This window comes from Niveispirillum sp. SYP-B3756 (assembly GCF_009495745.1).
GTDB lineage: Bacteria > Pseudomonadota > Alphaproteobacteria > Azospirillales > Azospirillaceae > Niveispirillum.
The window spans coordinates 230,222-287,892 of record NZ_WIDQ01000006.1 but is presented as its reverse complement, the minus strand read 5'-3'; the positions used below and the strand labels follow the sequence as shown (position 1 = coordinate 287,892).

The following is a 57,671-nucleotide window of genomic DNA, read 5'->3' as shown; positions in this document are numbered from 1 at the left end:
TGCACCGGGGCCGTGCCATGCACCGCGGCCCCGGCCTTTTCTTCCAGCGTCATCCGCGCCACCAGATCGGCGGCGCGGGCCTGCGGTGACAGGCGCCAATCCTCATAGGGTGACAGTTTGCCGTCGCGGTCCAGGTCGCGGAAACGCAGACCATCGACGCTCACCTGCGCCCCATCGGCCGGCAAGGCCGGCTGCTGCGCGGCGGCAAAGGCGGTCAGGGCTGCGAACGGCAAAGTGGCCAGAAGCAGCAATTGTTTGAATTGCTTATGCATTTTTTTCCTCCCTGCTGCCGGTTAAATCACGAAACTGTTGAAACTGTCCGCCGGCAGCAGCGCACGCAGTGTCTTCGCGCCCAAGGTCAGGTGCAAGGGCATCGGTTCTGCCATATCGTTCTGGGCAACAATGACGGTACTTCCATCCGGGTTGCGGAAGGCCAGCAGGTTTTCATAGCCCGCATAAGAAACGGTGCCGATCCGCTTCGCCCCCGGCTGTACAAAATGGCTGAGATGTTTGAAGACGTGGTAATCCGGGTTGAAGCGGTGCTTGCCCGCCGCGTCCACACTGATCATGGAATTCTGCGGCCAGCCCCAGCTACTGACACCATTCCGGTCGGCGGCGATGTTCCAGTAATCGTAAACGCTGGCACCGGCACGCAGGAAATCCTTCATCATCTGCCAGGTGAAGCGGGCGAAGCGCCAATCATTGAGGCCATTGCCGCATTCCTGTTCGGATTGGTAAATCTTCAGTTCCGGATGGGTGTGGTGGATGAAGGGGATGGCCCCCCGCCCCGCCCATTGCGCGCCCACCCCCTTGATATGCGGCCCCACCTTGGGGTCGGCATAGACCTTCTCAAACAGGCTGGCATCAGCGCGTTCCAGCGTACCAAAGAAGATATCGGTACCACTGCCCTTCAGGGATTCCGCCAGATGCGGAATGAAACGAGCCAGCCCGATCGGTGTCCAGGTACAGCTTGGAAATATCTGGGCGGAATTGAACTCGTTCTGCGACATCACCATGCCGATGGGCAGGCCCAGCTTGCGGTATTCATCGACGAAACGCCGGAAATACAGCGCGTAGGCGCGGAAATAGCGCTCCTCCTGGATGAAAGTATCCTGCCCCTCCTCCCGCACCTGATCATCGCGGATGCCATTGTCAGGCAGGCCCAGGCGCGGTTTGGCGGTGGCGTAATGGCCGTTGGTCTTCATCCAGGTCGGTGGCGACCAGGGCGACGCCCAGAGTGACAGGTCGGGGCAACGCTGGCGTGCCGCGCGGATGAAGGGAATGATCAGGCGATGGTCGCGGGCGATGGAGAATTTCTCCATGGCGAAATCGCCAGCAGTCTCGTTATGGGAGTACCAGTCCAGCGCATAATCATTGGCACCGATGGGGATGCGGCAGATGCGCAGATTGGCCCCTTTGCCAGGGGTGAATAGTTCCTCCAGCACCTCAGCGCGCGCCGTCGTCGGCAGGGCAGACAGGGCCTGCCAGCCGCGTTCATGGATGCAGCCACCAAAGCCTTCAATGGTCTGAAAACGCTGATCCGGCTGCACCATCACATGCAGATCGGTGACGGAGGTAAGATTGATCAGCGGCAACCGGCCCGGCATTGCCTGCCAGGGCTTGTCCTTGGTGGTGGCAATCCAGGTGACCGGCATTTCCCCCGTGACCGGGGGGCCATGATCCACGGCGCGGGCCTGTTCCTGCGCCAAGGCGGGGTTGGCCGCCGCCGCCGCCACGGCCGCAAGCCCCAGACCGCACAGGATGGCGCGGCGGTCAACGCCGTCGCTGCTTTCTTCCATCTGCGCACCTCCTCCGTTGTCATTCTTCTTGCCGGAAGCCGGGCGGGGGCAGGCCCCGCCCGGTGCGGATCATGAAGAGATCAGGGCTTCAGCGTGCGTTCGGAAACCTTGGCCTTGCCGGACAGAACCGTGGTGCTGGCCGAGGGGCCGACCACCACATCATAGTCACCGCCGGCGATGTGCCACTGACGGCCCTTTTCATCGAAACGGGCCAGCAGACGCGGATCGGCCTTGATGGTGACGGTGCGGCGTTCACCCGGCTTCAGGTCGATCTTCTCAAACCCGATCAGGCGCTGCAGCTTCTGACCATTGGCCCCCGCCAGATAAATCTGCGGAGCATCCTTGCCCTGCAGCTTACCGGTATTGGTGACCTGGAAGCTGACCTCCAGCGTCTCCCCGCCCTTCACCTTCAGCTTGTCATAGGCAAAGGTGGTGTAGGACAGGCCGTGGCCGAACGGGAACAGCGGCTTCATCCCCTTCGCCGCGAAACGACGATAGCCCACGTCGGAACCCTCCTCGTAAACGACGTCGAACTGCTGCTTGTTGGGCAGGCCCCAGCCGGGCAAATCCTGGCGCGGATACTGGTCCAGCCCGGTAGGGAAGGTCACCGGCAGACGGCCGGAGGGGTTGACCTTGCCGGTGATGACATCGGCAATGGAATCACCACCCTTCTGGCCGCTGTACCAGGCCGCCAGCACCGCGCCCGTCTTGTCCAGCCAGGGCATGGCAACCGGACCACCGGTTTGCAGCACGACAATATTGTTGGGATTGGCGGTGGTCACCGCCTCAATCAGTTCATTCTGCCCCTGCGGCAGCGAGATGTCGAAGGCATCGGCACCTTCCGCCATCCACTGGTTGGCGAAAATGATGACGATGTCGGACTGCTTGGCCAGGGCGGCAGCGGCCGCCGGATAACGGCCGTCATTGAAGGTAACGGTGGCTTCCGGCAGCCGCTCCTTCAACGCCTTCAAGGGCGAGGAATTGTGGAAGACCTGTTTCATCCACATGGCCATGATCCCTTCGCCACCCACGGGGATGGAGGCCGGATTGCCGCCAATGCTGGTCACCTGCGACGAACCGGCACCGGACAGCACACCGGCATCGGCATGGCCGCCGATGACGGCGATCTTCTTGGCCCCGCCGGCCAGCGGCAGCAGGCCCTTATTGTTGGTCAGCAGCACGATGCCTTCATCGGACACCTGCTTGGCAATGGCGGCATGGGCATTCAGGTCCACCGTCGGGGTGACCGGCTTGCCGTCGAACAGGCCGGCGGCGAACATGGAACGCAGGATGCGGCGTGACATGTCGGACAGGCGTTCAGCCGGCACGGTGCCGGCGGCGACCGCCTGCTTCAGCGGTTCGCCAAACCAGATTTGCTGGTCCAACTGCTGGCCGGACTGCTGGTCCAGGCCCTTCAGGGCGAAATCGGTGGCGTGTACGGCACCCCAATCCGACATCACCCAGCCCTTATAGCCCCAATCGCCCTTCAACACCTTGTTCAGCAAATGATCATTGCCGCAGGAATAATCGCCATTCACCAGATTATAGGCGCACATGACAGAGCCGGGCTGGCCGCGCTCGATGGCGATCTGGAAGGCCAACAGGTCGCTTTCGCGGTGGGCCGCCTCACCAATGATGGAATTGGCCCAATGGCGGTTGGTTTCCTGGCCGTTCAGGCTGAAATGCTTGACGGTGGAGATGATGTTCTGGGATTCGATGCCCCGGATGCTTTCGCCGGCCAGCGTGCCGGCCAGCAGCGGGTCTTCCCCCAGATATTCGAAATTGCGGCCATTGCGCGGGTCACGCGCCAGATTGACACCGCCGGCCAGCAGCACGTTGAAGCCCTTGGATGCCGCCTCCTTGGCGATCGCCACCCCGCCATCATAGGCCAGCTTGGGATTGAAGGTGGAAGCCAGCGCCAGACCCGATGGCAGGGCCGTGGCCGTATCGCCGGGGCGGGCATTGCCGGGGTTGGTGACGCCCAGGCTGGCGTCGGTTTCCGTCAGGGCGGGAATACCCAGGCGCGGCACGCCGGCGATATAGCCGGCGCCGGGAATGGCCCCTTCCGGGATGGCCGGACCACCGGGGAAACTTAAGGCCATCGGGCCATGCAGCAGGCCGATCCGTTCATCCAGCGTCAGTTCAGCATCCAGCAGCCGGGCCCGTTCGTCGGGTGACAGTTTATTGTTCTGCCAGGCCCCCTTCACCTGAGCCATGGCACCGCCAGCGAACGCCGTCAGGCACAGGCTGGTCGCAAGTGCCGCCTTGAACGCTTGATGAACCTTCATCGCTGCTTTCTCCTGTCATTTTTTAAAAAAAGAGGCGCGGGGGAAACCGGTCGGAAGGACAGCCCCAACCGCCCTCCCCCGCGCCCAGAGGGGACTGTTAGAATTCGATGCCGAACCGCACACCATAGGTGCGGGGCGGCGCATAGAAGTCGCCAGCGCCATTGGTGGCCAGACCGGTCGTGGCATTGGGGCCGGAATTGGTCCGCACGTCCTTGTCCTCAAGATTGCGGACATAGGCCATCACGTTCCAGCTTCCCTCTGCGGGGGCATAGGTCATGGTCAAATCCGTCTTGGTGAAGGACTTTTGTTTGTTCTGTTCAAACCCGTGATATTCCAGATACTTGGCACTTTCGAAGTGGGTTTGTACCCGCGCCGTCAGGCTGGCACCATTGGCCAGATCAAACTGGTGCTGATAGCCCAGATTGATCGACCATTCCGGCGTACGGGCCATTTCACAGCCCGAGAAATCAGAGGCACGCGGTGACGGCTTGCTGTAATCGGCGCGGTAGCAGCGCGCGATATTGGCATTGGCAACATTGTTGGAGAAACCATCGCCCTTGGGCAGCAGGAAATCCTTGTAGCGCGCATGAAGCCAGGAAACGCTGGCATCGATACGGTCCATCTCTGTCAGCAGGAAGTCGGTTTCCAGTTCCACGCCATAGATTTCCGCCTTTTCCGCATTCAGCGTCACCGTGGCATCCTGCCCGGCAATGGTGCCAATGGCGGAAATCTGGAAATCCCGATAGTCATAATAGAAACCGGACAGATTCAATTGCAGCCGGTTATCCATGAAGCGGTTCTTCATACCCACTTCATAGGAGGTGATGCTTTCCGGCTTATAATCATTGGGCGGCAGGCCGTCATAATAGCCGCCCGCCTTGTAGCCGGTGGCAAAGTTCGCATAGACCATGCTGCCTTCGGCCAGATCATAGTCGATACCAGCGCGCCAGTTCACCTTGTTCCACTTATTGTCGGACACGTTCAGTGTCACCACACCGGTAATCGCACCGACATTGTTGGTGAAATAGGTGCCGCCATTGCGGCCCTTCTTGTCTTCGGTATAACGGACACCACCGGTCAGGCGCAGCGCGTCGGTCACCGACCATGTCGCCTGGCCAAAGAAGGCCGTGGTTTCCGCCGTCACCTCTGGCTGAATGAAGGACAGGTAATTATTGTTGGCCAGGAAGATACGGAAATCGACGTCATTATCTTCCTTGAAATGATAGGCGCCGACCACCCATTTTACCGGCCCGGTCTCACCTCCCAGGCGCAGTTCATTCGACCATGTCTTATCCACGCCATAGAAATAATTGGGAGCGTTGGTGGCTGCATTCTCACCACCCCGATCATCATTGGCGTAGTTATAGCCGAACAGATAAGTCAACTGGGCCCAGTCCAGGTCCAGATTAACCTCGGCCCCCGTGCTCCAATAGGTATTGTTGCGATAGGTGTTGACCATGGAAATGGTTTTCCAGGGATCGCTGGTGCGCGCCGGATAGGCGACATCGCCGCCGCCTGCCCCGCCACTGCTGAGATAGTCACCCCGCAGATTGATGGTCAGCCGGTCTGTCGGCGTCCACAGGGCCTGCAGGCGGGCGGACTTGTCATCCTTGTCATATTTGTCGTTGCCGGACGTGGGGCCGGTATTGATCACCTTCTGATAGCCATCATGGCGGATGGTTTGGAAGGCACCGCGCACGGCCAGCGTTTCATCCAGCGGCACATTCAGCACGCCAGAGGTGGTCAACGCATTGTAATTACCGAACTCAACCGATGCCGAACCTTCCAGCTTCTGCGTCGGCCGTTTGGAGATGACATTGATGGCACCCGCCGTGGCATTACGGCCATAAAGCGTACCTTGCGGACCGCGCAGCACCTCCACCCGGTCGATATCATAGAACAGGGCGCCAGTGGCCGTGGCACGGGCGATGTAGATACCGTCAATATGATAGGCAACAGCCGGATCGCCCACTTCCGTCACGTTGGAGCTGCCGATACCGCGCATGAAAATCTGCGAGGCACCACCACCGCTATTGGTGATCTGCAGGCTGGGCACCTGGGCGGAAAGGTCGACAACGCTCTTGATGCCCTGGCTTTCCAGCCCCTCGCCGGTGATCGCGGAAACCGCCAGCGGCGTTTCCTGCAGATTTTCAGCCCGGCGCTGCGCGGTCACAACAATCTCCTCCAGTTGCAGGCCATCGGCCTGCTGTGCCAGAGCCGGCAGGGCCGGCACCAGAATGGCCATGGCCGCACCGGCCATCAGACGGGACTTCCGCATCACTGTCTTACTCCCTTTCATTTGTTTACCCTTGTTCGGGGGGAGTTGTGGACGCACGCTCGCATTCGCTGACCGCCTGCTGGTCATACGGTTGAACAGAGACAGACAAACCGTTACGGAAAAACGATTATTTCCGGTTGATCTCTATCTCAGCGCATAGGGGGACGGCCCGCGAAGGGTCAGCCCCTTCGGACGGCGAAAATGCTCTCACACACGTTTCAACTCCCCTGCCTGGCCCCGTTATCGGGGTCTCATGCATCGCCGGGACAGGTTGATGACAACGTTGTCCCGCACTATAATGTTTGCCGGCTATGGACCGGAATTGTTACGTAACATCATTTAGGAAACGGAGCAACAAAAAATGTCCATCGTTGTCCCCATTTTCCGTTTCTAAATTACCAAAATCCAACAAAATGAGTAATATGATGATAAAAAATCTCTCCTTCCGGCAACGGGAGCGGCTGTGAGCAAGCCTACAATCCATGATGTGGCGCGGGTTGCCGGCGTCTCCATCAAAACCGTCTCCCGCGTGCTCAACGGGGAACCAAAGGCAAGCGCCGCCACGCGGGAAAAGGTGATGGAGGCGGTCAGTGCATTGAATTACTCACCAAATCTTTCCGCGCGCAGCCTTTCAGGCTTGCGGAATTACATGATGGCCTTCGTGCTGGGCGGGGAAGCACAGAAGCCGTCCCTTACCTTGCAGAACGAATATATCGCTGCCTTGCAGGTGGGGGCGGTGACGGCAGCCAAGGAGGCCGGTTATCACCTGCTGGTGGAACCGCTGGGCATGGCGGCGGAGGGGTTCAAGGAACGGGCGCGGCGGCTGATCGCCATGCCGGCGGTGGATGGCTTCATCTTCATGCCGGGCTTGGCGGATAATCCGGATATGCTGGAACTGCTGATCCAGCGGCCCGGTACCTATGTCCGGGTCAGCCCAGGCCGGGACGTGCCATCACTGCCGGCCACCGTGCGCATCAACGATTATCAGGCTGCCTTCGATATGACCCGGCATCTGCTGGATCTGGGGCACCGGCGCATCGCCTTTGTGCAGGGCCTGCCCGGCTATGGCTCGGCGGAATTACGGTTCGAGGCTTTCCGCGATGCCATGGCGCAGGCCGGTGGACATGACCCCGATCTGCTGCGCCCGGGCGCCTATACCCTGCCGAGCGGCCGGGAGGCGGGGGAGTCGCTTTTGTCGCTGGCTAAGCCGCCGACCGCCATCTTTGCTGCCAATGATGCCATGGCCATGGGCGTGATGGCGGTAGCGCATCGCCTGGGTATCCGGGTGCCGGATCAGCTTTCCGTCGCCGGGATCGATGATATCCCCATGGCGGCGGCCGTCTGGCCGTCGCTGACCACAGTGCGGCAGCCCCTGATGGCCATGGGGGCTGCCGCGGCGCACTACATCATCGCCCGTTCCCAGGGCCGGCTTGATACGCAGACACCGGCCACCTTCCGGCATGAACTGGTGGTGCGTGAGTCGACCGCACCACCGCAGGGCTGAAATAGGGGGATCAGGCTGTCGCCATCCGGCCCCGCAGGGTCATGATGGTGGCGGCCGCCCCTGCCGACAGCACAACGGGCACCATGCAGAGCGCCACCCCGCCCGGCCCCCAACCCTGCCCCAGCAGATGGCCCGCCACCAGCGGACCGCCGATAGACCCCAGACGCCCCACCGCGATGGCAGCCCCCGTAGCCAAACCCCGGATCTGCGCCGGGTAGTAGAGCGGGATGATGCCATAGAGCGAATATTGCGCCCCCAGCAGGAAGAAGCCGGCCAGACCGGCATAGGCCAGCACCGGCACAATGTCATTGGCCTGGGCCAGCCCGAACAGAGAGAGCGCCACACAGGGATAGGCCAGGATGATGGGAATGCGAGCGCCATAGCGGTCAACAAGCGCCCCGATGATCAGCGATCCGGCAACACTGCCGACATTGAAGGCAAAGGCTGCCTGCGCCCCAGCCCCGGCCCCCAGCCCCTTGGCGGAAACCAGGGAGGGCAGCCAGTTCAGCAGCAGATACAGCACCAGCAGCGTCATGCCGAAGGTGAACCAAGCCAGCGCCGTGATCAGCCCACGACCATCGCGGAACAAATCCACCGGGCCGGCGGCATTTTGCGCGGCCTTGGGCGCCGGGTTGCTGGCCGGCATCAGCCAGAGCATGGCCGGGATCAGCAGCAGGGGCGCAACACCGCCGGCCAGGAAGATGCTGTGCCAGCCATATTGCTTCAACAGGCTGGCGGCGAACAGGGCAGCCAGCGCGCCGCCCACCGGCATCCCGCTGAACATCATGGTGATGGTGCGGGTGCGCCGTTCCGGCGGGGCCATTTCAATGGCCACCGCGATCAGGCTGGGCATCGCCGCCCCCATGCCGGCACCGGCCAGCAGCCGATAGATGCTCAGCACCACCGGGCCATTGGCCACAAGCGTTGCCAGGGTGAACAGGCCGAAAATGCTGACACAGGCTAACAGCAGCGGCTTACGCCCCATCCGGTCGGCCAGCCAGCCGCCGGTCAACGCACCGCCCACCAGCCCAACCATGCCGGCACCAAACACCAGACCAGCCTGACCAGGCGTCAAGCCCAGATCGGGAATCAGATAGGGGGCGGCCACGCCGATGGCCTGGATATCAAATCCCTCCAGCAGCGCGATCAGGAAACAAAGGAAAACGGTGACGGCGCTGAAACGTGGCGCCGTGTCTTTCACGTGCATTGGGGAACCTCCCAGGTCCGTCCCGTCTGTGCCGACAGGTTGCTTGATCATTGCAAAACAGCCTAACAGACTTCGTTACTGGTTATAATCATTAATTTGTTGCATCCTTACCCAACAACGCCATTCTCAAGGTGGATTACGTCTAAAATGGCGAAATCCTGCCGCTTTAACCGGACGCACTAGGCAGCCGAGCGACCCAATCCGCGATGGGCGGAATAAGCTGCGGCCGGCAAACAATCCCCTTGCGGCATTAATAGTTATAGTTCATAACATAATTCACTTGAGGCCGAATGGCCCATGGACGGGAGGATGTGAGCAATGGCACCCAATCTTGATGCCGCCCTGCTGATTGGCGGGCAATCCTTGCAGGCCGCCGATGGCCGCAGCTTTACCCGCCGCAACCCGCTGACGGGGGAGGTGGCCAGCACGGCCGCCGCCGCTAGTCTCAGCGATGCGGCGGCAGCGGCCGAGGCGGCATTCTCCGCCTTCCCCGCCTGGTCTGAAACCGGCCCCAATGCGCGCCGCGCCCTGCTGTTGAAGGCGGCGGATGCGCTGACGGCGCGGATGCCGGATTTTGTTGCCGCCATGGCCAATGAAACCGGCGCCACCGCCGGCTGGGCCGGTTTCAATGTCACGCTGGCCGCCTCCATGCTGCGCGAAGCCGCCTCCCTGACCACCCAGATCAACGGGGAAGTCATTCCCTCGGACAAACCGGGCTGCATCGCCATGGCGATGCGCCAGCCGGTTGGCGTCATCCTGGGCATCGCGCCGTGGAATGCGCCGGTGATCCTGGGCGTGCGGGCCATCGCCACGGCGCTGGCCTGCGGCAATACGGTGATCCTGAAGGCATCCGAACTCTGTCCCCGCACCCATGCGCTGATCGGCGCTTCGCTGGCCGATGCCGGCTTCCCGGCCGGCGTGGTCAATGTGCTGACCAACGCCCCGGAAGATGCCGGGGCCATTGTTGGTGCGCTGATCGATCATCCGGCGGTGCGGCGGATCAATTTCACCGGCTCCACCCGCGTAGGCCGCATCATCGCCGAGCGGGCGGGCCGTAATCTGAAGCCGGCCCTGCTGGAACTGGGCGGCAAGGCCCCCTTCCTGGTGCTGGACGATGCCGATCTGGACGAGGCGGTGAAGGCCGCCGCGTTTGGCGCCTTCTTCAATTCCGGCCAGATCTGCATGTCCACCGAACGGATCGTGGTGGATAACAAGGTGGCGGATGATTTCGTCGCCAAGTTCGCCGCCAAGGCCGCCACGCTAGTGGCGGGCGACCCGCGCCAGGGCAATACGCCGCTGGGCTCCGTGGTGGACCCCCATGCGGTGACCAGCATTCAGGCGCTGATCGATGATGCCGTGTCCAAAGGCGCCAAGCTCTATCAGCCGCACGCCACCCAGGGCACGCTGATGTCGGCCACTATTCTGGACCATGTCACCCCGGCAATGCGGATTTACGGGGAGGAAAGTTTCGGCCCCGTCACCACCATCGTGCGGGTGGATGGGGAAGATGCGGCGGTAAACACCGCCAACGATACCGAATATGGCCTGTCGGCTGCCATTTTCACCCGCGATGCCGCGCGCGGCCTGCGGCTGGCCCGCCGCATCCAGTCCGGCATGTGCCATGTCAATGGCGCCACCGTGCATGATGAGGCGCAGATGCCCTTCGGCGGCGTCAAGGATAGCGGCTATGGCCGGTTCGGCGGCAAGGCCGGCATCGACAGTTTCACCGAGCTGCGTTGGATCACCTTGGAAACCAAGCCGGGCCACTTCCCGATCTGACACCACAATTCTGATAAGGACAAAAAAATGAGCGACACGGTTGCTTTCGACGTTGTGGACGGCATCGCCTGGGTCCGTTTCAACCGCCCGGACAAGCGCAATTGCATGAGCCCGACCCTGAACCGACGCATGATGGAGGTTCTGGACGAGCTGGAATTTCGCCAGGATGTCGGTGTTCTGGTGCTGTCGGGTGAAGGCACGGCTTGGTCGGCCGGCATGGACCTGAAGGAATATTTCCGCGAAACGGAAGCCAAGGGGCTGGGCGCCACCCGTCAGGCCCAGCGGGAGGCCTATGGCTGGTGGCGGCGCCTGCGCTGGTACCAGAAGCCGACCATCGCCATGGTTAATGGCTGGTGCTTTGGCGGCGGTTACGGCCCGCTCTATGCCTGCGATCTGGCCATTGCCTCGGAAGAGGCGAAGTTTGGCCTGTCGGAAATCAACTGGGGCATCCTGCCGGGCGGTGGTGCGACCAAGGTGGTGGTCGACCTGATCCCCATGCGCGACGCCATGTACCACGCCCTGACCGGTGAGGCGATCGATGGCCGCAAGGCCGCCGAATGGCGTCTGGTCAACGAAGCAGTGCCCGCCGACCAGTTGAAGGATCGGGTCACGGCCCTGGCCAAGGTGCTGCTGGAGAAGAACCCGGTTGCCCTGAAGGCCACCAAGGATGCCGTGCGCCGAGTCAAGGAAATGACCTACGACAGTGCCGAGGATTATCTGGTCCGCGCGCAGGAAGCGGCCAATTCCTATGACAATGACGGCCGCAAGGAAGGCATCCGCCAGTTCATCGACGAGAAGAGCTACAAGCCGGGCCTGGGCGCCTACAAGCGCTAAGGAATGCCCAGGGGGCGGCGGATCATGCCGCCCCCGGTTTTGTCATTTGCATTTTGACCAGCACTTCCCGCCTCTCTTCCCCCAAACCGGCACCCAAAACCGGGCCAGAGAAATACCCGCCCCCAGGGAGAAACACCTTATGATCCCCCCCGCCCTCACCGCCGGCTGGCCCGCCCCTGATCCGGTTGCCTTTCAGGCCGCCATGCGGCCAGCGGCTTTGGCGCTGGTTGATCTGGTCGGCGGGCGGCGTTTCAGCTATGCCGAACTGGACGGCGCCATCAACCGCTGCGCCCAGTGGCTGCTGGCGACGCTGGGGGATGCCAACGGGCAGCGCCTCGCCGTGCTGGGCCGCAATGATGTGGCCATGCCCATCCTGCATCTGGCCGCGGCACGGGTGGGGGCCATCTTCGTGCCGCTGAACTGGCGGCTGACCGTGCCGGAACTGGCCTACCAGATTGGCGACTGCACCCCCTCCCTGTTGCTGGCTGATGCGGAATTCCGCAGCGCCGCCGATCAGGCCGCCGCCAACCAGCCGGAGACGCGGGTGTTGAATCTCGCCGAGGCCGCAACCGAATGGGAAAGCCAGCCCGCCGTCCGGCCAAACTGCTTTCCGCAGGCCGATCAGCCCTCCACCCTGCTATACACCTCCGGCACGTCCGGCCGGCCCAAGGGTGCGCTGCTGACGGAGGCGAATGCCTTCTTCACCGCCGTCAATTTCGGCATGATGAACAAGATCACGGCCGACTCCGTGGTGCTGTGCGACATGCCGCTGTTCCATGTCGTCGGCCTGCTGACCATGACGCGCACCCCGCTGACCCAGGGCGGCACGCTGTTGATGTCGCGCGGGTTCGAACCGGCGGTGACGCTGGCGCGGCTGGCCGATCCGGCTTTGGGGATCACCCACTATATGTGCGTGCCGCAGATGGCGCAGACCCTGCGCCAGCACCCGGATTACCGGGCCGATGTTCTGGCGCGGCTGACCGCCTTCTGCACCGGCGGCGCGCCGATGCCGACCTCCCTGATCCAGCGCTTTGTCGATGAAGGCATCAGCGTCGCCGACGGTTACGGGATGAGCGAGGCGGGAACCGTGCTGGGGATGCCAGTGGGGGACCGGGCCCGCATCGCCGCCAAGGCCGGTTCCGCCGGCCTGCCGGCCCCAGTCTTGCGCGTGCGGTTGGTGGATGATGAGGGGCAGGACGTGCCCGAAGGGGCCGTTGGGGAGCTATGGATCAACGGCCCCAACCTGTCGCCCGGTTACTGGAACCGGCCGGAACTGCCGACGCTGGCCGATCAGGGCGGCTGGTTGCGCACCGGTGATGCGGCACGGCGGGATGCCGATGGCTTCTACTATCTCGTCGACCGCAAAAAGGACATGTACATTTCCGGCGGCGAGAACGTCTATCCGGCAGAAGTTGAAGGCGCCATCCTGGAGCTGGACGCCGTGGCGGAAGTCGCCGTCGTCGGCATCCCGGATGAGAAATGGGGGGAGGTCGGCTGGGCCTTCATCGTCCCCCGCAGCGGCCACAGCCTGACAGCGGAAATGGTAACCGGCCATCTGGATGGCCGTCTGGCCCGCTATAAACGGCCGCACAAGGTGGTGCTGTGCGAAACCCTGCCCCGTACCGGCTCCGGCAAGGTGCAGAAACATCTGCTGCGACAGCAGTTTTTACCGCCTGTGTAAAGCGACCGCTCGAAATCCGCGCGCCATACCTGTAACATCAAGGGTCATGTCCCATGATCCTTGAAGGCCAGCGACCGCTGGCCCGCGGGTTCGAGCCCGCGTAAGCCCGAGTTGCCAGAGGCAGCGCCAGGCGTTGAGGGAACAGGTAAATACCAAGAGTCATGATCCATGGCTCTTGGTATAACTTGGGTGACTGGACAGTAAAGAGTGCGGGAAAGAGAAGCATGGTTATGGATGATCAGGGGCGTTCGAACGGGGTCGATCTGTCGGCACTGCACTCTTCCGTTGGGTACCGGTTGCGCCGTGCACAGATTGCCGCGTTCAACTTGTTCATCCAGTTCATGGCGGAGGTGGATATTCGCCCCACCCAGTTCGCCATTCTGACCGTGGTGCGTGACAATCCCGGCCTCAGCCAATCACAGATCAGCGACGCGCTGGGGCTGAAACGGGCCAATCTGGTGCCGCTGCTGGATGCGCTGGAAGGGCGCGGCCTGCTGGTCCGCTCCCCCTCCCCGGCGGACCGGCGTTCCTATTGCCTGCATCTGACGCCGGACGGGCAGGAGCGGATGAAGGAGTTCCAGGCCCGCCATGATGCCTATGAGGCAGAATTGTCCTCCCAGCTCGGCCCTGCCGGGCGGGGTGCTTTGCTGTCGCTGCTGGACGGTATCCAACTGGTCGCCAACAGCAACGGGGACGGGGAAGAGTAATACCAAGCCGCCCAAAGGTTGACCTTCAGGCGGCTTGGAGGCCGGCGACCGCCGGCTCAGCACCTCGTGGCGCGTAAGACAAGGATGCCTTATGCGCCACCCGACGACTGAGGGAACCTGAAATCTCCCTGGATCGGTCACGATCAAGGGAGATTGGTGTATACCAACGGCCATAATTCATGACCGTTGGTACGGCGGCGACTGCCGCCGCGCGGCCTGTGCTGCGTAGCCAAGCCAGCGGATGCTGGCGCCGGCAATTAAGCGGCGCGAAAGCGTGACCATCGGTCATGATTTCGCGCCGCTGGTATTATTCGCGGATTTCCACCGGTGCCATGCGGGGGGTGAGCAGATGCACCACCAGCAGTGCCAGCAGATAGGCCGTGGCGGCCACGATGAAGATTGGCGTATAGGTGCCGACCTTATCCAGCACCCAGCCGGCATATTTGGCCATGGCCATGCCGCCGATCGCCCCCAGCATCCCGCCAATGCCGACGACTGATCCAACCGCCGCGCGGGGGAATACATCGCTGGGCAGTGTGTAGAGATTGGCAGAAAAGCCCTGATGCGCCGCCGTGGCCAGCCCGATGATCAAGACTGCCACCCACAGCGTATCGGCATTGGCCGCAAAAGCCACAGGCAGGGCGAACAGGGCGCAGATCAGCATGGCCAGCTTGCGAGCACGGTTGACACTGTAACCACGATGCATCAAGCGGGAAGACAGCCAGCCACCCGCCACGCTGCCCACGTCGGACAGCAGATAGATGGCGACCAGCGGAATACCGAAAGTCTTCAGGTCCAGCCCATGCCGCTTGGCCAGGAAGTCCGGCAGCCAGAACAGGAACATCCACCAGATCGGGTCAATCAGGAACTTGCCCAGCGCATAGGCCCAGGTTTCCCGCACGCGCAACAGCCGAAACCAGCCAATCCGGTGCCCCGGATCGGGTGGATCGCTGCTGATATAGGCCAACTCTGCCTGAGTGACCTTGGGGTGCTTGGACGGATGGCGATAGAGGATCAGCCACAAAGGCAGCCAGATCAGGCTGAACAGGCCGGTGACAATGAAGGCCATCTCCCAGCCCCAGGCCAGGGTGACAGCCGGCACGATCAACGGGGTGGCGATGGCGCCGATATTAGTGCCGGCATTGAAAATGCCGGTGGCGAAGGCCCGTTCCTTCTTGGGGAACCACTCGGCTACCGCCTTGATGCCACCTGGAAAACCACCGCCCTCACCCACACCCAACACGGCACGGGCCAGAATGAAGCCCATCAAATCGCGGGCCGCCGCATGGGCGAAATGGCCAATGGTCCAGATGGTGAAGGCCAGCGCGAAGCCAAACCGTGCCCCGAGACGATCCACGATATTGCCAAAGACGATATAGGCAATGGCGTAGCTGGCCTGAAACCAGAAGATGATGTTGGCATAGTCGGTTTCCGACCAGCCCATTTCTTTGGACAGGGTGGGTTTCAACACCCCGATCATTTGGCGATCCACATAGTTGATGGCCATCGCCGCGAACAGCAGCGCCACAACAACCCAACGATAGCGGCCGATAGCGGCCGCCGGTTGCGGGACATCATTCACGCCCGACATGGGTTTCCTCCCTGAATGACATGGTCGCGGGCGAAAGCATGTCCGCCCCCGGCTGACATAAAAGGGGGTTGATCTCCCCCTTTATTCTCATTACGCGCCGCTCTATTCATGAGCGGCGATAATTTTTCTTATTCCAGTGGCTGGGCGGGGACAAAGCGAACTTTCAGTTCCCCCACTCCTTCCATCGTCACCATTGCCTCGTCACCCGGTTCCACCCGATGGACACCGGTGATGGCGCCGGTCGAAATCCAGGCCCCCTGTGGCAAAGTGATCCCGCGCCGTCCCAGATTACGCAGCAGAAAGCGTAGGGCGCGGCCCGGCCCGCCGGGAATGGCGGTCAGCGGCTTCTCGCCGATCCGTTCGCCATTCACCAGGGTTTCCACCCGCAAAGCCGGCGGCTCCGGGCCTAGCAGCGTTTCCAGATCGCCCGCCAGCCGCTGCCCGATAACCACCCCGGCATTATTGCCAAAATCGCTCACCACCACGGCCGGCCCCAGATCATTGATCGCAGAAAGGGGACTGCCCGCCGGTTCGATGCCCAGATGGGCAGCGGCAATCAGGGGGGGCAGCGGCGCATCTTCCGCGACGCTGCCGGGGGCAATATCACAGGCGATGTGCAACAGAAGCTCCGCCTCCACCGCCGTGAAGCCGCCCTCGATGGCGCGTATATCCACAATTTCGCCCGGCTCTGCCACGTGGACGGTACGGGCGAAAATCGGCCCCGCCAGCCGTTCCTGCGGATACAGGTCACGGACACCGGGGGGGATGAGGCCGATCTTCCAACCCGCAACAGCATCGGGCCATTCGCGGATAGCCGCATTCTGAATCAGATAGGCTGCTTCCAGCGTCGCCGGAATCGTCCCCGGATAATCAGGCAACGACCGCCCTGCCCGGCGCGCATCACGGAAGGCGCGCCGGATGTCGGCTGTCAGATCATCGCCATTGTCAGGCATTCACGCCCTCCCCGCTTATTGTCTTCAGCCAGGGCCGAAGCGATTGTCATTCGTTCCAAAAAGGACTATAGGAAACCGGTGTCATTTACAAGACACCAAATTGAATTTATCGCCGAACCTGGCGAGAGGGAGGATAGTTCAGATGAACGCTGTAGAGACCCGCCGACCGGCTGCCCGCTCCCTACTGGCCCGGCTGATGCTGGCCACGGCGCTGGCCTTGGTGGTGCTGCCTTTCTCCACGGCCGGGGCGGCGCAACCCGCCACACCGGTAGCGGTGGCCACCAGCGGCAAACTTGCCTTCCCGGGCGCCCTGGGCTGGGCTGCCGACACGGTCGGCGGCCGTGGTGGTGAAATCATCAAGGTGACGACATTGGCCGCCGACGGCCCCGGCTCCCTACTGGAAGCGTTGCATCACAAGGGGCCGCGCACCATCGTTTTCGAGGTGGGGGGTGTCATTGACCTGGGCAATAAGACCGTCAAGCTGACCGAACCCTTTGTCACCATTGCCGGTCAGACGGCCCCCTCCCCCGGCATTACACTGATCAAGGGGGGGATGGATATCGCCGCCCATGATGTAATCATCCAGCATATTCGTATTCGTGTGGGTGAGGCGGGCCAGCCCAAGCGCAGTGGTAACGATCATGACAGTATCAGCACCATTGGCGGTGCCTATAATGTTATTGTCGATCATTGCAGCCTGACCTGGGCCACTGATGAAAATCTCTCCGCCTCCGGCCCGCGCTTCAAGGGGAACACGCCGCAGGAATGGCGGCGCAATACCTCCCACCGTATCACCTTCTCCAACAATATCATTGCCCAAGGGTTGCGTTACTCCACCCATGCTAAGATCGAGCATTCCAAAGGATCGCTGATCCATGACAATGTTACGGATATTCTGATCTATGGCAATCTCTACGCCCATAATGTGGAACGTAATCCCTTCTTCAAGGGCGGTGTCCATGGCGCCATTGTCAATAATCTGATCTATAATTCCGGACAGCGGGCTATTCATTATAATCTGATGGCTGAGGAATGGGGCAATATGCCCTATCAGGTCGGCAAGATGACTGCCGTGGGCAATGTGTTCCGTGCGGGTCCAGATACGCCGCCACATATGGCCTTCCTGATGATCGGCGGTTATGGCGATCTGGAATATTACGGCAAGGACAATATTGCGGTTGATCAGGTCGGCAACCCGATCCAGCAGATCGGCCGTTACACCACGGCTCCCGCCAAGGTAATTGAACTGAAGCGGCCGGACATTTGGCCGGAGGGGTTGACGGCCATGCCGGCCACGGCGGTGCAGCAGCATGTCCTGGGACAGGTCGGGGCGCGGCCCTGGGACCGCGACAAGGAGGATGTGCAGTTGATTTCCGATGTGGCCGAAGGGCGCGGCAACATTATCGACAGCGAAAATGACCTGCATGGCTATCCGCAACAGGTGCCCAGCGCCAAAAGCTTCAATCCTGATGACTGGAATCTGGATGATATGACGCCGAAGCGGCCGGACGTGCTGGACAGCGCCACCAAGGCGAAGGGAACGTGATTGCGGCAGGGGGAGGCGCCGAACGGTGCCTCCCCTTCCCGTTATCAACGGACAAGTTCCGCCAGATATTTCTCCAACACCGTATAGCCGTCCGGGCCCGACCGTCGGCCATCCGCCGCATCATGGGGATTAAGGCCGCGCTCCTGTTCAATGGCGTCGGGAATACCATCGCCATCGCTGTCCAGCGGACCGCGCATTTCCGGCAGCAGCGGCCAGCCGCCAACGTCCTGCTGACTATTGATCACGCCCCCTTTGCCGTCCCGCACCTGTGCCAACACCCGCTGATCCACCGGATCGCGCCGCAGGGAAGCGCCAGCGCGGGCCAAAACCTCCCCCTGGGCAGTCAGTGCATCTTGCGTGGTAACCGGTAACATTTCCGCCGGCCGGTTGAGACGATAGCCATCGCGCTCACTCCCCATCACCAGTGACCAAGGGTCGGCCGGCACCGTCCCCGCCATGGCATTACCCTGAAAGAAGGCCCGTGCCAGCGGGGCGGATTCCCGGAACGCCATCTGCCGCTGGCTGCCAGGCCCTGGAAGATAGGCGTTGTTGATGAAATTATACGTCGTTATCGCGTTTTTATCGACGTTATATCCGCCAGCGTCTCCGTGCCAGTCATAAAAGACATTGTTGCGGAAATCCATGACGGCGCCATCCGGATCGGCGTCAGCCTCAATAAAGTTGCCGGGGCGGGGCATACGCGATTTGTGGTGGGCCCATAGGTTATGGTGGAAACTATAGCGCGCACCGTAGGAGCCGCGGACCAGGCTGCCATAGCCATGCTCTCCCTTGCTATGAACGGATTTGTTCAAGCTTTCGCTGATCAGGCACCATTGCACTGTGACATGATCCAGCCCCTTCATGCCCGGCTTCCATTTCTGGGAGACCGACAGGGTTTCATCCACCGACCAGCTGGCGGAAATATGGTCCAGAATGATGTGCTGCCCGTCGGTGACGGACACGGCATCACCCTCCGTTTGGCTGAGATCGCCCAGGCGGACGCGTAAATAACGCACCACCACATGGTTGGCCGCAATGATCAGCGGCTGATCCGCCAGGGTGACACCTTCGCCCGGGGCGCTCTGGCCGGCGATGGTGATGAAATCATTATGTATTTTCAGCGGCTTTTTCAGATGGATGGTCCCGGAGGTAGCAAAGACCACCATACGGGCTCCGGCATCCTCCACCGCTGCCCGCAGGCTGCCAGGGCCTGCATCCTCCAGGTTGGTGACAATGCGCACAACCCCTGCCCGGCCACCCACCGAATAGGCACCCGCCCCTTCCGCACCGGAAAAGGCCGGAATGGGGCCGAGGGGAACCTGCGGGAATGGCGACGCCGCCGGCGCCACACCGCCGGCCATTCCCCAGAAAAGCGCGCTGAGCAAAATCCGCCGCATGGGCTCTCTCCAGGCCGATTGATGGCATAGAAAAACGGCCATCACTGACAGGCAGTGATGGCCGAAGGCAAGGGAAACGGGAAAGCGGAAATCAGTACTTATAGCTGGCACCCAGGAAGAACTGCCGACCACTATGGACATAAGTGTCCATGGCCTGCAGGTCACGACCAACCCACTTATCATCATATTGGTCGGTCAGGTTGATCGCCTCGAAGGAGACGGTGAGGTGTTCATTAATATTGTATGAAGCGTTCAGATCGAGGTTGAACGTGGAGTTCTTGCCACGGACATCGATATTGTTACCCGGTGCCACATTAGTCAAATAGGCATCGCGGAATGAACCGGACACACGGACGCTAAACTTCTCCGTCTCGTAATAAAGCGTCGCGTTCAGGGAGTTCGGGGACAGGTTTACCAGCGGTTCCGTCCGTTGGAGATTGGTGGCTCCGCTGGGCAGGTTATAGATAATATTCGACTTCACATGGGTGTAGTTGAGGATACCACCCAGATTGTCAAACGGTGCGGGCAGGAAGGTAAAGGGCTTCTGCACGCTGATTTCAAAGCCCTTCAGCGGTCCGCCTTCAGTGTTTTGTGCCCGTGTCACGGTATAGAGGTTATCCAACTCTGCGGCCGGTAGAGATTCCAGGGGCAGTTCCACCGTGCGCAGCACCTGGGTACTGGCCACGTTTTGGATATAGGTCTTGATATCCTTGTAGAAGTAACCGACGGAAACCAGAGTCTCCCGGTCCGGATACCATTCCAGACCAATATCCACCGTGTTGGCGCGGTAGGGTTCCAGATCCGGATTGCCGATGGTCAAGGTCTTGGATTGGGTATTGATCGAACCACCCGGCGTCAGATCCGGCAGGCGCGGCCGCGCCATCACTTTGCCAGCGGCGAAGCGGACGAACACGTCTTCCGTGGCTTCCACGGACACGTTCATCGACGGCAAGGTGTCCCAGTAGCTGCGGTCGCTGACGGTTGGGCGGCTGCCCACATAGCCGAACGCCTGCTGTTCGGTTTTTACCCGACGCAGACCGATATTGCCGCGGACCGTCTTACCCATCACCTCAAAGTTGAAATCGGCTTGACCATAGAAGGCCAAATCCTTTTCCGTCACGTCGCGGTTCTGGCCAAGCTGATTATCCTTGGACAGAGTGAAATTACCGAACTGGTTGATACAGTTACAATAAATTCCGAGTATGTCGCCGATTTTGTCTAGATCAGGCACAATCCAGCTGCTGGGTGTACCCGCTGGCATATCCATATGGCGACCAAAGCCGGAGAACAGCTTGGAAATCTGCGCCACACTGGTGCCTGCCGGCAGAGCGACGGCATTTTCATTGATGCGGCGCCATTCCTCTGTCTTGAAATCATACTTCTTCCAAGCGAAACCGGTCTTCAGGGTCACATTATCGGTCGCATCCCACAACAGGTCGGCGCGATAATTGACAAACTCGTTCTTCGTCTTGTTGGGACGCATCCGGATCAAGGAGGCGTCGCCCTGTGCCGCAGAGCTGCTCCAGGCCCAATTGGCCGGGTTGGTGACGTCAAAACCGTAATCAAACCCCGGCAGCTTCTTGTTCCCGCTGAAATCATAGCTATATCCGTTGGAGTTATAGCGCTCCAGCGAAACAGTGGTCTGTTCAGGATTATCTTGCGTATTGCTGGACCAGCCGGCCAGCAGCTTCAGGGTGAGGCTCTCACCAATCCCCTGGTCCAACCCTACCGAATATTGCAGGAAGTCGGCATTCAACTCATCCCGGCGGAATTCGGTGCGCATATCGACACCGTTGAAACGCCCCTGGACCAGCGCATTATTATCGTTGATGGTGCCACTCACCACATCGGTGCCACCCATGCCGGCCGCACCGGTGCGGCTGAAGGAAATGGCCTCCAGATATTGTTCCGTACGATTCTGCTTCAGCTTGGCGTAAAGAACATTCAGGTCAATGCGGGTATTCTCGAATGGTTGCAACTGGATAGCACCCGTCAGGCCCAGGCGGTCCTGATCATAATCCAGCCGGCCATAGCGCGGAATGCGCGGATGCCAAGCCTGCTGTGCCGCCAGATTGGCCGGCACGCTGCGGAACTTGGTGTTAGGATTAGGTGCTCCGGTGGGGTTGGGGATCGGCACTTCCCAACGGGTGGTCGACGCCCCTTCTTCAAACACGTTACGGGTGGAATAGGCCACCGACCCCAGCACGCCAATCTTGTCATCAAGAAACTTGTCAGCAACCAGAAGGGTTGCGCGCGGATTATATTTCTTTGACAGGTCATTATAGGTTCCCTTGGCCGAGGCGGCGAAGGTGAAATCCTTATAATCAAAGGGCTGTCCCGTCTGCAAATCGACCGTGGCCCCCAGCGATCCTTCTTCAATCTCCGCCGATTGCGACTTGTTTACCTTAATATTGTTGAACAATTCGGAGGCGAAGATGTTGAAATCGAAGCCGCGCCCCCGGTTGGCACCACCGGAACCATCGGTGCCGCCGGTGGTGGCCAGCGCTTCCAGCCCGTTCAAACGCACGCGGGTAAAGTCAGAGGAAAGACCGCGCACCGTAATGGTACGGCCTTCGCCGCCATCACGATCAATGGCAATGCCAGGAATACGCTGCAACGATTCCGCCAGATTGAGATCGGGGAATTTGGCGATATCTTCCGCATTCACGGCATCGACGAAATTGCTGGCGTTCTTCTTGGTTTCAATGGCGCTGGCAAGGCTGCCCCGGAAACCGGTAACAACGATTTCCTCCAGCATACCGTCACCAGCATCTTGTGCCGAAACAGGTGCGGCAAGGGCCGCAGCGCATGAAGCCGCCATCAACCAAATCGGTGCCCGACCATGACGCGTCCAGGCACCCGGCCGCCCCAACTTGTTCTTTTTCATTTCCATTCCTCCCAATTCGGCCGCTTTGACGCAGGCCCGATTTATTTGCCGCGAGCAAAAGAGCATGAGAGATGCAAAGATCGCGTTTTATGATGTAAAAGGCGCGCTCCCCAGCACCGCCAGCCAGCCATCCCGATTGGATGACCTTAGTTCTTATGTTCCGGCTTGTCTTAAGTAACCGGTGTCATAAACGGATCATGATCCGGATACACATTCATGTCAATGCGGAGAAGTCAGTCAAACCGCGCCGGAACTTGATCCGGTGCAAGTGTCGTTTTTGTGCAACCGTTACCGCGCCAGCCAGCCGCCATCGACAGCCAGAATATGGCCCTGGACATAGTCAGCAGCACGGCTGGCCAGGAACACGGCGGCCCCGCCCAGATCATCTGGTTCGCCCCAGCGGCCGGCGGGGATGCGGGCCAGGATGTCGCGGTTGCGGTTTTCATCCGCGCGCAGGGCCTCGGTATTGTTGGTGGCGAAATAGCCGGGTGCGATGGCATTCACATTGATGCCCTTGCCGGCCCATTCATTGGCCAGCAGCTTGGTCAGCCCCGCCACACCCGATTTCGACGCCGTATAGCTGGGCACCCGGATGCCCCCCTGAAAGCTCAACATCGAGGCGATGTTGATGATCTTGCCGCTGCGGCGTTCCAGCATGTGCCTGGCCGCCGCCTGCGACAGGAAGAAGACGCTTTTCAGGTTGGTATCGATCACATCATCCCAATCGGCCTCGGTGAAATCCACGGCGTCGGCCCGGCGGATGATGCCGGCATTATTGACCAAAATGTCCAGCTGGCCGAAATGGGCCAGCGTGTCGGCCACCAGCCCCGGCAGCCCGTCCATCTTGGACAGGTCGGCCGTCAGTTGCAGGCAGCGCCGGCCAACGGCTTCCACCGCCGCCGCCGTTTCGCCGGCATCGCGGCGGGCCACGGTGACGATATCGGCGCCCGCGCGGGCCAGTGCGATGGCCAGTGACTGGCCCAGGCCGGTATTGGCCCCCGTCACCATCGCCACCCGGCCGGTCAAATCAAACGGGTTCATCGGCTTGTTCCTCTGGAAGATAGGCCGCAGGATGGCAGGGGGGGCCCCATGCAGCCCCCTGCCCCTTACGCCAACTGGCAGATATCCAGCACCTTCATGTCGGTATAATCCAGGTTCTCGCCACCCATGGCCCAGATGAAGCCATAGGCGCGGGTGCCCGATCCCATATGGATGGACCAGGGCGGGGAGATCACCGCCTCATGGTTCTTCACCACAATATGGCGCATGGCATCCGGATGGCCCATGTAATGGAACACACGGTCCTGCTCTGGCAGGTCGAAATAGAAGTAAATCTCCGAGCGGCGTTCATGCAGATGCGGCGGCATGGTATTCCACACCGAACCTTCCTTCAGGATCGTCACGCCCAGCAGCAACTGGGCCGAGGCGCAGACGCCCGGCACGATATATTGATAGATCGTGCGCTCGTTGGAGGTTTCCAGCGCGCCACGCTGCAGCGGATTGGCCTTTTCGATCGGCAGATGCTGGATCGGCAGGGCGGCATGGGCCGGCGTGGAGGCCAGATAGAACAAAGCCGGGTTGGCGGCATCATCCGACGCAAAGCTGACGGCAACAGAACCCATCGGCACATAAAGCCCGTCACGCGGCCCCATGGTGAAGCTCTGCCCATCCACCACAATACGGCCGGGCCCGCCGACATTGACGATGCCCAGTTCCCGCCGCTCCAGGAAGGGGCGGCCGGCGGCAGCGGCGGGTTCGGTCTGGGTCGGCAGCTCCAACGCGCCATCCACCGGGGCGGCCCCGCCGATGACAAACCGCTCATTATGGGAGTAGTTCAGCACCACCCGACCCGGCTGGAAAATCCCCGTCACCAGATAGCGGTTACGCAGGTCACCCGTGTTGGCAGCCTCCAGGCTGTCCGGATGCGTGGCGTGGAACGTCTTCTCAAACATTGAATGTCTCCCCCCAGGAAGGTTTTAGCCGCGTGGGTCCGCAGGCAGATTATTCAGGCGATAGGCACGGCGCGGCAGCGTCCAGGTCAGGTCAAAGGCCAGTTCTGCCGCCTCATCCTCATCCAGCCGCTGTTCCGTCACCAAGCGCGCCAGGAAGGCGCTATCCACCCGGCGGGCCACGTCGTGGCGGGCGGGGATGGAGAGGAAGGCGCGGGTATCGTCGTTGAAGCCGGCGGTATTGTAGAAGCCGGCGGTTTCCGTCACCTGCTCCCGGAAGCGGCGCATCCCTTCCGGGCTGTCATGGAACCACCAGGCCGGCCCCAGGGTCAGGCACGGGTAATGGCCGGCCAGCGGCGCCAGCTCACGCGCATAGACCGTTTCATCCAGGGTGAACAGAATGATGGACAGGCGCGGGTCATTGCCATGCGCACCCAATAGTGGGCGCAGCGCCTGGACATATTCGGTCTGGCGCGGAATATCGGCACCCTTGTCACGGCCGTAAGCCGCGAAAAGCTGTGGGTTATGGTTGCGGAAGGAACCGGGATGGATCTGCATCACCAGCCCGTCATCCAGGCTCATCCGCGCCATTTCGGTCAGCATCTGGGCGCGGAACAGCTCCGCCTCAGCGGCATCAGCCTTGCCGGCCAACACCTTGGCGAAAAGCGCTTCCACCGCCGGGCGCGACAGGTCGGCGGTGGCGGCGGTGGGGTGGCCATGGTCGCTGGCCGTCGCCCCCATGGCGATGAAATCAGCGCGGCGCTTGCGGTGGGCCCGCAGATAACCGTCCCAGCTTTCCACATCCTCCCCCGTCATCTCCCCAAAGCGCGCCAGGGCCCCGGCGAACTCCTCATGCTCAGGATCGACAACGGAATCGGGTCGATAGGTGCTCACGACATTGCCGTGCCAGCCTTCCGCCCGCATGGCGCGGTGATGGGGCAATTCATCCACCGCCCCTTCGGTGGTGGCCAGCAAGGCGATGCGGAACCGGTCGAACAGGGCGCGGGGGCGGAAAGCCGGCGTGGCCAGGGCGGCAGTGATGCCGTCATAATATTCATCGGCCGTTTCCGTGGAGAGCGCCTGGGTGAAACCGAACACTTCCCCGAACACATGGTTCAGCCAGATGGAGGAAGGCGTGCCGCGGAACAGGTGGAAATGGCTGGCGAACAGCCGCCAGGCCTCCCGCGGGTCCGCCCCGCTCGGCCCCTGGCGCGAGGGCACACCCAGCTTTTCCAGCGGAATCCCCTGGCTGTAGAGCATCCGGTAAAGATAATGGTCCGGTGCCAGCAGCAGCGATGTCGGGTCGGTCCAGGCGGCATTTTCCGCAAACCAGGCCGGGTCGGTATGGCCATGCGGGCTGATGATCGGTAGGTCACGAATTTCGGCATAAAGCCTCGCGGCCACCGCGCGGGCTGCCGGATCGGACGGAAACAGACGTTCCGGGTGCAGGCGCAACGTTTTCGCCACCGCAAATCCCCCCTTGTCGCCCCCCGTTATGCCGGGATGGAGCTTCTGCCAGAATGATCACCGGCATCTTGTAGGCTTCGATGGTAACCGGTGTCAACGACGGTCGCAAGTAAATTGATGCTAGTCGTACCAGGATGTGAAATCGCTGTTCGCCTCACCCTTTCGGGGGGGCCGTCGATGAACGGATGGTCAGCCGCGCCTCATAGGCGGGGGCCGCGCGCCGGCGCTTGGTTTCCTGGTTATCCAGCAGCAATTCGGCCGCACTGCGCCCCATGTCCCGGATCGGCCAGCGTACCGTGGTCAGCGGTGGCCACATGCGCGATGCCAGCGGCGTATCGTCAAAGCCGATCACCGACAGGTCTTCCGGGATGCGCAACCCGCGCAGATAGGCAACATGGTAGAGCCCGGCCGCCATTTCATCATTGGAGGAGAAAATGGCAGTCGGTCGCGGCTCCAGGCTCAACAGCCGTTCGGCCGCCGCCACACCGGACTCAAAAGTGTAACCACCGCGCACAATATGATCAGGGGACAGCGTGATGCCCCGCTTATCCAACTCACCACAGAACCCTTCCAGCCGCTCCCGCGCGGAGCGATAGCCTTCCGGCCCGGTGATGACGGCGATTTCCTTATGCCCCAGATCAAGCAGATGGGCGGCCGCCTGGGCCGTGCCGATCCGGTCGTTGGAGGCGACCATATGCGCCGGCTCATCCAGCGCGGCGGAGGCGATGCGGACATGCGGGCAACCCAGTTCCCGCAGCATCGCCACCAGGGCATCATTCTCTGACACCGGGGGCAGCAGCACGACGCCGGCCAGCTTCTGCCGTTCCACAAAGGCGCGGATATCGTTGAACAGTGACGGGCTGCCCCGGTCGCAGGGATAAACCACCAGCTCAAATTCCGACCCGCGCAGCCGGTCGAGAATGCCATATTGGGAAATGACAATGGTTTGCGCGTTCGGGTTGTCATAGATCAGCCCGATCAGGAAGGAGCGGCGAAAAGCCAGCCCGCGCGCCTGCGGGTCTGGCACAAAGCCGCTTTCCGCGATGGCGGCATTCACGCGCTGGCGCGTCTCCTCGCTGACCAGGGAGGAACCGTTAATCACGCGGGAGACCGTTTTCTTCGATACTTCCGCCATGCGGGCGATATCGTTGATAGTCGGTCGGCGTTTCGGCACCGGGGCGGTACGCTCTTGGGGGGCCGACAGATCGCTGTCCGACATGGTTTCCGTTTCCTGATCCTGGGCTGAACCGCCGGCCGCCTCTTGCGGGCGGCCTTAGCGGTTCAATCTCATATAGTAATAGGGAGGCTTGGGCGAAAGCAATCGATCGCCTCAGCCTGCCAGCGCGCGCGCTACCGCCTCCGCATCGCCCGGTGCCAGGGCGGCATAGGCGCTTTCCAGCGCGCGCCGGAAGCGGGCATCCGCCGCCAGGGCAGGCGGGAACACCGCGTCGAGTGCCAGGAAGGCGGCGACATCGCTGCCTGCCTCCCCCTTGGTGCCGGCTGCAATGGTCAGCAACCGTTCCGCCAGCGGATCGACCAGCTTCGGCTGGCCCGGCTGGGCGCGCTGGCGCAGGAAATGCAGCCAGCCCGCCACGGGCAGGCAGAGCGCATCCACCGCCCTGCCCTGCGCCAGCGTATCGGCAATGGTGCCCAGCAGGCGCACCGGCAGCTTCTGCGACCCATCCCAGGCGATTTGCGACAGCAGATGCCGGATGCCGGGATTGGCAAAGCGGGCCAGGATCGCGCTTATATAGCCATCCAGATCGAACCCGGCCGGGGCCGGCACGGTGGGGGCAATATCCTCCCGCATCAGCCGTTCGACAAAGCCGGACAGCAGCCTGTGCCCCACGGCATCGGCCACGCTTTCCAGCCCCAGCAGCAGGCCCAGATAGGCCAGGCTGGAATGCGGGCCATTCAGCAGGCGCAGCTTGGCGCGCTCGAACGCCGCCACATCGCTGGTCATCTGCACGCCGACACTTTCAAAGGCCGGGCGGCCATTGCAAAACCGGTCCTCCACCACCCATTGGGTGAAGGGTTCCCGCTGTACCGGTGCGGCATCCGCCACGCCCAAGGCCTCGGCAACGCGGGCCTTCAGCGCCTCATCCGTGGCCGGCGTGATACTGTCCACCATGGTGCAAGGGAAGGCCCCTTCCGCCTCAATCCAGCGGGCCAGGGCGGGGTCCAGCCGGTCGGCAAAATCCACCAGCGCCCGGCCCAGTTTGCGGCCGTTGTCAGAAAGATTGTCGCAACTGACCACAGTGAACGGGGGCAACCCATCGGCATGGCGCAGGCGCAACCCCTCCACCAGCCAGCCAATCAGGCTGGTGGGGGCCTGCGGGCTGGCCAGATCGGCGCGGATGGCGGGGTGATCGGCATCCAGCAGGCCGGCGCCGTTCAGGCAATAGCCCTTTTCCGTCACCGTACAGGTGACGATGCGGGTGGCCGGATTGGCCAGCCGGGCCAGGACGGCGGCCCGGCTGGATGGCGCGTGCAACACCTCCCGGATTGCGCCGATGACGCGGTATTCCGCCTTTTCGCCCAAGGTGGCCAGCGTGTAGAGCCCCTGTTGCGGTGTCAACGCATCGGCAATATCGCGGCTGTTGAGCGAAATGACGGAGAGCGCCCAGTCGCCCCCCTGTTCCAGCACGCTGTCAATATAGCTGGCCTGATGGGCGCGGTGGAACGCGCCAGGGCCGATATGGACAATGCCGATCCCGGCCGCCGCCCGGTCATAGGCGGGACGGCGAATGGCGGCGGGCAAGCCGGCAAGGCTGGTGTCGGTCAGTCGGCTCATAAGGTCACCCCACTTTTCCACAAGGCGATTTCACGTTCGCCATTGGTTTCATTCCGGGCCGGTACACCACTGGCGGTGACGGCAATCAGGTCCAGCAACCGGTCGGTTGCCGCCTCCATCCCGCCGGCGCCCAGTACCGTTCCGGCATCGAAATCGATCCAGCGCGGCTTGCGGCTGGCAAGGTCGCTATTGGTGGCAATTTTCAGCGTCGGCACGGGGAAACCCAGCGGCGTGCCCCGCCCGGTGGTAAACAGCAGCAGCGTGGCCCCCGACGCCACCAGGGCGGTGCAGGAAACCGCGTCATTGCCGGGCGCTTCCAGCAGGGCTAGCCCCGGCCCGCTGACCCGGCCGCCATAGGGCAGCACCTGGGTGACGGTTGCCCGCCCGCCCTTCTGCACGGCACCCAGAGATTTTTCTTCCAGGGTGGTGATGCCACCAGCCTTGTTGCCGGGGGAGGGGTTTTCATGCACCGGCTGGTTGTGATCCAGGAAATAGCGTTTGAAGCCATTCACCACGCCGACCAGATCGTCGAAAACCTCTCGGCTGGCGGCCCGGCGCATCAACAATTCCTCCGCCCCGAAAATCTCCGGGATTTCGGTCAGCACCGCCGTGCCGCCGCCGGCCGTCAACCGGTCTGTCACCCGGCCCAATAACGGGTTGGCCGTCAGACCGCTGAACCCGTCCGATCCGCCGCATTTCAGCCCCAGCACCAGATCAGAGAGCAGGCAGGCCTCCCGGTGGTCCCCCTCCGCGATGGCAACCAGTTCTTCTACCGCCGCCAGCCCCTCCTCTAGCTCATCCCCCACCTTCTGGGCGGCGAAGGCGCGCAGGCGGGCGGCGTCACGGTGCGGCATCTCCGCCAGCAGCCGGTCCAACTGGTTGGATTCACAGCCCAGCCCCACCAGCAACACGCCGCCGGCATTGGGATGCTGGGCCAGGGCGGCCAGCACTGACCGCGTATGGTCCAGATCATCACCCAATTGCGAGCAACCAAACGGGTGTGGGAAGGCGTGAACCCCATCCACCCGGCCAGCAAAGCGACGGTTGCCTTCCTCTGCAATCAGCCGGGCCGTGTTGGCGACACAGCCCACGGTGCACAGCACCCAGATTTCATTGCGCGTACCCACCCGCCCGTCGGGGCGGCGGTAACCCTGGAAGGTCGGCAGGTCCCCGGCCACCGCAGGCGATGGTGGGTCCGGCTGGTACTGGTAATCCAGTTCGGCATCCAGGCCGGTCTTCACATTATGGCTGTGAACATGCTCCCCCGGCCCGATGACGGCGGTGGCAATCCCGATGGGCCAGCCATATTTGCGCACCGGCGCACCGGCCGCGATGGGATGCAGCGCCAGCTTGTGGCCCTTGGCGATATCGGCGGCCAGGGTGATCTCTGCATCCCCCACCATCACCCTTTCCCCCGCCGCCAGGGGGCGCAGGGCGGTGGCGACATCATCCTGCGGGTCGATCCGCCAGACGCCCGGCAGTTCGTGATCAACATTGGACATGAAGCACTTCTCCCCCCTGCCCGACAGAACCACCGCCATGCGGGCGGCGCGTGCTGCCACAGGATCAATTGCCAGACAAATGAATGCCACCGGAGTGCCACCGTGTGCAACCGGTGTCATGCGCAAAATCGTCGCCCCTCAGGTGCCTTGTTGGATGAAGGGAACCTTGGCAAAAAGCTGACGTTCCGCCCCGCGCGGATCGCTGGCCAGTTCGGGGCGGACATCGAACAGCATCGTCTCCCGCCCCTCCAACCGATAGGGGCGCCATGCCGGCAGGCCGGCATGGTTGGGGTTACCGTTGCGGGCAAAGGCGATGAAGGCATCCATCATCTGCTGCGAGACGGCAGCGGCATCCACCCCGGTGCCGGTGATGGAATCCGGTGCGTCCAGCGTGCCGAAGACCAGCGGAATATCCAGCGTGTGGGGGGCCCCCCATTTGCCGCCATCCTTGGGCGAGCCCCAATTCAATTGATAGGCAAAGACGGGGGAGCCCTGTTGGGCACGCAATTCCGCCTCCACCACCGCACCACGCCAGGACCGGCCGGCGGTGGTGGCGGCGAAAAACACGTCGCTGGGGCTATAGGCCGGGTAAAGCCGGCGATATTCCGCCGCCACTATTTCCGGGGTGATATCCACGCGCATATGCTTGGCCAGCCGGGCCGGCAGTTGCTCCCAGGTCAGGGTGAAACTATCCGGCTCCCCGCCGCCGATCAGGCTGCGGGTTTCATCCTTGGTATTGCCGATCATCATCGGGATATCGGCGGAAAGGGCCGGGGCGTCGGGATAGAAGGGATGCCGCGTCAGGCTGCGTTCATCCAGCACCGGGCCGAAATAAATCCCGCCGCTGCCGATCACCGGGTCGGTGGTTTTCAAGGCCGCCACCAGCTTTTCCACCGGCAGGCGGGCCACCTCCGCCGCGCGATCCGGTGTCAGGCCCAATGCGGCCAGATAGGTTTCCGCCCGCCGGGTGGCGTTCAGCGGGCCGGAGGCCGTCAGTTGCTGCCCGCTCATCGTGGCGGCGCGGTGGAACAGGCCGCGTGCGGCCGGCATGGCCATCAAGGTGGCGATCTTGGCCCCGCCGCCAGACTGGCCGAACAGCATCACCCGGCCCGGATCGCCCCCGAAAGCGGCGATATTGTCCCGCACCCATTGCAGCGCCAGCACCAGATCCAGCATCCCCGCATTGCCGGAATCCGCATAATCGCCGCCCACCAGCCGGCCCAGCGACAGGTAACCGAACAGGTTCAGCCGGTGGTTCAGCGTCACCACCACCACGTCACCCCGGCGGGCCAGCTTGCTGCCATCATAAAGCGGGTTGGCGCCGGAGCCGCTGGCATAGGCCCCGCCATGGATATAGACCATGACCGGCCGGCGCGCCGTATCCAGCCCCGGCGTCCAGACATTCAAAAACAGGCAATCTTCCGAGGTTGCTTCATTGATGCGGCCCTGCGGGCAGGCGGTACCGAATGTCAGCGCCTCCTGAACGCCTTTCCAGGGCTGCGGCGGGGCCGGCGGCAGAAAACGGCGCGGGCCGGTATCAGCGCCATAGCGGATGCCCTTGAACTGGTGGATACCGTCCAGGGTACGCCCCCGCAGCTTGCCATAGGTGGTTTTCACCAGGGGCGCGCCCTGCCCCGCCGCCCAACCGGTTCCGGCCCAGCCGGTGGCAAGGGTAGCGGCCGCACCACGCAACAAGGTGCGCCGGCCAAAGGCGTCATCCGCCCGGTCGATCATCCCGATATCCTCCCCAACGCGTGGGCCTGTGCCGGCCCTTGTCTTCTCTTAAGGGTGCGATCATTAGGAAACCGGTGTCAATAGCCAATACATCTCTTTGACAGGGGCGGACGCAACCGGCGATAAACCGATCAGCACGCTGGGAAGGATACCCTATGATCAATCGCCGCCGCTGGCTGGGCATGACGGCCCTCGCTGCCACCCTTATCGGGACCAAGGGCCGGGATGCCCAGGCTGAACCGGGGGCCGATTTCCCGCTGACCGGGCCGGACCCGGCAGAAATATTGCCCTTGTGGCCCACCAGCCCGCCGGGTGGACCGGTGCCGGGGCTGGTGGAACAGGTGGAGGATCGGGCCAAACCCGGTAGTCTGAAGGATCGGGCGGCACTTCACATAACCCAACCGACGCTCAGCGTATTCCGCCCCGCCAAGCCCAATGGATCGGCCCTGTTGCTGATCCCTGGCGGGGGCTATGCGCGGGTGGTGATGGATAAGGAAGGGTTTGAAACCGCCCGGCTGCTGGCGGCAGAGGGGATGACCGTCTTCGTGCTGCTTTACCGTCTGCCGGCAGATGGTTGGGCCGGTGGACCGGACACACCGTTGCAGGATGCACAGCGGGCCCTGCGGCTGATCCGCCATCAGGCCCCTGCCTATGGCGTGGCACCGGGCCGCATCGGCGTCATGGGTTTTTCTGCCGGCGGGCATTTGTCAGCCAGCCTTGCCACCCGGTATGCGGAAAATGTCTATGATCCTGTGGATGCGGCCGATGCGGTCAGCGCCCGCCCGGACCATGCCTGTCTGGTCTATCCGGTCATCACGCTGGCCCCGCCATCGGCCCATACCGGTTCCGCCCATAATATGTTGGGGCACAATCCGGCCCCGGATCGGGTGGCCCGCTATTCCCCGCAAAATGGGGTCACGACGCAGACACCGCCCAGCTTCCTGCTGCACGCGCTGGACGATAAGGGTGTCTCGCCGGAAAACCCCCTGCTGATGCTGGCGGCCCTGCAGCGCGCGGGCGTGCTGGCGGAGGCGCATTTCTTTCAGGAGGGCGGCCACGGTTTCGGCCTGCGCGGGGCGGTGGGCAAGCCGGTGGCTGCCTGGCCCTCGCTCTACCTGGCCTGGGCGCGGCGCAACGGGTTCATTCCGGCCTGAAAAACGAAGGGGGCGGCCAACCCGCCGCCCCCTGCCCCAATCAAGCCGGCATATGGCCTTCATTGTTGGCCAGATACCAGCGCGCCAGTTCTTCGCGCGTCGGCCACCAGACCCCATCCAGGCTCTTGGCATATTCCAGGAACTCCCGGATCGCCCGGACACGGTAGGCGCGGCCGGAGACGTGCGGGTGCAGGCCGACATTCATCAGCCGCGCCGTCTTCTCCCCTTCCTTGTGCAGCACCGACAATTCCTCGATCAGCGTATCGCGGAAGGCATCGGTGGTCAGGCCCCGCCGGGTCAGCAGGGTGAAGTCGTTCAGCTCGTTGGAATAGGGCACGGAAACCAGCGGGCCATTCTCGGTCTTGATCCGATAGGGCTGGTCATCATTCATGATGTCGCAATAGAACAGGAAACCCTGTTCGGCCAGAATGCCCGCCGTGTTCAGCGTGCCGCGCAGGGAGGAGGACAGCCAGCCCAGCGGCCGGCGACCGACATTGCGCTCATACATCTCAATGGAACGCAGGATGATGTCGCGTTCCTTCTCGGGCTGCTTGGCGAAATTGGTCAGCAGCTCGCCCTGTTCGTAATTATGGGCCAGCAGTTCCCAACCGCGTTCCAGGCAGGCTTCCACCATGGCGCTGCGCCGTTCAAAGGTCACGGCATTGGTGGTGCAACTGGCCTTGACGCCCAGCTCATCGAACAGCTCATACAGCCGCCACAGGCCGACGCGCTGGCCATATTCACGCCAGGTGAAATTCGGGAAGTCCGGTGTGTCGCCCGGCAGCACGTCCGGCAGAATGGCCGGGCCGCCCGCATAATAGGGCTTGTCGGTATCCTTGGTCAGATCCCAGGTTTCCAGATTGAAGGTCAGGATCAGGGCGACCTTCTTGCCGTCGGGCCAGCGCAGGGGGCCACGCTTGGGCATCGGCACATAATCATAGCTCAACATGGATCAGAAATCCTCAAGCAGGCGGCCGAAGCCATAAACCTTGTCCTGGATACCGCTGGCGCGCAAGGCGTGCCAGTATGTCGCCGTATTGATGGCGATCACCGGCTTGCCCAGCACCAGTTCGGCAGCGGCGGCAAAGCGCATCATGGACAGGTTGGTGCCTACCTGGATGATGGCATCCACATCATCGCCATCCAGGTACCGCAGCGTCTCGCGCAGTTTCTGGTCGGTAACCTGCGCGATGGCGGTCCAGGTGGGGCAGCGCAGCGGTGCGTCGCGCACCGTTTCATAGCCATAATCGGACAGGAAGTTGCGCACCTGTTCATTCGCCACCGGATAATAGGGCGACAGGAAGGCCACCTTCTTGATCCCGCCATACGCCGCCAGGGCGGCGGCCACCGATTCTGACCCAGTGGACAGTTCCACACCGCTGATCTCGTGGATTTCCTTGTGGAACTTGCGCGCCCCTTCGGCCCCGCCATAGAAGGTGATGGCCGACATGCCCATGACCAGATAGTCCGGGTTGCAGGTCATCACCGACTTCACGGCATCGATGGTGTTATCGGCGATGGCCTGAGTACCGGCCAGAAAGGTCTCGTCGCTGATCGCCTGGGCATTGGCGACGATGATGCGGCTGTAGTGGTTGGTGACGCCAGCGGGGCGCAGATCGTCATAATCGGGCTGCACCGTGGTGTTGGTGCTGGGGCCCAGCACGCCGAACAGCTTGCGCCAGCCGCGATTATCCTTGCCTTTGACTTCCATGATGAAATTCCTTTGCCTCTGGGGAGGGATCAAGCGATGGCGGCAGCGTCGGCCAGGCTCTGGAACATGGCCTGACGCAGCAGGAACTGGCGGCGCTTGGCCGGATCAGCTTGGGTGGCGATCAGCTCGTCCCGGCGCTTGGCCTGGGCCTCGGCCTGACTTGCCTTCATCATTTCCATGGTCTGGATGGTCTGGGCCTGCACGAAGCTGCGGGCGGCACCCCGGCGCTGGCGGCTGAACTGCTCCAGGCTTTCTTCATCCGGGCCGTTCTTGATGATCTTGGTCAGGCGCTGGCACAGGTTGAAGGCATCATGGATGCCGCTATTCATGCCGAATCCGCCCAGCGGATTGTTCAGATGCGCGCTGTCGCCCACCAGGAAGGCGCGGCCCTGGCGGAAGCTTTCCGCCACGCGCTGATGCATCCGATAGATGGTGCGGTGATAGGTCTGCACCCCGGTCTTGCCGATCAGGCGTTGGAACACGCGGTCGCGGTTTTCATCCGACGTCAGTTCAGCATCGGGCGTATCCGGCTGGGCCGGCAGCAGGATGCGCCAGACGGACGGCACGCGCAGCAGCACCAGCCATTCCTCCGGATCGGCCACATAATTCACATGGGCCAGATTGGGGAAATATTCTTCCAGCGGTTCCTTGGTCGACAGGCAGAGGAACTTCTCCGGGTAGGTGAAGCCCTCGAACCCGATGCCCAGCCATTTGCGCACGGCGGAATTGGCACCATCAGCACCGATCACATAATCGGCCCGCACCTTTTCAATGGCGAACGGCGTTTCAAAGGCCAGATCGACACCGGTGTCGTCCTGGTTCAGGTAAACCAGACGGCTGCTGAACTTCACCTGTGCCTTGGGATGGGATTCCAGCTTTTCCGCCAGGGCGCGGGCCAGATGATATTGCTCGCATTGCAGGCGATAGGGGTAGCGGGTGACGTCCGACAGTTCGCCCAGATCGAATTCGACCACGGCACCTGTGCGGCGGTCGCGGTAATGGTAAAGCGGTGCCTTCAGGCCCTTATCCAGCAGGAAGGGAGTGATCCCCAGCTCATCCAGCATTTCCAGCGTCGGCGGATGGAAGGTGGAGGCGCGCAAATCCTGCGCGCAATCCGGGCCAGCTTCCAGCACCAGCACATCAATGCCTTGCTGTGCCAGATAATATGCGGCCACCGTCCCCACCGGGCCGGCACCGGCGACCACCACCTGCGTTCTGATCATCGGCCTTTTATCCTTATCTGGTATCCAGGCGACGCGCCGGCATGACGTGCCGTTCGTCGCCCCCTGTTCGTTGGAGGCGCCGGTCAGCCGCGGATCGCGGCTGTTTCCAGCAATGGCGGGTGCCTGCCCCCGCCTGCTGGCGGGAACAGACAAAAGATTACTGTGTCGCCTTGTGCAGATAGGCGATCAGCGCGTCGCGGTCTTCCTTGTTCGGCAGACCGACAAAGGCCATGGTCGTGCCCTGGATCAGGCTGGTCGGCTTGGTCAGCCAGGTTTCCAGCGTCTGGTCGTTCCAGGCCACACCGCTGTTACGCATGGCGTCGGAATATTTGAACCCGTCAGCCATCCCCGCCTTGCGATCAAACAGGCCGTGCAGATTGGGGCCGACCTTGTGCGGCTTGCCGGCCGTGATCTCATGGCAGGTCTTGCAGCGGATGAACAGGCGCTCACCCTTGTCGGCCGTCTGAGCGGCTGCATCCTGGACCAGCCCGCCCGAAACAGCCCCCAGGGCCGACATTGCCAGCGTAAGGATGGCGATCTTACAGGCCAACGGACGGGCTTTGGTGCTATGGCCGGGCACTCGGGTCAAGGATGCCTCCTGATCATAAAGTCGTTAGGAATTTCAGCACCCGTTTCCAGGCACTCTCCATGGGGATATCTGACGGTTGATCGGCCGGCTGGTCGATCAGCACATCCCCATTTGGCCACACAGTGGATAAAAATCGGCCTTCAAATGACAGGTACTGGGGTGAATGGTTAGCGTGCAAAGCGTGAGCCCAGGTTGGGTACACATTTGGTTCCCGGTGACTTTACCCCGGCGCAGCTTTTGCGCCGGGGCCATTTCCATATTACAAGGGACGGGTGATGACGCATCGTCTGAAGGCCATTTTGCTGCTGAGCTGCGGCCTGCTGGCCAGCTCCCCCGCCCCCGCCCAGGACGCAGAAACCATTTATAAGCAGCGGTTGGAAAAGCTGTTGACCGGCGCCCCGCTGGACACGCTGTATCAGCCGCTGGAGGCGGTGCCGGGTGCTGCCACCCTCACCGCCCTGCCCCAGGCCAGTGCCGCGCAACGCACGATCACCGATACGGCCCTGGCTGATGCCGCCGCCTATGCCGCTGACAGCAAGGCGGCCGCCTTCATCGTCTGGCACAAGGGCAAGCTGCAGGCGGAAATCTATGGCGATGGTGTAACGGCCGCCACGCCGCTGCCGTCCAAATCGCTTTCCAAGCCGATGACGGCCATCGTCATCGGCCGGGCCCTGCAGTTGGGCCTGATCAAGTCGCTGGATCAGCCGGTCGCGGATTTTGTCACCGAATGGCAGGGTACGCCCAAGGCGGCGATGCTGATCCGCCATCTGCTGGACATGCGCACCGGCTTTCTGGAACAGGGTTTCAATGCCGATCCGGATCACCCCTGGAATCGCGCCTATCTCAGCACCGATCACGGCAGCTACATCGTCAAGGATTACCCGCTGACCGATGCGCCGGGCAGCCGCTATGGCTATTCTAATGCCACCTCGGAACTGGTGGCCTTGGTGATTGAGCGGGCATCCAAGCGTCGCTATGCCGATTTTGTCGGGCAGGAGGTGCTGGCCCCCGTCGGCGCGCCGGGCGGCCAGGTTTGGGTGAACCGGGTGGGCGGGCTCGCCCATTCCGGCTGCTGCATGATGGTGCCAGCAGAGGTGTGGCTGCGTCTGGCCATCCTGCTGCTGCATGATGGGGTGGCCGATGGCAAGCGGCTGCTGCCGGCGGGCTATGTGAAGCAGATGGTCACCGGCACACCGCAGAACCCGCATTACGGCCTGGGCGTCTGGCTGGCCGGTTCCTACGTTGAACGGCGGGGCTTTGGCGCGCCGGGTGCGCCCGGTCCCAGCATCCTGCACAGCGAGCCTTATCTGGATCGTGATCTCTACCTGTTCGATGGCAATGGCAGCCAGACGGTATTCATCTCTCCGCAAACCGGCTTGATCGCTCTGCGTCTGGGCAATAACCCGCCCAAGGGGATGGATTGGGACAATAGCCGCCTGCCCAACATCTTGATCCGGGGCTTGAAAGACAAGGTGAAGACCGAACCGCAACCGCGTTGATATTTAGAGCAGATCGCGGAAAAGCGGAATCGCTTTGGAGCGTGAATCTGCTCGCTGAACAAGGGATTAGATCCGTGTGCGTTTCCAATTAAACGCACACGGATCTAATAAAAAAGGGCGCCGCATCGGGCGCCCTTTCTGTTTCACTTGGCCCACTTTTTCTCAAAGGCCCAAACATCCTCGAACCCGATCAGAGAACAGAATTCGCGGAAGTTGAACATCGGAATATCGGGTGACAGGCTGGTGCCGGTTTCCTTCAGATGTTCCATGGCCTTTTCCATGGCGGCAGCGGCCACCAGGCTGTTCATGGCCGGGAAGATGGACATGGCATAGCCCAGGCCTTCCAGCGTCTTGGCATCACGGATGGGGGTCAGGCCGCCATCGGCCATGTTCGCCATCATCGGCTTGTCGACCGAGGCGGTGACGGTGCGTGCCTCATCGTCGCTGGTCAGCGCCTCGGGGAACAGGATGTCGGCACCGGCTTCGGCATAGAGCTTCATGCGGTGCAGCACGCCTTCCAGCCCCTCGCTCTGCCGGGCATCGGTGCGGGCGATGATCAGGAAATTCTCATCCTGGCGGGCATCCACGGCGACGCGGATCTTTTCCGCCATGTCTTCGGCCGGGATCACCCGTTTGCCGGGCGTGTGGCCGCACTTCTTGGGGAATTCCTGATCTTCAATCTGGATGGCGGTGACGCCCGCCTGTTCATAGGCGCGCACCGTGTGATGCACGTTCAGCAACCCGCCAAAGCCGGTATCGGCATCGGCCACCACGGCGGCGTTGCAGGTGCGCACCAGCGTGGCCATGCGGTCCACCATCTGGGTAACCGAGGCAATGCCGGCATCGGGCAGGCCATAGGCGGATGCCACCGTCCAATAACCGCTGCCATAGACGACATCGAAGCCGACCTTGTTGGAAATGACCGCACTGATCATGTCCTGGATGCCGGGGGCGGTGACAAACTGACGGGCAGCCAGTTTCTGACGCAGGATGGGATTGGCCATGACTTTAACTTTCTATCTCAACCAAGCCAGGGAAAGCGCTGACGGCGCTGGGTTTCATAGTGGGCGATGGTATCGCCGCGCTGGTTCAGGATGGTCATCACCTCGTCCCAGCCATTCAGCAGCGCATCGCGTTTCTGCGGGTCGATGCTGATGGCGACGGTCGATCCGTCGGGTCGGGTGATGAAGCCGGCTTCCAGATCGACATGCAGTTCCAGACCCGCCTCGGCATCGGCCAGCAGGGCGGCATGGGTGGCTTCGTCAACCACCACCGGCAACATGCCGTTGCGATAGCAGTTACCCCGGAAAATATCGCCGAAGCTGGGGGCGATGATGCAGCGGATGCCCTGATCCAGCAGCGCCCAAGGTGCCTGTTCACGCGATGAACCACAGCCGAAATTGGCCCCGGCCACCAGAATGGCGGCCTGACGCCAGGGTTCGCGGTTCAGCACGAATTCCGGCACTTCACGCCCCTGCCCGTCAAACCGACGGTCATGGAAGGCATAGCGTCCCAGCCCCTTCTTGGCCGTAATGGTCAGGAAGCGGGCGGGATAGATGATATCGGTGTCGATATCCGCCTCGTTGAACGGGGCGGCGACGGCGGACAGGCGGATAAAGGGTTCCATGGGCTTACACCGCCTCCAGATAATCACGCGGGTCGGCAATATGGCCGGCGATGGCCGATGCCGCTGCCATGGCCGGCCCCATCAGATGGGTGCGGGCCCCCTGGCCCTGCCGCCCTTCGAAATTGCGGTTGGAGGTGGAGGCACAGCGCGCCCCCGGCGGCAGCCGGTCATCATTCATCGCCACGCACAGCGAACAGCCCGGCTCCCGCCATTCAAAGCCGGCTTCCAGGAACACCCGGTCCAGCCCTTCCTGTTCGGCCTGGGCCTTCACGGCACCCGATCCCGGCACCACCAGCGCCGTCACCCCGGCCGCCACCTTGCGGCCCCTCAGCACATGGGCGGCCATGCGCAAATCCTCAATCCGGCCATTGGTGCAGGAACCGATGAACACATGGTCAATGGCGACATCGCGCAGCGCCTGCCCCGGCACCAGCCCCATATAGGCCAGCGCCTTCGCGGTCTTGGCAGCCTGTTCAGCATCATTCAGGCGGGCCGGGTCGGGCACCTGGCCCGTGACATCGGCCACCTGATCCGGGCTGGTGCCCCAACTGACCTGCGGCACCAGCCGGGTCGCATCAAGGGTGATTTCCCGGTCGAACACCGCCCCGTCATCGCTGGGCAGGGTGCGCCAATAGGCGACAGCGGCATCCCAATCGGCCCCTTTCGGCGCCTTGGGCCGGCCCTTCAACCAGGCGAAGGTGGTTTCGTCCGGGGCGACAAGGCCGGTACGGGAACCGGCCTCAATGCTCATATTGCAGAGCGTCATCCGACCTTCCATGGAAAGGGCGCGGATGGCGGGGCCGGCATATTCAATGGCATGGCCGATGGCGCCATTGCTGCCCAGCTTGCCCACCACGGCCAGGATGATATCCTTGGCCCCCACCCCCGGCGGCAGATCGCCGGTGACATTGACCCGCAGCGTCTTGGCCTTGGGCATCCGCAGGGTCTGGGTGGCCAGCACGCTTTCGCATTCACCCGACCCGATGCCGAAGGCCAGCGCCCCGAAGGCGCCATGGGTGGCCGTGTGGCTGTCGCCGCACACCAGCGTCAGGCCCGGCAAGGTGAAACCCTGTTCCGGCCCGGTGACATGCACAATACCCTGGCGCGGGTCGCCCAGGGTCAGCAGTTCAATGCCGAATTCCCGCGCATTGGCCTCCAGCAAGGCCACCTGGGCGCGGGCCTGCGGGTCGGCAATCGGGCGGTCACGGTGGCGGGTGGGCACGGAATGGTCGGCGACGGCCAGATGATAGCTGGGGTTGCGCGGACGCAAGCCCTTGGCCCGCAGGCCTTCGAACGCCTGCGGGCTGCTCACCTCGTGCAGCATCTGCCGGTCGATATAGAGCAGGCAGACGCCATTGCCCTCTTCCGCCACCACATGGGCGGCCCATAATTTATCGTAAAGGGTCGTCGCCATCGCCCGTCCCCGTCCTGCACCATTGTCTGTCATGATGTCCTGACCAGACCATGGGGAAGCCAAGGACTGCCACGCCAACCGCACTTACTGACCGCCTTGCGGATAAATGGCTTCGCCGACCGTGCTGAAAAGACTGATGAGGGATAAGCTCAGTCTCCAAGGAATAAATCCAGATTCGGAGCAGGGTTCATCATGCCTGACGTGGGAATGGCCGGAACGGTGCCGGCGCTGAAACAGGTTTTGGCCAGCATTGTCGGGGAGGCGCATGTCCATGATGATGCGGCCACCCGCCGCCTTCATAGCGGCGACATCTGGAGCGAGGCGAAGGAGCCGGTTTCCCTGGTCGTCGCCCCGGACAATCTGGACCAGCTCTCCCGCCTGATGGCGGCCCTGCATGAAGCGGGCGTGGCCGTGGCCCCCCGCGGGGCCGGCATGAGCTACACCAGCGGCTATATCCCCAGCGTTGCCGGCACGGTCTCTCTGGATATGCAGCGGATGAACCGCGTGCTGGATATCCGGGCTGAGGATATGGTGGTGACGGTGGAAGCCGGCTGCACCTGGGTGGACCTGAACAATGCCCTGGCGCCGCTGGGATTGCGCGCACCTTTCTGGGGGCCGATGTCGGGTCTGGCATCCACCATCGGTGGGGGGATTTCGCAATTGAACGCCATGTTGGGGGCCGGTCATTACGGCACCTCCAGCGAAAGCGTGGTGGCGATGAGCGTGGTGCTGGCCGATGGCCGGGTGCTGCGCACCGGCGCGCGGGGTGCCGATGGCGAAACCCCCTTCTATCGACATTTCGGGCCCGATCTGGCCGGGCTGTTTGCCGGGGATTGCGGCGTCTTTGGCATCAAGGCCCATATCACTTTGCGGCTGATCCAGGCCCCGGCGGCGGAAGATTACGCCTCCTTCGCCTTCGACACCGGTGAAGACTTGATGCGCGCCATGGCCGCCATGGCGCGGGCCGGAATCGCCGCCGAGATGTGCGCCTTCGACCCCGGCCTGACCAAGGTGCGGATGCAGCGCGCCTCCATGTCCGGCGACGTAAAGGCGCTGGGGGCCGTGGTGACGCGGCAGAAATCCCTGGCGCGCGGCCTGTGGGAAGCGGTGAAGGTGGCCAAGGCCGGCCGCAATTTCGTGGACCTGGAGAGCTACCCGCTGCACATCATTGCGGAAGGCCGCTGTGCCGCCGCCGTGGCGCATGACATGGCGACCGCCCGCCAACTGGCCGCCGATCATGGCGGGACGGAGATTGAAAACACCATCGCCAAGGTGATCCGCGCCATGCCCTTCCCGCCGCTGAACAGCGTGCTGGGGCCGGGCGGGGAGCGCTGGATTCCCATCCATGGTCAGGTGTCGCTCTCCCAGGCCCCGGCCCTGTTCACGGCCCTTGAGGAACTGTTTGCCGAACTGGCACCAGAGTTTGAACGGTTTGGTGTCAGCACCGGTTACCTGTTCAGCAGCATGTCCACCAATGCGCTGATCCTGGAACCGGTGCTTTATTGGCCGGATGAGAAGTTCCCAGTCCATGATGTGGCCATGGAACCAGCCCATGCCGCCCGTCTGCCCGTGCAACTGGCCAATCCGGAGGCCAAGGCCTTTGCCGCCGCCACCCGCAAGCGCGTCATCGCCATCTTCCAGCGTTTCGGCTGCGGCCATTTCCAGATCGGCCGCGCCTATCCCTATAAGGAAAGCCGCGACCCGGCCAGTTGGGAATTGCTGAGTGCCATCAAGCAGGTGCTGGACCCCAACGGGGCGATCAATCCCGGCTGTCTGGGCTTGGACAACCGGAAGGGATGACCCAGATGGCTGCCACCAGTCAGGTTCTGCGCCAATCCCGTTTCGCACCAAGCTTTCGGGAGGCCGTTGATCTTATCGCCGAACCGCTGACCGATCCGGGCCCCGGCGAAATCCGGGTGCGCAACCATTGGTGCGGCGTCAATGGCATTTTCGATACACAGATCGCCCGCAACGCCGTCAGCTATGTTCCCGTCCACCTGCCCACCTATACGGGTGTGGAAGCCATCGGTGTGGTGGAGGCGGTCGGCGATGGTGTGACGGATTTCAAGCGGGGGGATGCCGCCGTCACCGTCCGTTTTACCTGGGGCTATCGGGAAAGAGCCACCGCCCCGGCGGCACATTTCATCCGCGTGCCGTCGCCCATCTCGGATTATCTGGCGTTGGCCTCCACCGGGGTTTCCGCGCTGCTGGCGCTGGACCATACCGGTGCCCTGCGGCCTGGGGAAACGGTGGCTATTTCTGCCGCGGCCGGCGGGTTGGGCCATCTGATGGTGCAGTTGGCCAAACAGCGTGGCGCCCATGTGGTGGCCGTCTGCGGTGGTGCGCAGAAGGTGGATTTCGTGCGCGGTCTGGGCGCCGACCGGGTGATTGATTACAAGACAGAGGATGTGGCCGCCGTGCTGGCGGCGGAATATCCTGCCGCGCTGAATGTGGCCATCGATACGGTCAGCGGCCCGATCTTCGATGCCTTTGTCGATAACCTTGCGCGGCATGGTCGGTTGGTGGTGGCGGGTGCCGCCCAGGATCTGGATGGCCAGCCGGAAATCGTCACCGCCCCCCGCATCGCCCACAAGATCTATTACAAGGGTGCCTCAATACGTGGGTTTATGAATGGTCTGCTGACCGACCTGTGGCCACAGGCGCGGGAAACGCTGTTTTCTCTGCTGGATGAAGACAAGATCAAGGTCACGTTCGACTCTGTTCGGTTCCGGGGCCTGCATCAGGTACCGGACGCCGTGGAACATCTGTTGTCCGGGCGGTCAATGGGCAAGGTCGTGGTCGACCTGCGGCCCTGATCGGCCCTTATACCAAGGGTCATGTCCCATGCCCCTTGGAGGCCGGCGACCGCCGGCCCGCGCCCCCATGGGCGCGTAAGCCAAGCTGCCGGAGGCAGCGCCTGGCGCATGAGGGAGCATACGAATACCAAGAGCCATGATCCATGGCTCTTGGTGCTAGGTCCAAAACATCGTTTTTTGTTTTCACGAAGGATCATTGGTGATGAGCAATAATATCGAAGCCCTGCGCCGCGACATGCCGTTGCTGGCCCGTAACGAGGGCGTTTGGGAAGGCTGGTATCGCTATTATTCGGCTGAAACCGGCCAACTGATCGACCAGCATCGTTCCCGCCTGTTGTGCCGCTTCACGGAAGATGGCCCCAGCCCCTATCATCAGACCAACTATTATTTCTGGGAAGATGGCCGCACGGAAGTGCGCGATTTCCCCGCCGATTATGCCGATGGTCGCATCTGGTGGGACAATGATCTGATCACCGGCTGGGCCGCCGCCATGAAGCCGGATGATTTCAACCGTTCCACCTGCCTTAACTGGACCCGTAAGGGCGAACCTGATCTCTATCTCTATGAAATGATCCAGCTTTCCGACTGCGGTCAGTTCCGGTCCCGCACCTGGCATTGGTTCAAGGGCGGTCGCTGCTTCCAGCGCACCCTGATTGATGAGAAGTTCGTCACCAAGGATTGGAAGAACTTCACCGATCATACGGCCCCGAAAAACTGAGGGGTCTGGGCCGCCGGGGAAGGCCGGCGGCCATTTTACTTCGTACCATCGACACTATTCTCGAAAGCGCTCCGGGAAGCGCCCCAGGGTGGCGACCAGCCCGCCACCGATGATGAAGCCGGCAATGCAGCTCATCAAGCCGGCATGATATCCGCCGGTCATATCATACAGTTTGCCCAGCGTAATGGGCCCCAGCCCGGCCCCCAGGGCGAAGAAAGCCAATTGCCAACCATAGATCTGGCCATAATTCTTCAGCCCAAAATAGCGGCTGGCCAGATAGGCGACCAGATCCACCTCCGCCCCGGCGGCCAGCCCGATCATCACCACCGCCACGATGGACAGGGCCAGCGGTGCCCCGGTCACGGTCAACAGACCGCAGGCGATGGAGGCAGAGATGAAGGAACCCAGGGCCACATAGGGTGCGTGCAACCGGTCCACCAGAAAGCCCACCCCCAGCCGGCCAACGATGATGGCAAAGCCAAGCAAGCTGGCGATCCACACTGCCTGCGCCCGGTCCATCCCACCGCCGGCCAGGATGGAGACCAGATGCACGATCAGGGCGGCCACGGCGAAGGAAACCAGCAGGAAGCCCAGCCCCAGCATCCAGAACTGGCGGGTGCGCAGCGATGCCGCCATCGACAGGCCGGGCAAGGCCGACCTGTCTTGCATCTGCCGCGGCCCCGCGCCGCCATCCCGGAACAACAGCCAGACCGTGGGCAGGCCAAGGGCGAGGACCAGCACCGCCTGCCCGATATAGGCGACCCGCCAGCCATGATCGGCGATCAGCCATTGGGTGAAGGGCGGGGCCAGAATGGCGCAAACGCCGGTGCCCGTCAGCGTCAGCCCCAGGGCCAGCCCCCGCGCCTTGTCAAAACCGGCATTGATGGCACGGGTCCAGACCACCGGCAGCGTGCCCGCCCCCAGCACCATGGCCAGACCGAAGGCCAGATAGAAGCTAAGCAGATTGGGGCCGATCAGGCTCATCCCCGCCAATCCCAGCGCCAGCCCGCTCAGCGAAACCAGCCCTACCTTGCGGCCGCCGAACCGGTCGGACAGGCGGCCCACCAGCGGGCCCAAAAACACGGTGGTGCCGGTGGTCAGCAGCGTGGCACCCGACAGGGCCGTACGGGACCAGCCGAATTCCTGCCCCAGCGGTCCCATGAAAATGCCCAGCGTATAGAAGGTCAGACCGGTTATGCCCAGCCCCACCCCGGTTGCCGCCGCCAGCACCAGTTTCCAGCCCCGCTGAAATTCCCCAATGGCCGCCATCTCTGTCCCCAAGGTTTTCTTTATCAATATGTTATCTGGAAATTGCTGCGCCGCAAAAACAATAAGGTCCGGGAAGGGGGTAACGCGTCCCGGACCTTGATCTTGCCGTTCAGGTGCGCCCGAACCGCCAGAAAATCGCCGCCGCCGTCAGGTTCAACAGCGCCGGCACCACGCCAAAGGCCAGCATCACGCCCCTGATGGCCAGATCGGTCTGGGCTTGGCCCATCACGGCACGGGCGGAATCAAACCCGAAGCCGGAGAGCAGCAGCCCCACCAGCAAGGTGCCGCCCAGCCCGAAACCAATCTTGTCGACGGCGATCCAGGCGCCGGAATAAAGCCCGGCATGTTTTTGATCCTCGCCGGCAATGTCCGACATCATGGAAAAACTGAGCAGGGCCCAACCGGAATTGAAGGCCGAGGCGATGAAGCACAGCACATAGGCGGCCACCGTGCCGGCATCGGCACAGAAGGCCCAAACCAGATAGGTGGTGCCATAGCCGATGGCAGACAGCAGATAAACCGGCTTCTTGCCCACCCGCTTTGCCAAGGCCACCCAAACCGGCTGGGCCAGGATGATGGCGGTGCAGGCAATCGCCACCAGCCCGCCGATCAATTGGAAGGCATCGGTACGGGCCATATTGTACGTGAGGAAATACAGCATGGAGGCATAGGCCATGCCGGAACCTGCCAGTTGCAACAGGTTGGACCCCAGCAGAACGGAGAAACGCGGGGCCGCCAGCACCCGCAGCGCCTCCCCGAAGCTCAACCGCCTGGCCCCGGATGCCACCGCCGGTGCGACGCCGGCCTGACGGGCCGCACGGGCCGCCCCGAAGAAGGCCACCCCCAGGGCCAGCGGGCAGACCAGCGCCAGGAAGCGGGCCATTTCCTCATAAGCGCCCTGCCCGCCGCCATTGCTTTGCACGATATAGGGGGCGACCGAACCGCCGACCAGCACGCCGATGGCGGTGAAGACCAGCCGCCAGGCCATCAACACGGTGCGCTGATGCGTATCGGATGACAGCTCCCCCGCAATGGCCAGATAGGGGACGGAGAAGCTGGCAAACACCGCCATATAGAGGCTGAAGGCAGCGGTCACATAGGCGGCCTTGCCCGACATTGGCAGGTCCGGCACATGGAACAGCAGGATGATGGCCAGCGGCGCACCGGCCGCCCCCACCAGCAGCCACCAGCGCCGGGCAAACCGGTGCTTCCAGCGGTCGGACAGGATGCCGACCGCCATATCGCAGCCCACCCCCAGCACCAGCTTGGGCACAAAGATTGCCGCCCCGGCCAGGGCCGGCTCAATGCCCAGCACATTGGTCATGAAGAACAGCAGCAGCAGCGACGGCACGTCGCGGAACACCTGCCCCGCCACCTGCCCCACGCCATAGCCCGCCTGTGCCGCCAGCCCCAGGCGGCCGGTGGCGGCACAATCTCGGACACCGCACTGGTCATCGCGCGGACCCCTTTCCAGATGGGTACAAAAGAAATCGCCATGGCGTTGGTGGCGCCATGGCGAAGTTTTCAGGAGGAAATCTTACTTACCCGGCATGGTGCGCGGCGGCGGCGGCTGCGGCGGGGTCCACCCCGCCGGCACCGCTGCCGGCTTTTGCTCGCGGGCAAAATTCTCCAGGCTGGAGAGGGAGGGGCCGTAATCACTGTCCGGGGCGGCCAGCCATTTCGGGTCCATGGCACGGGCGGCGGCAGCCAGATCGGCAGGGATCTGGTTGATGCTGTCATAGGCGCCGAAGGAACAGAAATAGCTGATATGGCCAGGCGCCTGCCCCATCAGCATCCAGGGCAGCCAGGGCGTGATGCGCGACCAGGAGCCGACGCACGGCACATGGGTCAAGGCCGCATTCTCCACATCCTTGCGCTTCACCACATAGGTGAACATTTCCGAGACGCGGTTGAAGGAGCCGCCGGACTCGCGCGGCCATTTGTCTGGCTGCAGGGCCGAGGGATAGAACAGATGGATATCGGTGGTCAGGATGATCGTATCATCCGGTCCTTCGCGCCAATCCAGCAGGAAGGGGCGCTTTGGCGGCTTTTCCTTGTTCAACCCACCATAGGACGGCGGTTCCGGCTGAAATTCACCGATGGTGAAGTTGAACGGGTCATTGGCGATGGGAACAACCTTCACATCCTCGTTGGTGTACGGGTTGTGCCAGGTCTTCATAATCTCGCCGGTCTTGATGTCGCGGTAAAAACCGATCTCCCGCAGCATCCGGCGCCAGCTGCCATCTTCCAATTGCTTGGACCGGACAACGCTGAAACCATCCAGCACAAACAGGGGGCGCACCGGTTCATTGTCCCGCACGCCATAGACATTGCCCCGGAACCAGCCGATCTTCTGCTTGGTCGGGTCCAGATCCATGTCCAGCCGGGCGAAGGTGTCCCGATTCCATTTCGGGTCTTTGAAATCGATCTTGGTGACGAAGGACGGGGCGGCGGCGCGCGCCATGCCCGGCAGGGTGGCCGTGGCCCCCGCTGCAACGGCCAGCGCCGCCAGGCCAAAACTCTCCCGTCTCGTCAGTTCCGGTCCGGACATCTGATCTGTTTCCCTGTTCTGGATTGTTGATCGGATTCGGGGGCAGCTGCCTTGCATCAGCGACACCCTCTGTTCCAATGCTGCTAAATCTTTCACCCAATGCATCAAACCCGAAACAAGCAGGCGCATCGGCGTCCACCTGATGGATGTCTGGCAGACTCACTTCAGGGTCAGGATCGCCGGCCCCTCGGTTGCCAGCCGGCTGCGCAGCACCTCAAGCGCGCCCTGATCCCCTCCGCCATGGGCCCGCATGAACAGGATGGACAGGGATGCAGCGATGGAAAGGGCCGTTTCCTGCTTCGGTCCCGGCAGTTCCGGCCGACAGATGCCGCCGCCGAAATAATGGTCAACCCCGGCCAGCACCAGGGCATAGCGGTTGCCCCCAGCCGCCGCATCATCATAGGCCAGCAGATGGCTGCGCCAGTCGGCGTTGCCACCGGGGGGAACGTCACGGTCACCGGTCTGGATCAGGGCCGGCACGGCCAGCCCGGCATAATCCCCCTGATTGACCAGCCCCATACCGCCGCCGGGCGGGGAGAAGGCAACGGCGGCCAGCGCGCGCGGGTCGCGCAGCGGCGTCTTCACCGTTTCCGGCACCTTGGGCCCCGCCCCGCCCAGGCAAAGGGCGACCAGCGCCCCATAGGAATGGCCGGCGGCGATATAGGGGCCGCCTATATGGTCGGCCACGGCGCGCACATCCTCAATGCGGGCCGGCCAGCTCGCCATGCCCTGGAAAGCGGTACGGTCGGGGTGGTCGGTCGAATCCACATGCAGCGGCGCCAGCACCTCATAACTGGCCTGGGTCCAGGCATTGATCAGCGACAGATATTTCCACGGCGCCGACAGGGCGCCGTGGGAAAACAGGATGCGCCCGCGCGGCGACCCGCCAGCAGCGGGCCAGCGATAGACCGCCACAACGCGACCGGCCGCTGTTTTCACCAAAAGCGGTGCAGCATCCACGGACTGTCCGGCAGCCGGCATCACCCCCAGCAGGGAAGCACCGGTAATCGCGGCCAACAGGGAACGACGATCAAAAGCGATCTCTGTCATCTAGGGCTACCCCTTACATCACGGCTCAAGGCGCCGCAGAGCCAGTTTCACGCTTCAGGATGGTGATGATGGCCTGCTGGCGGGCCGGATCGGTGATATTGCCAGAGGAGATGATCATGCTCGTACCGGGCGCAAAGGCGTCCGGATTGGCCAGGAACTCGGCCAGGGCAGCATCCGTCCAGACTTCCCCCGCCTTGCCACGGGCCGCCAGGCTCTCGCTATAGGGGAAGTTGGGGACAGACGCCATGCGCTGCCCCATGATGGCATAGAGATTGGGGCCGACCAGATGCCCGCCGCCCTTGTTGAAGGTGTGGCAGAATACGCACCATTTGAAAGTCTCCGCCCGCACCTGCCGTTCGAAATCGGTTTCCGACGGCAATTGCTCCACCACCAGCGGCGTTTCATGCGAAGTGACATGGGCTGCTGCCTGCACCATTTCCCCCTTGGGGAAGGGGGAAACGCGGAACAGGGCATAGGGGCCATAAAGGCCAAGCCCGATCATGGCCAGCGCACCGATACCGGCAAAGACCGCCCCCTTGGGCGCCCCTTCCCCGCTGCTGCCCGCTTTACCACGTCGGACCAGACGCGCCAGCCCCCAGACCGCCGCGCAGATCGCCAGGAAGATGGCGACCACATAGGGGCCGCGATCATAGGATTTGAAGGTGGAAAGCGCGAACAGCGACACGGAGAAGCTGAGCAGCACATAAAGCCCGAAACCGCGCGGGAAGGCAGCAAACAGCCCCTTGCCATGCCGGAACAGGCAATAGACGGCAGAAAGCAGCACGCCCAGTTTCAGCACCAGCAGGCTGGTGCTGATGCCGGAATGGAAATAGCCGGTAAAGACCCAGACATTCCGGCTCTCCCCGATCAGGGCCGGCAATGCTGGCAGCGGACCGTAATGCACCGGCATATCGTGGCTCCAGGCCACCAGATAACCGAAAATCGGCGTGATGAAGAACAGGGTATAGGTCGCCAGCACCAGCCCCATGGCCCAGGTCCGGGCACGCGGCGGCAAAGCCGGCACCGGTTGCGGTGCCTGCCCCCGGAACCAGCGCCAGAGCCGGACAGCGGCCAGCGCCAGCAGCAGGGTTCCCACCAGATAATGCCAGCCGCGCAGTTCTTCCCGCATCGGCCCCATCTTGTCCGCGCGCGGCATCAGGGTGGTCAGAACATCCTGTGCCAGCACCAGCAAGGGCAAGGCGTAATCCAGCGCGATATCGCGCATCCCAGCATTTTTCTGCCCGCTCATCCTGTCCTCTCATCCTGCGGCGACCATCCTGGTCAAAGGGGCCGCTTATGCTGTTCTGGTTTTTATATGCAAAGAGGGGGCTGAATATTCGCCATATTCAGCCCCCGCCGTATCTACTTTCCTGTTGAAAAGCTTAAACCTTTTCCAGAATTTCCATGGCGGCGGCCTCCCCCGTCTCCATAGCGGATTCCATGCCATGTTCCAGGCGGCGCAGATGTTCGCCAGCGAAATGGATGCGGCCGGCCGGCTTGCCCATATCGGCGGCAAAGCGCTTGACCTGACCGGGGGCGTAGAAATGCTTGTTGCCGCCCACGAACGGGTTGCGCCCCCAGCTATAGCCCAGCTTATAGTCCAGGGCGCCGGCAATGGCCGGTCGCACCTTCACCAGCTCGGCCATCACCAGATCAGCCTGCTGGGAGACATCGCGGTCATCCCAGCGGGTGGCGCCGTCACCATTGACCCAGACGATCAGCGTATCAATCTCGCCGCTTTCCGCCCCCTTGAGCGCGAAGGCGCGTTCAAAGGCCAGATCGGTCCAGAGTGAGGGCGGCAGGCCATCCTTTTCCCAATAGGGCTTGGTGATCCGGTAATGGAACTGTGTGGTGGCGGAATAGCGCGCACCAGCCACGGCATTGGCCGTGGCTTCCGGCAGGCCGGGGGTGAAGCGGATACGACGCAGCGCGCTGAAGGGCGCTGCCATCACCAGGAAACGGCTGGTCAGCACCTCGCCATTGGCCAGTTTCACCTGCACATTGTCGGCCGCCTGATCCACGGCGACCACCGGATTATTCAGCCGCACCGGGTTTTTCAGCGCCGCCGCCATGGCCTTGGGCAACACATCGGAACCGCCGACAATATAGCTGCGCTCCATATTATTGACGCCATATTGCGGCTTGTTGGGATCGACATAGCCTTCCACCTGCGCCCGCGCCATGTCGCGGAAGATGGACAGGGCAGAAACGCTTTCCAGGCTGGACCCGTTCAGGTCGATATCGGCCAGCCGGATGGCCGCCTCCGACACACCCTTGGAGCGCAGGAATTCCGCTGCCGAAACATCATAGACCGTGTTGGCCGGCTCCAGCCAGGCGTTGGTCTGCTTGAAGGGCAGCCACTGGAAAAACAGCTTGTTCTGCAGCACATAGGGCAGGATCTCGCGTTCCGCGCCGACGGTCATGTTGTTGGGGGTCTTGGCCCAGTCGGCCGGCAGAACAGACACGCCATCGACATGGATCAGGAAATCGGTCGGCTTGCCGCCCTTGTTGGTCAGGCCGACATTCAGGCGCTGGCAGGCATCCCGCACCCGCCCATACAGCGCGCCGACCTCGCTGGCCCCCAACTCGGCCTGATATCCCTCCGCACGGCCGGTGCGCAGACGGCCGCCCACGCGGTCGGATGCCTCCAGCACCTGAACGTTGAGCCCCTGCCCTTCCAGGATGGACGCGGCGTTGAGGCCGGCCAGACCCGCGCCCACCACGATCACGTCGACATGCGCGGGACCGGCGGCCCAGCCCTTGGCAGCAACGATCAGCGGGGCGGCGATCATGCCCCCCACCAAGGCGCGACGGGAAACTTGTGGCGGGCGGATCTGGCTGGTCATGAGATTCTCTACCAATCGCGGAAGGGAAAAGGCCCCGGTGCCAAGATTAGGGCTGTTAACAACAGGAGCAGAACCGGGCAGAAGTTGTTCAGTCAGCTAATAATCTGCGCCGCTTTTTCACAAACACGCCGCCCCCGACTGACCGCGTGGTGGATGGGGTCAGAGTCGGGCCGTCACCGCCTTGGTTTCCAGATAGGCGTCCAACCCCTCCTTGCCGAATTCACGCCCCCAACCGGACTGGCGATAACCACCGAAGGGGATGTTGGTGGCAATGGCGCCATGGCAGTTGATGGAGACCTGGCCGGAGCGAATGCGCGATACCAGACGGTGAGCGGTGGACAGGCTGCGGGTCCAGACACTGCCCGACAGCCCATAGACCGTATCGTTGGCCAGCGCCGCGATCTCTTCGATATTGTCTGTTTCCAGCCGGTTGACGCACATGACGGGCCCGAAAATCTCTTCCCGGAAGACATTCATGTCGGTGGAAACATTGGTCAGGATGGTGGGGGGCACGAAATGGCCCGGCCGGTTCAGTTTTCCCCCACCCGTCACCAGGGTAGCACCCTGCTGCAGGCCGCTTTCGATATAGCCGCAGACGCGCGCCGCCTGTCCGGCGCTGATCAACGGGCCGAACTGCACCGACGGGTCAAGCCCATGCCCCAACTTGAAGGACTGGACAAAGGCCGCCATGCCTTCCACCAGCCGGTCATGGATGGCGGCATGGGCAAAGATGCGGGTGCCGGCCATGCAGTTCTGGCCCTGCAAGAAAAAGGTGGCCATGGCAACGCCGGGAATGGCGATCTCCAGATCGGCATCCGGCATTACCACCACGGGCGACTTGCCGCCCAGTTCCAGGGAGACCTTTTTCAGGTTGCCGGCAGCCGCCTGCACGATCTTGCGCCCCACCTCCGTCGACCCGGTGAAGCTGATCTTGTCGACATCCGGATGCTGGGACAGGCGGGCCCCCGCCGTTTCCCCCGGACCATTGACGATATTGACCACGCCGGCCGGGAACCCGGCCTCTGTAATCAGCCGGCCCAGCAGCACGGCCGACAGGGGCGTTTCTTCCGAGGGTTTCACGATGACGGTGCAACCGGCTGCCAAGGCCGGCGCCAGCTTCAGCACCAGCGTGGAAAGCGGCACATTCCACGGCACGATCAGGCCAACGACGCCCACCGCTTCCCGGATGGTATAGGTCAACGCCTCTGCCGTGGCGGTGACATGCGGCGGTGGGGTGGTGGTGGTGCCCTCGATCCGGAAGGCGCCACCGGCATAATATTCAAACATCTCCACGCAATTATTCACCGTCAGCCGGGCGATGAAGCCCGGCATCCCGTTATCCAGGATTTCCAGTTCGGTGAAGATATCGGCATCCCGTTCCAGCAACCGGGCCAGCCGCATCAGCAGCCGGGACCGTTCCGGCCCGCTGCTGCGCCCCCAGGGGCCGGCAAAGGCCCGGCTGGCTGCCGCCACAGCAGCATCAATCTCCGCCACACCACCGCTTTCAACCTCTGCCAGGGGCAAGCCGGTGGCGGGGTCGACACTGGTGATCGCCTCCCCCGCCCGGCCCTTGCACCATTCCCCACCGATGAACAGCAGGTGCGGTTCACCCAGGAAGGCGGCGGTGGCCGGGGAAATGGCGTGACCATCAAAGGGCTGTGGCGAGGCGGACATGGGAACCCCAGAAATGAAATGAAAAGAAGGGCTTGGAAGCCGACCGGTTACACAGGTATGGTGCGGCAGTCATAATCCAGAAGGCCGAGCGTGTCTTCATTGCGCAGCGCTGAAAGACCAAACAGTTCCGTATCCGCCGACTGCATCCGGTCGGCATTGGCGTTGGATTCCAACTGGATGAAGGTGGCCCGCTCATGACGGGCCGCGACATAGCGCTTCAGCCCCTCGGCAATGCTGCCGGATGCTGCCAAGGCCCGCGTCAGCACGATGGCATCCTCAATGGCGCAGGCCGCACCCTGGCCCATGAAGGGCGTCATGGCGTGGGCGGCATCGCCCAGCAGGGTGACCTTGTCATCGACAATCCAGCTCGACAGCGGCTTGCGGGCATTGATCGCCCATTTATAGAGCTTGTCTTCCGGCACGGCAGCGATCATTGCCTGCACCTCCGGCGCCCAGCCAGCAAAGGTGGTTTCCAGATCGGCGCGGCTGGCCGCAATGGTCCAGCCATCCTGGACCCAGCCTTCCTGGCGGGCAAAAAACACCATGTTCAATATCTTGGACTGGCGCACCGGATAGCGCACCACCATGCGGCCGGGGCCAATATGCATCCCCGGCCATTGCGCCAGATCCGCCAGGCTGTCATCTACCGGTGCCAGGGCGCGCCAGGCGACATGGCCGGTAAAATGCGCCACGGCCGGTTCAAACACGCGGCGGACCACCGATTTCAACCCATCGGCCCCGACCAGCAAATCCGCTTCCAGCCGCCTTCCATCATGCAGCACCACCGTGCTGCCCTCCACCGCCACGGCGGCGGCATCGGTCAGCAGGGTGACGCCGGCGCGGGCCGCCGCATCCACCAGAATCGCGTGCAGATCGGCACGATGGATATAGACATAAGGCGCGCCGTGCTTGGCCCGCATGTCGGCGCGTTCCATCGGGCGTAGCAGTCGCCCATCCTGCCAATGCTGGATACGCTGGCGCCGCGGTTCCACGCCCGCTGCGGCAATCTGCTCGCACAGGCCGACATGGATGAAACCCTTCATGGCGTTGGGCGACAGGGTGACACCGGCCCCCACCTCCCCGAAGGCAGGGGCCGCCTCCGCCAACGTCACCGTGAACCCCTGCTGTTGAAGCGCAATGGCGGCCGTCATGCCGCCGATCCCGCCCCCGACGATGGTGATCCTCGCTTTATTCATTTGTTTGGAAAACCTTCAGGTCCGTGTCCCGACGGCCCGCTGCCGTCCCCGCGTGGAATTAAGACGGGGTGCCATTGGTGGGGCATAGATGGACACAGCCCCCTGTCCGCACGGTGGTCGCCCCCGTGACCGCCTGACCGGAGGCCGGACAAAATTCGTCCACCCCACGGACAGAATGTGACGATTCAGGCTTCCCTTTTTTTACGGGAATAGCGATTATGCGAAAAAAGATGATCTAAAATTATGCCAATAGAACAGGCATAACAAAACAGGCAACAATAACAGGACAACGGAGAACGGGTATGGACAAGGTTAAACCAGTTCGCGCGATGCTTCGGGTGCTTGATGTGCTGCAGGTGCTGAACAGCCGCAATGGCGTCACCGTCACCGACGTGGCAAACGCCATTGATCTGCCGCGGACAACAGCCTATCGGGTGTTGGAAACGCTGTGTTCGGCCGGCTATGCCGTGCGCGACACCTCTGATGATCATTACCGTCTGACGGTGCTGGTGCGCTGCCTGTCGGATGGCTATGATGATGAAGCCTGGGTGACGGAGGTGGCGCAGCCGGTGCTGTCCCAGCTGGGCCGCAAGCTGGTCTGGCCGGTTTCCATCAGCACCAATCAGGGCAACAGGATGCTGCTCCGCTACACCACGGACAAGCAGAGCCCGCTGGCGCTGGAGCGCTATAATGCAGGTGTGCGGCTGCCGCTGCTGAACAGCGCCACCGGCCGTTCCTATCTGGCCTTCAGCCCGGCGCCGCAGCGCGCCGCCCTGCTGGACATCGCCCTGGGCTCCGGCGAGGAAATGGAAGGGGCTGGTCGGGAACGCGCCCTGATTGAAAAGACGCTGAGCCATATCCGCAAGGTCGGCTATGCCATCAGCGTTCGGCAATATCGCGGTGAGTCCACCGCTGCGGTACCGATCTATAGCGGCACCAACCTGCTGGGCTGCGTCGGGATGCGCTTCATGGACAAGGCCGTGACCGAGTCCGTTTTCGCGACCAAATACGTACCGGACTTGAAAGCGGCGGCTGCCGAAATCGGTGACTCCTTCACCGAATGGAAGGAAGCGCGCGACCTCAACCACCAGCAGCCGCTTGCCCCCACCCGCCGTTGGGACTGGACGCTGGAACGCCGCGTCGAGCATTGACGCTGGAGTTCAATGCTGTTTCTGAAGCTTACGCTTCAATCCCTTGAAACCAGGGCCGCGTCGCGCGACGCGGCCCTGTTCATTTTTATACCAATCTCCCTTGATCGTGACCGATCCAGGGAGATTTTTTGTTCCCTCAATCGCCGGGCGCTGCCACCGGCAGCTTGGCTTGACGCCGCTACCAAGCGGCGGGCCGGCGGTCGCCGGCCTCCACCCCGCCGAAAGGTAAACCTTTCGGCGGGGTGGTATTACAGCACGGCGCAGACCGTCTTCCAGTCCAGGTAATTATCCAGGGCTGCCAGCCCGCTGTCCCGGCCATAGCCGGACTGCTTCACGCCGCCGATGGGCAGGCTGGCATCGAACATGGAATGGGTGTTGATCCACACCGTGCCGGCATTCAGCCGGCGCGACAGCCGGTGCGCCTGGGAGAAATTCTGCGTCCACACGCTGGCCGCCAGCCCGTAAACACTGTCATTGGCCGCATCCACCACCTGATCCAGATCGGTGAAGCGCTGCACCACCAGCACCGGGCCGAACACCTCCTCCTTCACAATCTCTGCCGCCGGATCGACATTGGCAATGATGGTGGGGCGGATGAAGGTGCCGGCCGGGCCCAGCCGTTCCCCCCCGGTCAGCACGCTGGCGCCGGCCTTGCCGGCACCCACGATCAGCCCCTCGACCCGCTGCGCCTGTTTGGGGGAAACCAGCGGCCCCATCTGGGTGGCCGGGTTCAGGCCGTGGCCCAACTGGATGCCATTGGCCGCCGCCACCAGCCCTTCCAGCACCTTGTCATAGATATCGGCATGGACATAGGTGCGCGAACCGGCGACGCAGACCTGTCCACCATTGAAAAAAATGGCATTGGCCGCACCGGGAATCGCCAGATCCAGCTCCGCATCCGGCAGGACGATCACTGGCGACTTACCGCCCAGTTCCAGCGTCACCCGCTTCAGATTACCCTTGGAGGCATCCAGGATGGCGCGGCCGGTGGCGGTGGAGCCGGTGAAGGCCACCTTGTCCACCCCGCCATGCCCGGCCAGCGCCGCACCGGTTTCAGCCCCCCGGCCGGTAACGATGTTCAACACGCCCGGCGGCAGGCCGGCTTCCTGCATCAACTCACCCAGGCGCAGGGCGGTCAGCGACGTATCCTCCGCCGGTTTCAGCACGATGCTGCACCCGGCGGCCAGGGCCGGGGCCAGCTTCATCGCCGTCAGCACCAAAGGCGAATTCCAGGGCACGATGGCCGCCACGACCCCCACCGGTTCCCGCACTGTCCAGGCATGAAC

44 protein-coding genes (2 of these 44 running past the window's edge) are annotated in these 57,671 nt (G+C 62.7%); 12 read left to right on the top strand and 32 right to left on the bottom strand.

Going from position 1 to position 57,671, the window contains the following annotated elements:
- From GE253_RS26550 to GE253_RS14830, 4 genes are all read right to left on the bottom strand, one after another.
- Positions 1-272, bottom strand: partial view of a glycoside hydrolase family 3 N-terminal domain-containing protein gene (locus tag GE253_RS26550; RefSeq protein WP_153204887.1) — the 5' portion only. The gene continues 1,690 nt to the left of window position 1, outside the view; 272 of the gene's 1,962 nt are visible here — the first part of the coding sequence; the start codon lies at positions 270-272; the stop codon falls past the left edge of the window.
- A 21-nt stretch (positions 273-293) separates the two neighbouring features.
- Positions 294-1,799, bottom strand: coding sequence for a glycoside hydrolase family 30 beta sandwich domain-containing protein (locus GE253_RS14840; RefSeq protein ID WP_211101471.1), 1,506 nt, complete (start codon positions 1,797-1,799; stop codon positions 294-296).
- Between the two features lie 80 nt (positions 1,800-1,879).
- On the bottom strand, positions 1,880-4,087 hold the full coding sequence (locus GE253_RS14835) for a beta-glucosidase (RefSeq protein ID WP_153204886.1): 2,208 nt from the start codon (positions 4,085-4,087) through the stop codon (positions 1,880-1,882).
- Between the two features lie 97 nt (positions 4,088-4,184).
- Positions 4,185-6,365, bottom strand: coding sequence for a TonB-dependent receptor (locus GE253_RS14830; protein ID WP_153204885.1), 2,181 nt, complete (start codon positions 6,363-6,365; stop codon positions 4,185-4,187).
- Between the two features lie 463 nt (positions 6,366-6,828).
- Between GE253_RS14830 and GE253_RS14825 the strand changes: the two genes are divergently transcribed.
- A complete protein-coding gene (locus GE253_RS14825; protein ID WP_153204884.1) occupies positions 6,829-7,869 on the top strand; it encodes a LacI family DNA-binding transcriptional regulator in 1,041 nt (346 codons plus the stop codon).
- 10 nt (positions 7,870-7,879) lie between these two features.
- Here GE253_RS14825 and GE253_RS14820 read toward each other — a convergent pair whose 3' ends face one another.
- A complete protein-coding gene (locus GE253_RS14820; protein ID WP_153204883.1) occupies positions 7,880-9,076 on the bottom strand; it encodes an MFS transporter in 1,197 nt (398 codons plus the stop codon).
- Positions 9,077-9,394: 318 nt separating this feature from the next.
- Between GE253_RS14820 and GE253_RS14815 the strand changes: the two genes are divergently transcribed.
- From GE253_RS14815 to GE253_RS14800, 4 genes are all read left to right on the top strand, one after another.
- Positions 9,395-10,855 carry an aldehyde dehydrogenase gene (locus GE253_RS14815; protein ID WP_153204882.1) on the top strand — a complete coding sequence of 487 codons (1,461 nt, stop codon included), beginning with the start codon at positions 9,395-9,397 and terminating at the stop codon, positions 10,853-10,855.
- Positions 10,856-10,882: 27 nt separating this feature from the next.
- Positions 10,883-11,689, top strand: coding sequence for a p-hydroxycinnamoyl CoA hydratase/lyase (locus tag GE253_RS14810; RefSeq protein ID WP_153204881.1), 807 nt, complete (start codon positions 10,883-10,885; stop codon positions 11,687-11,689).
- 139 nt (positions 11,690-11,828) lie between these two features.
- Entirely contained in the window at positions 11,829-13,370 is a 1,542-nt protein-coding gene (locus tag GE253_RS14805; RefSeq protein WP_153204880.1) for an AMP-binding protein, read from the top strand.
- 224 nt (positions 13,371-13,594) lie between these two features.
- Positions 13,595-14,077, top strand: coding sequence for a MarR family transcriptional regulator (locus GE253_RS14800; RefSeq protein ID WP_173012649.1), 483 nt, complete (start codon positions 13,595-13,597; stop codon positions 14,075-14,077).
- Between the two features lie 307 nt (positions 14,078-14,384).
- Here GE253_RS14800 and GE253_RS14795 read toward each other — a convergent pair whose 3' ends face one another.
- Both GE253_RS14795 and GE253_RS14790 read right to left on the bottom strand, forming a co-directional pair.
- Positions 14,385-15,668: an MFS transporter gene (locus GE253_RS14795; RefSeq protein WP_153204878.1), complete on the bottom strand. Its 1,284-nt coding sequence runs from the start codon at positions 15,666-15,668 to the stop codon at positions 14,385-14,387.
- Positions 15,669-15,796: 128 nt separating this feature from the next.
- Positions 15,797-16,621, bottom strand: a complete 825-nt coding sequence (locus GE253_RS14790; RefSeq protein WP_153204877.1) for a fumarylacetoacetate hydrolase family protein — start codon at positions 16,619-16,621, stop codon at positions 15,797-15,799.
- A gap of 142 nt (positions 16,622-16,763) precedes the next feature.
- Between GE253_RS14790 and GE253_RS14785 the strand changes: the two genes are divergently transcribed.
- The gene (locus GE253_RS14785; protein WP_153204876.1) at positions 16,764-18,167 is read left to right on the top strand and encodes a pectate lyase; all 1,404 of its coding nucleotides are present in this window, start codon (positions 16,764-16,766) and stop codon (positions 18,165-18,167) included.
- 44 nt (positions 18,168-18,211) lie between these two features.
- Here the strand turns inward: GE253_RS14785 and GE253_RS14780 are convergent, their stop codons facing one another.
- The 9 genes from GE253_RS14780 to GE253_RS14740 all read right to left on the bottom strand — a co-directional run bounded on the left by GE253_RS14780 (position 18,212) and on the right by GE253_RS14740 (position 31,897).
- A complete protein-coding gene (locus GE253_RS14780) occupies positions 18,212-19,564 on the bottom strand; it encodes a pectate lyase (protein WP_173012648.1) in 1,353 nt (450 codons plus the stop codon).
- A gap of 91 nt (positions 19,565-19,655) precedes the next feature.
- On the bottom strand, positions 19,656-22,322 hold the full coding sequence (locus GE253_RS14775) for a TonB-dependent receptor (RefSeq protein WP_173012647.1): 2,667 nt from the start codon (positions 22,320-22,322) through the stop codon (positions 19,656-19,658).
- A 417-nt stretch (positions 22,323-22,739) separates the two neighbouring features.
- Positions 22,740-23,492, bottom strand: a complete 753-nt coding sequence (gene kduD / locus GE253_RS14770; protein ID WP_153204873.1) for a 2-dehydro-3-deoxy-D-gluconate 5-dehydrogenase KduD — start codon at positions 23,490-23,492, stop codon at positions 22,740-22,742.
- Positions 23,493-23,557: 65 nt separating this feature from the next.
- On the bottom strand, positions 23,558-24,403 hold the full coding sequence (gene kduI / locus GE253_RS14765) for a 5-dehydro-4-deoxy-D-glucuronate isomerase (protein ID WP_153204872.1): 846 nt from the start codon (positions 24,401-24,403) through the stop codon (positions 23,558-23,560).
- Between the two features lie 24 nt (positions 24,404-24,427).
- Positions 24,428-25,867: a glucuronate isomerase gene (uxaC, locus tag GE253_RS14760; RefSeq protein WP_348770859.1), complete on the bottom strand. Its 1,440-nt coding sequence runs from the start codon at positions 25,865-25,867 to the stop codon at positions 24,428-24,430.
- 154 nt (positions 25,868-26,021) lie between these two features.
- The gene (locus GE253_RS14755) at positions 26,022-27,086 is read right to left on the bottom strand and encodes a LacI family DNA-binding transcriptional regulator (RefSeq protein ID WP_089289929.1); all 1,065 of its coding nucleotides are present in this window, start codon (positions 27,084-27,086) and stop codon (positions 26,022-26,024) included.
- Between the two features lie 111 nt (positions 27,087-27,197).
- Positions 27,198-28,661 carry a mannitol dehydrogenase family protein gene (locus GE253_RS14750; protein ID WP_153204871.1) on the bottom strand — a complete coding sequence of 488 codons (1,464 nt, stop codon included), beginning with the start codon at positions 28,659-28,661 and terminating at the stop codon, positions 27,198-27,200.
- Positions 28,658-30,163 carry an altronate dehydratase family protein gene (locus tag GE253_RS14745; protein WP_153204870.1) on the bottom strand — a complete coding sequence of 502 codons (1,506 nt, stop codon included), beginning with the start codon at positions 30,161-30,163 and terminating at the stop codon, positions 28,658-28,660. The genes GE253_RS14750 and GE253_RS14745 overlap by 4 nt, the downstream gene beginning before the upstream one ends.
- A gap of 138 nt (positions 30,164-30,301) precedes the next feature.
- Positions 30,302-31,897 carry a carboxylesterase/lipase family protein gene (locus GE253_RS14740; RefSeq protein WP_153204869.1) on the bottom strand — a complete coding sequence of 532 codons (1,596 nt, stop codon included), beginning with the start codon at positions 31,895-31,897 and terminating at the stop codon, positions 30,302-30,304.
- A 155-nt stretch (positions 31,898-32,052) separates the two neighbouring features.
- Here GE253_RS14740 and GE253_RS14735 point away from each other — a divergent pair, with 155 nt between their 5' ends.
- The gene (locus GE253_RS14735; RefSeq protein WP_153204868.1) at positions 32,053-33,051 is read left to right on the top strand and encodes an alpha/beta hydrolase; all 999 of its coding nucleotides are present in this window, start codon (positions 32,053-32,055) and stop codon (positions 33,049-33,051) included.
- Between the two features lie 40 nt (positions 33,052-33,091).
- Here GE253_RS14735 and GE253_RS14730 read toward each other — a convergent pair whose 3' ends face one another.
- From GE253_RS14730 to GE253_RS14715, 4 genes are all read right to left on the bottom strand, one after another.
- Positions 33,092-34,000, bottom strand: a complete 909-nt coding sequence (locus GE253_RS14730; protein WP_211101470.1) for a polysaccharide deacetylase family protein — start codon at positions 33,998-34,000, stop codon at positions 33,092-33,094.
- A gap of 3 nt (positions 34,001-34,003) precedes the next feature.
- Positions 34,004-34,762: an aspartate/glutamate racemase family protein gene (locus tag GE253_RS14725; RefSeq protein ID WP_153204867.1), complete on the bottom strand. Its 759-nt coding sequence runs from the start codon at positions 34,760-34,762 to the stop codon at positions 34,004-34,006.
- A gap of 29 nt (positions 34,763-34,791) precedes the next feature.
- Positions 34,792-35,985, bottom strand: coding sequence for an NAD(P)/FAD-dependent oxidoreductase (locus tag GE253_RS14720; RefSeq protein ID WP_153204866.1), 1,194 nt, complete (start codon positions 35,983-35,985; stop codon positions 34,792-34,794).
- Between the two features lie 157 nt (positions 35,986-36,142).
- On the bottom strand, positions 36,143-36,565 hold the full coding sequence (locus tag GE253_RS14715) for a cytochrome c family protein (protein ID WP_348770865.1): 423 nt from the start codon (positions 36,563-36,565) through the stop codon (positions 36,143-36,145).
- A gap of 284 nt (positions 36,566-36,849) precedes the next feature.
- Here GE253_RS14715 and GE253_RS14710 point away from each other — a divergent pair, with 284 nt between their 5' ends.
- Entirely contained in the window at positions 36,850-38,073 is a 1,224-nt protein-coding gene (locus tag GE253_RS14710; RefSeq protein WP_153204865.1) for a serine hydrolase, read from the top strand.
- A gap of 143 nt (positions 38,074-38,216) precedes the next feature.
- Here GE253_RS14710 and GE253_RS14705 read toward each other — a convergent pair whose 3' ends face one another.
- From GE253_RS14705 to leuC, 3 genes are read right to left on the bottom strand one after another with little or no spacing between them, the layout of a single operon-like run.
- Complete coding sequence (locus GE253_RS14705) at positions 38,217-39,077, bottom strand: isocitrate lyase/PEP mutase family protein (protein WP_153204864.1); 861 nt, start codon at positions 39,075-39,077, stop codon at positions 38,217-38,219.
- 17 nt (positions 39,078-39,094) lie between these two features.
- On the bottom strand, positions 39,095-39,700 hold the full coding sequence (leuD, locus tag GE253_RS14700; protein WP_153204863.1) for a 3-isopropylmalate dehydratase small subunit: 606 nt from the start codon (positions 39,698-39,700) through the stop codon (positions 39,095-39,097).
- A gap of 4 nt (positions 39,701-39,704) precedes the next feature.
- Complete coding sequence (gene leuC / locus GE253_RS14695) at positions 39,705-41,114, bottom strand: 3-isopropylmalate dehydratase large subunit (protein ID WP_153204862.1); 1,410 nt, start codon at positions 41,112-41,114, stop codon at positions 39,705-39,707.
- 192 nt (positions 41,115-41,306) lie between these two features.
- Between leuC and GE253_RS14690 the strand changes: the two genes are divergently transcribed.
- From GE253_RS14690 to GE253_RS14680, 3 genes are all read left to right on the top strand, one after another.
- Positions 41,307-42,914, top strand: a complete 1,608-nt coding sequence (locus GE253_RS14690) for an FAD-binding oxidoreductase (RefSeq protein WP_153204861.1) — start codon at positions 41,307-41,309, stop codon at positions 42,912-42,914.
- Between the two features lie 5 nt (positions 42,915-42,919).
- On the top strand, positions 42,920-43,930 hold the full coding sequence (locus GE253_RS14685; RefSeq protein WP_153204860.1) for a zinc-binding dehydrogenase: 1,011 nt from the start codon (positions 42,920-42,922) through the stop codon (positions 43,928-43,930).
- Positions 43,931-44,132: 202 nt separating this feature from the next.
- Positions 44,133-44,648 carry a DUF3598 domain-containing protein gene (locus GE253_RS14680; RefSeq protein ID WP_089289863.1) on the top strand — a complete coding sequence of 172 codons (516 nt, stop codon included), beginning with the start codon at positions 44,133-44,135 and terminating at the stop codon, positions 44,646-44,648.
- A 54-nt stretch (positions 44,649-44,702) separates the two neighbouring features.
- On the opposite strand, the gene GE253_RS14675 is transcribed toward GE253_RS14680, so the two are convergent.
- The 8 genes from GE253_RS14675 to GE253_RS14640 all read right to left on the bottom strand — a co-directional run bounded on the left by GE253_RS14675 (position 44,703) and on the right by GE253_RS14640 (position 55,234).
- Positions 44,703-45,917, bottom strand: a complete 1,215-nt coding sequence (locus GE253_RS14675) for an MFS transporter (protein WP_153204859.1) — start codon at positions 45,915-45,917, stop codon at positions 44,703-44,705.
- A 109-nt stretch (positions 45,918-46,026) separates the two neighbouring features.
- A complete protein-coding gene (locus tag GE253_RS14670) occupies positions 46,027-47,301 on the bottom strand; it encodes an MFS transporter (protein ID WP_173012646.1) in 1,275 nt (424 codons plus the stop codon).
- A gap of 153 nt (positions 47,302-47,454) precedes the next feature.
- Entirely contained in the window at positions 47,455-48,468 is a 1,014-nt protein-coding gene (locus GE253_RS14665) for a DUF1838 family protein (protein ID WP_153204857.1), read from the bottom strand.
- A gap of 159 nt (positions 48,469-48,627) precedes the next feature.
- Positions 48,628-49,518, bottom strand: coding sequence for an alpha/beta fold hydrolase (locus GE253_RS14660; RefSeq protein ID WP_153204856.1), 891 nt, complete (start codon positions 49,516-49,518; stop codon positions 48,628-48,630).
- A 25-nt stretch (positions 49,519-49,543) separates the two neighbouring features.
- Positions 49,544-50,767, bottom strand: coding sequence for a hypothetical protein (locus tag GE253_RS14655; protein ID WP_153204855.1), 1,224 nt, complete (start codon positions 50,765-50,767; stop codon positions 49,544-49,546).
- 133 nt (positions 50,768-50,900) lie between these two features.
- Entirely contained in the window at positions 50,901-52,364 is a 1,464-nt protein-coding gene (locus GE253_RS14650; protein WP_153204854.1) for an NAD(P)/FAD-dependent oxidoreductase, read from the bottom strand.
- A gap of 159 nt (positions 52,365-52,523) precedes the next feature.
- Positions 52,524-54,038, bottom strand: a complete 1,515-nt coding sequence (locus GE253_RS14645; RefSeq protein ID WP_153204853.1) for an aldehyde dehydrogenase family protein — start codon at positions 54,036-54,038, stop codon at positions 52,524-52,526.
- Between the two features lie 47 nt (positions 54,039-54,085).
- Positions 54,086-55,234, bottom strand: coding sequence for an FAD-dependent monooxygenase (locus GE253_RS14640; protein WP_153204852.1), 1,149 nt, complete (start codon positions 55,232-55,234; stop codon positions 54,086-54,088).
- Positions 55,235-55,536: 302 nt separating this feature from the next.
- Between GE253_RS14640 and GE253_RS14635 the strand changes: the two genes are divergently transcribed.
- Positions 55,537-56,385 carry a helix-turn-helix domain-containing protein gene (locus GE253_RS14635; RefSeq protein WP_089287105.1) on the top strand — a complete coding sequence of 283 codons (849 nt, stop codon included), beginning with the start codon at positions 55,537-55,539 and terminating at the stop codon, positions 56,383-56,385.
- Positions 56,386-56,633: 248 nt separating this feature from the next.
- Here GE253_RS14635 and GE253_RS14630 read toward each other — a convergent pair whose 3' ends face one another.
- On the bottom strand, positions 56,634-57,671 hold the 3' portion of the coding sequence (locus GE253_RS14630; RefSeq protein ID WP_200819842.1) for an aldehyde dehydrogenase family protein. The gene runs 471 nt beyond the window's last position; only the last 1,038 of its 1,509 coding nucleotides appear in the window; the start codon falls outside the window, past its right edge — the gene reads right to left on this strand; its stop codon occupies positions 56,634-56,636.

Bases quoted from the DNA above. Each gene is read 5' to 3' on its own strand.
- kduD (WP_153204873.1), bottom strand. From the start codon at position 23,492: ATGAACCCGTTTGATTTGACCGGCCGGGTGGCGATGGTGACGGGGGCC.
- GE253_RS14745 (WP_153204870.1), bottom strand. From the start codon at position 30,163: ATGTCCAATGTTGATCACGAACTGCCGGGCGTCTGGCGGATCGACCCG.
- GE253_RS14780 (WP_173012648.1), bottom strand. From the start codon at position 19,564: ATGCGGCGGATTTTGCTCAGCGCGCTTTTCTGGGGAATGGCCGGCGGT.
- GE253_RS14735 (WP_153204868.1), top strand. From the start codon at position 32,053: ATGATCAATCGCCGCCGCTGGCTGGGCATGACGGCCCTCGCTGCCACC.
- GE253_RS14640 (WP_153204852.1), bottom strand. From the start codon at position 55,234: ATGAATAAAGCGAGGATCACCATCGTCGGGGGCGGGATCGGCGGCATG.
- GE253_RS14755 (WP_089289929.1), bottom strand. From the start codon at position 27,086: ATGTCGGACAGCGATCTGTCGGCCCCCCAAGAGCGTACCGCCCCGGTG.
- GE253_RS14710 (WP_153204865.1), top strand. From the start codon at position 36,850: ATGACGCATCGTCTGAAGGCCATTTTGCTGCTGAGCTGCGGCCTGCTG.
- GE253_RS14790 (WP_153204877.1), bottom strand. From the start codon at position 16,621: ATGCCTGACAATGGCGATGATCTGACAGCCGACATCCGGCGCGCCTTC.
- GE253_RS14785 (WP_153204876.1), top strand. From the start codon at position 16,764: ATGAACGCTGTAGAGACCCGCCGACCGGCTGCCCGCTCCCTACTGGCC.
- GE253_RS14810 (WP_153204881.1), top strand. From the start codon at position 10,883: ATGAGCGACACGGTTGCTTTCGACGTTGTGGACGGCATCGCCTGGGTC.
- GE253_RS14795 (WP_153204878.1), bottom strand. From the start codon at position 15,668: ATGTCGGGCGTGAATGATGTCCCGCAACCGGCGGCCGCTATCGGCCGC.
- leuD (WP_153204863.1), bottom strand. From the start codon at position 39,700: ATGGAACCCTTTATCCGCCTGTCCGCCGTCGCCGCCCCGTTCAACGAG.
- GE253_RS14730 (WP_211101470.1), bottom strand. From the start codon at position 34,000: ATGTTGAGCTATGATTATGTGCCGATGCCCAAGCGTGGCCCCCTGCGC.
- GE253_RS14725 (WP_153204867.1), bottom strand. From the start codon at position 34,762: ATGGAAGTCAAAGGCAAGGATAATCGCGGCTGGCGCAAGCTGTTCGGC.
- GE253_RS14800 (WP_173012649.1), top strand. From the start codon at position 13,595: ATGGTTATGGATGATCAGGGGCGTTCGAACGGGGTCGATCTGTCGGCA.
- GE253_RS14665 (WP_153204857.1), bottom strand. From the start codon at position 48,468: ATGTCCGGACCGGAACTGACGAGACGGGAGAGTTTTGGCCTGGCGGCG.
- GE253_RS14805 (WP_153204880.1), top strand. From the start codon at position 11,829: ATGATCCCCCCCGCCCTCACCGCCGGCTGGCCCGCCCCTGATCCGGTT.
- GE253_RS14645 (WP_153204853.1), bottom strand. From the start codon at position 54,038: ATGTCCGCCTCGCCACAGCCCTTTGATGGTCACGCCATTTCCCCGGCC.
- GE253_RS14840 (WP_211101471.1), bottom strand. From the start codon at position 1,799: ATGGAAGAAAGCAGCGACGGCGTTGACCGCCGCGCCATCCTGTGCGGT.
- GE253_RS14650 (WP_153204854.1), bottom strand. From the start codon at position 52,364: ATGACCAGCCAGATCCGCCCGCCACAAGTTTCCCGTCGCGCCTTGGTG.
- GE253_RS14685 (WP_153204860.1), top strand. From the start codon at position 42,920: ATGGCTGCCACCAGTCAGGTTCTGCGCCAATCCCGTTTCGCACCAAGC.
- GE253_RS14820 (WP_153204883.1), bottom strand. From the start codon at position 9,076: ATGCACGTGAAAGACACGGCGCCACGTTTCAGCGCCGTCACCGTTTTC.
- GE253_RS14815 (WP_153204882.1), top strand. From the start codon at position 9,395: ATGGCACCCAATCTTGATGCCGCCCTGCTGATTGGCGGGCAATCCTTG.
- GE253_RS14635 (WP_089287105.1), top strand. From the start codon at position 55,537: ATGGACAAGGTTAAACCAGTTCGCGCGATGCTTCGGGTGCTTGATGTG.
- GE253_RS14690 (WP_153204861.1), top strand. From the start codon at position 41,307: ATGCCTGACGTGGGAATGGCCGGAACGGTGCCGGCGCTGAAACAGGTT.
- GE253_RS14675 (WP_153204859.1), bottom strand. From the start codon at position 45,917: ATGGCGGCCATTGGGGAATTTCAGCGGGGCTGGAAACTGGTGCTGGCG.
- GE253_RS14830 (WP_153204885.1), bottom strand. From the start codon at position 6,365: ATGCGGAAGTCCCGTCTGATGGCCGGTGCGGCCATGGCCATTCTGGTG.
- leuC (WP_153204862.1), bottom strand. From the start codon at position 41,114: ATGGCGACGACCCTTTACGATAAATTATGGGCCGCCCATGTGGTGGCG.
- GE253_RS14750 (WP_153204871.1), bottom strand. From the start codon at position 28,661: ATGAGCCGACTGACCGACACCAGCCTTGCCGGCTTGCCCGCCGCCATT.
- GE253_RS14705 (WP_153204864.1), bottom strand. From the start codon at position 39,077: ATGGCCAATCCCATCCTGCGTCAGAAACTGGCTGCCCGTCAGTTTGTC.
- kduI (WP_153204872.1), bottom strand. From the start codon at position 24,403: ATGTTTGAGAAGACGTTCCACGCCACGCATCCGGACAGCCTGGAGGCT.
- GE253_RS14775 (WP_173012647.1), bottom strand. From the start codon at position 22,322: ATGCTGGAGGAAATCGTTGTTACCGGTTTCCGGGGCAGCCTTGCCAGC.
- GE253_RS14835 (WP_153204886.1), bottom strand. From the start codon at position 4,087: ATGAAGGTTCATCAAGCGTTCAAGGCGGCACTTGCGACCAGCCTGTGC.
- GE253_RS14720 (WP_153204866.1), bottom strand. From the start codon at position 35,985: ATGATCAGAACGCAGGTGGTGGTCGCCGGTGCCGGCCCGGTGGGGACG.
- GE253_RS14680 (WP_089289863.1), top strand. From the start codon at position 44,133: ATGAGCAATAATATCGAAGCCCTGCGCCGCGACATGCCGTTGCTGGCC.
- GE253_RS14740 (WP_153204869.1), bottom strand. From the start codon at position 31,897: ATGATCGACCGGGCGGATGACGCCTTTGGCCGGCGCACCTTGTTGCGT.
- GE253_RS14660 (WP_153204856.1), bottom strand. From the start codon at position 49,518: ATGACAGAGATCGCTTTTGATCGTCGTTCCCTGTTGGCCGCGATTACC.
- GE253_RS14655 (WP_153204855.1), bottom strand. From the start codon at position 50,767: ATGAGCGGGCAGAAAAATGCTGGGATGCGCGATATCGCGCTGGATTAC.